Raw genomic sequence first — 57,671 nt, 5'->3', positions numbered from 1 at the left:
GACGCGGCCCCGTACGAGAGAATCCCTGCCATGGCCCCCGCACCGTCCCACCCCTCGCACCCACCGCAGACCTACGGCGAACTCGTCGCCGAACTGCAGCGCCGAGCGGAAACCCTCACCCGCTCCCAGCGCCTCCTGGCCGACCGGCTCCTCGCCGACCCCGAAGGCGTCGCCTTCATGACCGTCTCCGAACTCGCCTCGGCCGTCGGCGTCAACGAAGCCACCGTCGTCCGCTTCGCCGCGGGCCTCGGCCTAGACGGCTACCCGGGCCTCACCCGCCTCTGCCGCGCACACCTCCGCGAACAGGCCCAACTGCTCCGCCGCTACGACAACCTCGAACAACTCGGCACCGACGACGGCGACCTCCTGGAACGCTCCGTCGCCCTGGACCGCGCCAACATCGCCCGCACCTTCGCCCGCATCCCCCAGGACACCTGGGACGCCGCCGTACGGGCACTGGCCGAGGCCCCGCGCGTCCACGTCATGGGCCTGCGCAAGTGCCACGCCCCCGCGTACCTCCTCGGCTACCTGCTGCGGATGCTGCGCGAGGAGGTCGCCACCGTCACCCCCGGGACCGGCACCCTCACCGACGACCTGCGCCGGGTCCGCCCGGGCGACTGCTTCGTGGCCGTCTCCATCCACCGCTACAGCGCCCAGACCGTACGCGCCGCCGCCTGGGCACACGACCGCGGCGCCCACTGCGTCGCCCTCACCGACAACCCCTCCTCCCCGCTCGCCGCCACCGCGCAGCAGACCTTCTACGTGGACGCCGCCGGCCCCTCCGTCCTGCGCTCGGTGACGGCGTTCACCTCCCTCGTCCAGGCCCTGGCGGCCGGCGTCGCCCAGCTCCGCGGCCACGAGGTACGCGCCACGCTCCTCCAGGAGGAAGAGCTGATGGAGGAGTTCGGCGTGTACGCGGGGGAGGGGCGGCCGGGGGCGGAGTGACGCGGCCGGTCGTCGCTGCCGGCGGCCGATACGGTCGGGATCCGGGGCCCTCAGGTGCTCAGGGGATCAGTCGGGGCGCTTCCGCCGGCGGCCCGTCCGTACCCGTCGCGGCGGCGGCGCCACCCGGTGCGGCTCCCTCCAGCTCCAGGATCAGCACCTCGTTCGCACCCTCCCGCAGGCACGGGCCCGGCACGTACAGCGACCGCTGCGGGCCCGCCGACCAGTACCGCCCCAGCGGAAAACCGCCCACCCACACGAACCCCCGCGTCCAGCCCGGCAGTTCGAGCAGCGCGTCCTCGACGCCACCCGCCGGCACCACCACCGACCCCCGGTGCAGCCCCCGCGCCCCGGCCCGCGGCGCCTCGAACGCCAGCCCCGCCACGGCCGCCGTGTCCTCCACCGCATCCAGCCGCAGCCCACGCGCCCGTACGCCGTGCAGATACTGCCGCTCGTGCAGCACCCCGCCGGTGATCCCCTTCGACTCACCCAGCCGCGGACCGTAATTGACCCGTCCCAACGACTCCACCCACAGCTCGACCTCCGCCGGCCCCGCCACCGGCCCGATCAGCCCCGCCCCGCCCCGCTCGGCCGCCGCTCCGGCCGTCTCCGGGCCTCCGTACGCCTCGTCGCACAGCACCGGCCCGGGCATCCCGTCCACGAACGTCACCGCCCGGTCGCGCAGCCCCAGCACCCGCAGGTCGTACGGGCCGCGCGGCCCCGGCAACGACAGCCGGTACCGGACCACGCCGCGGTCCACGTCCAGCTCCTCGAACGTCGGCGGCACCCCGGACCACACCTCGGGCCCGCCCAGCCCGTCCACCACCGCGTCCATCGAAGCCCAGCCCGCCAGCCGCACCTCCGCCGCCCCGCCCAGCACCGGCAGCGGAGCCGGCGGCTCCGGCAACGGCCCGTCGGCATACGGGGCCAGCACCTCCCGGAACCGCCAGAACTTCGCCGTCGGCCGGCCCCGCTCGTCCACCGGCGCGTCGTAGTCGTACGACGTCACGGTCGGCAACAGCGCGCCGTCCTGCAGCGCACCGCCCCGGTTCGCCCCCGCCCAGCCGCCGAAACTCGTCCCGCCGTGCGCCATGTAGATGTTCACCGACGCCCCGCACTCCAGGATCTCGGCCAGCGCCGCCGCGGCATCCTCCGCATCCCGTACCCCGCCCTCACCCCCGTCCTCATCCCCGTGCTCACCCTCGCCCTCCCCGGCATCCGCGTACGCATCGTCCCGGCCCGTGCCGGCCGCGCCGGGCGCCCAGTGGGAGAACCAGCCGCACCAGAACTCCATGCACATCAACGGCCCGTCCGGCCGGTGCCGGCGCAACGTCGCGAACGCCTCCCGCGCCCCCGACCCGAAATTCACCGTCGCCGTCAGCCCCGGCACGCTCCCGCCCGTCAGCATGTGATCCTCCGGCCCGTCGGAGGTGAACAACGGCACCGTCACCCCCAACGCCCGCAACCGGTCCGCCAGCCACGCGAGATACACCGCGTCCGACCCGTACGAGCCGTACTCGTTCTCCACCTGCACCATGACCACCGGACCGCCCCGGTCGCACTGCCGCGGCACCACCTGCGGCAGCACCGCCGCCAGCCACCCGTCCACCGCCCGCAGGTACCGCGGATCACGCGTCCGCACCCGCCGCCCCAACGGCCCGGTCAGCCAGTGCGGCAGCCCGCCGTTCTCCCACTCGGCACAGATGTACGGCCCCGGGCGGACGATCGCCAGCAGCCCCGCCCGCCCGACGGCGTCCAGGAACCGGCCCAGCGCCGCCAGCTCCCGGAACTCACCGGAACGCGGCTCGTGCAGATTCCACGGCACATACGTCTCCACGCAGTTCAGGCCCATCGCCCGCAGCATCGCCAGCCGGTGGTCCCAGTGCCCCTCGTGCATCCGGAAGTAGTGCAGCGCCCCCGACAGCAGCCGCACCGGCCGCCCGTCCAGCTCGAACTCCCGCTCCCCGACGACGAACCGCCGCCGCCCCGCCGCACGCTCCACATCCCCGGCCGTGTCCACCACCACGTCGCCCTTCCCTCGCATCCGCCCTCCCCCGCCCGGTCCAGCACACCCCCTGGCGGCAGGGCGGGTCCATGGACAAAGATCGGCATAGTTTGGACGGAACGCCGGGGAGGGAACGCCCGGGGCGGACCGTCCGGGCACGGAAGGCTTGGTGGCGGAACGCCTGGGCACGGAACTCCGGTGTACGAAACGGCCGTACACCAGGGTTCCGTACACCGGAGTTCCGTACGGACGGAAGGCAGCCGGGCAGCCGGGAAGGCGGCGGCGAACGGGAGGAGCCCGCGTGTACCACACCTGGATGCGCTACTTCACGCCGAGCCCGGTCCACCACCGGCTCGGCCTCGTCTGCCTCGGCGTCGGCCTCCAGCACGGCACCCTGCCCGCCGTCGGCCCCCGCACCCTCGACCACCACGTCGCCGTGATCGTCCACGCGGGCAGCGGCTGGTACGCCACCCCCGACGGCACCCGCCACCCCGTCACCGCCCCCGCCCTCCTCTGGCTCACCCCCGGCACCCCGCACCACTACGGCGCCGACCCCGACAGCGGCTGGGACGAGAGCTTCGTCGACTTCACCGGCCCGGCCGCCACCACCTACACCGAACTCGGCTACATCGAACCCGCCCCCGACCGCCCCCTCGTCCCCCTCGCCGACACCGCCGCCGCCCGCGCCGCCATCAGCCGCATCGCCCGCGCCGCCCGCCGCGGCAACCCCCTCCTCGAAGTCGAGACCTCCGCCGCCGTCCACGAACTCCTCGTCGCACTCCGCCGCGCCCGCGCCGACACCGACGCCGACGGCGACCCCGTCCTCCAGGCCCTCGCCCGCGACGCCTTCCTGCCGCTCTCCGTCGCCGAACACGCGGCGCGCCACGGCATGAGCCCCGCCGAACTCCGCACCGCCGTACGCCGCGGCGCCGGCTGCAGCCCCAAGGACTACCTCCTCGGCATCCGCCTCGGCCGCGCCAAGGAACTCCTCGCCGCCACCGAACTCCCCGTCGCCGCCGTCGCCCGCCGCGTCGGCTACGACGACCCGGCCTACTTCAGCCGCCTGTTCACCCGCAGAGTCGGCACCGCCCCCGTACGCTTCCGCCACCAACAGGGCCGCGCGGTACCGGGCGGCTGGTCCACCCGCATCCCCGACCCCGACAACCCACCCCTGGTCAGCGGAACGGGCTGAGCCCCGAGAGCGCCCCTCCGGCCGGTTCGTTCCTGCGGCCGGCTCGACCTCGCCCGCCGGGCCGCCCGCGTGCTCGACCGCCTGGGATGACGGCCGGACACGCGGGCGCGGGCACAGGCCAGGCCGGGCGTCCGCCCCCTTGGCCCCTCAGATCCCTGATCCCTCAGGGCTCTGGTCCCTCAGGGGGAGACCTCTTCGAGCGGCCGGTCGGTGGTCTCCTCGGCGAAGAACGCGGCGGCCAGCGCACCGACGAGAGCGACCCCGCCCAGCGTCAAGAACACCGCGGAGACCTGCCCGCCGCCCGCGTAGATCGCACCGACCAGGATCGGGCCGAGGATCACCCCGAGCCGGTTGAGCGCCCCACCGACGCTGCACCCCAGCGCCCGCATCCGCGTCGGGTACAGCTCGGGCGTGTACAGGTACAGGCAGATGTTGGAGCCGAAGAAGCAAACCGCTGCGAGCGAGGTCCACACCAGCACCTGCACCGGCGTACTCGCACCGAGCGCGGCCAGCACGATCAGCAGCACGGCCGCGCCACCGAGGAAGACCGCGAACACCTTGCGCCGTCCGATCAGATCGACCGTGAGCGCGACCAGCAGACACCCGAGGAAACCGGCGACCGAGGTGACGGTGGAGTACAGCAGCGAGTCGGAGAGCGACAGCCCGTACTGCTTGCCGTAGATCGTCGGCAGCCAGGAAGTGATGCCGTAGTTCACGAAGTAGCCGGTGAACCACAGCGTCCCGATGACCAGCGTCCGACGGCGGTACCGACCGGTGAACAGCCCCTTCACCCCGGTCGCGGCAGCCTCGGCGGGAGTCGCGGGGGCGAAGGCCCGGCCGCCTTGCGCGGGGGTGGGGGCCGAGCTGGGGGCTGTGCCCGGGGCCGGTGCTGATGTTCCGGTGACGGCCGGCTCCGGGGTTCCGGTGAAGGCGGGGACCGGCGGCAGCGGAGCCCCGGTCGCCGCGACGACCTTCGCCTCGATCAGATCCATCGTCGACGCGGCCTCCTGCAACCGGCCGCGGTCGGCGAGCCACCGCGGCGACTCGGGAACGGTGCGCTGCACGAGGATGCACAGCAGCCCCGGCACGGCGGCCACGACGTACATCCAGCGCCAGCCCAGCGCCGGCACGATCCACGCGGCGGCCAGTGCGCCGAGGGTGAGCCCGGCGGGGAAGACGAGCTCGTAGAGCAGGACGAAGCGACCGCGCTTGAAGCTGCGGGTGATCTCGCTGATGAACGTCGCGGCAACCGGTACCTCACCCCCGATCGCCAGGCCCTGCACGAAGCGCAGCAGCATGAAGGGCGACGGCGACGGACTCGCCGCCAGCGCGAGCGAGGCCAGCCCGGACACGCCGATGCAGATCGCGATGATCTTCACGCGCCCGATGCGGTCCGCCATCCGTCCCGAGAAGAGCGCGCCGATCAGCATGCCCAGGGAGCCGATGGTGAGGACGGCGGTGGCGTCGCCGTCCGTGAGGTGCCACTCCTGGCGCAGCTCCGGCATGGCGTACGCGATCAGCAGCTGGTCGAAGGCTTCGAAGAAGGTCACCACACCGATGACGATGCGGACGGTGACGTGCCAGCGGGACAGGGGGAGACGTTCGAACCGAGCAGCGATTCCGGCGCGTACGGCGTCGGTGTCACGGCCCGGGGAGGCGTCGAGGCTCATCCGGGATTCCTCCATACCCGCGAAGGGCGCGGGCGAGGGACAGGGGGGAGGGGAGAGGGCGCGCGGGGGCGACAGGGAGCTGGGGGAGTCCCGTACGTCCGTACGTAAGCGCCAAGTTTCTTAGGGCTTAAGTTCTACCGACTCATAGGGTGTGCACGTCAAGGGGTCCGACGCCGACAAATTTTTCTGCGGCGACCCTTGCGGGTAAATATTTAAGCCCTTAGATTTCTGGCACTGAGAGACCCAGAAGGCGAGGAGAGCCCGGAGTCGCCGCAACCGCACGGCAGTCACCACCTCCCCGACGCCCTCACCCGAGCCTCACCCCGCCCGGCCCGACCCCGGACAACTCACCTTCGGGCAACTCCTCCGGATGGTCCACCTCTGGACGGTCCACTTCCGGACAAACCTCAGCCCTTCGGTGCCAAACCCGCCCGCCCCGCTCCGCCCTGTCCCGTCCGGCGCCGTGCCCGTCCGCCCGTCAGCCCCTCCGTTCGTCCACGCGCCGTGCCACGGCCCCGTCAACGCCTGGGAACCCACCGATGCCTTCGACTCCAAAACCCCCGCCGCCCGCCACCCCGCCCACCCCGACGCACGAGGCCCCCCTCCCGAGGTACGCGTACCCGGAGGGCGAGGTCTCCGAGAGCGAGGTCCCGGACGGCGGGGGCCCGAAGAGTGAGGCCCCGCAGGGCGAGGTCCCGCAGGGCGAGCACTCCATGGCCGAGAGCGCCAAGGCCGAGCGCTCCGAGGAGGTGCGCTCAGAGGAGGTGCCCTCCGAGGCCGAGGTCCCGGTGGGCGAGGTGGGGGTGCCGCTCCCCGAGGACGAGGTGCTGATCGCAGGGGAGTGGCGCCCCGGCCGGGGTGACCCGATCACCACCCTCGACCCGGCGACCGGCGCCACCCTCACCACCCTCCGCGGCGCCTCGCTCGCCGACGTCGAAGAAGCCGCCGAGCGCGCCGCGCAGGCCGCCGCCGACCCCGCATGGCGCGACCTGCCGCCCCACGAACGCGCCCGCCTGCTCCACCGCATCGCCGCCCTCATCGAAGACGCGGCCGAAGACCTCTCCGCACTGCAGACCGCAGACACCGGCAAGTCCCGTACGGAGACTCGGGCCCTCGTACACAGCGCCGCCGGCACCTTTCGCTACACCGCCGCAGCCCTGGAAACCGCCGAGGACACCCTCACCCCCGCCCGCGGCCCGTACGTCACGATGAGCACCCACGAACCGATCGGCGTCATCGGCGCCATCACCCCGTGGAACTCACCCATCGCCAGCGACGCCCAGAAACTGGCCCCGGCCCTCGCCGCAGGCAACGCCGTACTCCTCAAGCCCGCCGAGTGGACCCCGCTGGTCTCCCTCGCGCTCGGCCGCATCATCCACCGGGCCCTGACCGAATACGGACTGCCCACCGGCCTGCTCTCCGTGCTCCCCGGCCCCGGCCGCGTCATCGGTGACGCCATCGTCCGCCATCCCGCGGTCGGCAAGGTCACCTTCACCGGCGGCACCCGCACCGGCCGCACCCTCGCACACGCCGCCGCCGACAAGCTGATGCCCGTATCCCTCGAACTCGGCGGCAAGTCACCCACCGTGGTCCTCGAGGACGCGGACATCGAACAGGCCCTGGCAGGCGTGATGTTCGGCATCTTCTCCTCCAGCGGCCAGAGCTGCATCGCCGGCTCCCGGCTCTTCATCGCCCGCCCCCTGTACGACCGCTTCCTCACCGAACTCGTCGCCCGTACGCGGAAACTCCGCATCGGCCCCGGCACCGACCCGGCCACTCAGGTCGCGCCCCTGGTCCACCACAAGCACCGGGACGCCGTCGCCGCGTACGTCGACCTCGCCCGGGAGGAAGGCGCCCGCGTCCTGTGCGGCGGCGCGGCCCCCGAGGGCGAGCAGTACCGCGACGGCGCGTACTACCTGCCCACCGTCCTGGACGGCCTGCCCAACTCCGCCCGCACCTGCCAGGAAGAGATCTTCGGCCCGGTGCTGGTCGCCCTCCCCTTCGACGACGAGGACGACCTGGTCACCCAGGCCAACGACACCGTCTACGGACTCGCCTGCGGCCTGTGGACCAAGGACGCCGCCCGCGCCTGGCGCCTCGCCCGCCGCATCGACGCCGGAACCGTCTGGATCAACACGTACAAGCAGTTCAGCATCTCCACCCCCTTCGGCGGCATGAAGGACAGCGGCCTGGGCCGCGAAAAGGGCCGCGACGGCATCCGAGCCCACCAACGCCAAAAGTCCCTCTACTGGAACACGTCCCCCGAGCCCCACCCCTGGGCCATCACCTGACACCCCCCCCAGGCCCTTCCCTCCCCCTCCCCGGGGGCCCGCCCCCCGCCCCCGCCCCCACCCACCCCCACCCCACCCCACGCCCACCCCAACCCCGCGCCGCCCCGCCCCGTACGTCTGGAGACAGCGATGCCTCGCTCCCCGCACCAGCCTCCGCCGCAGCAGCCCATCGCGCGCCTGCGCTCGCTGCGGTGCGTCGAACTGTTCACCCCCGCGTTCACCGAAGCCGCCGACTTCTACCAGGAGGTCTGGGGCCTGGAGACCGTCGAGGGCGACGGGGGCGCGCGCTGGCTGCGCGGCACCGGCGAGGAGCACCACGTCCTCCAGCTGACCAGCGCCGACCGCACCGGTCTCGGCCGGATCGCCTTCGCCGTCGCCACCCCCGCCGAGGTCGACGAAGCCGCCCGCCGGCTGCTCGCCCGCGGCATCACCCCCGTCGCCGGCCCCGGCCCGCTGGACCAGGTGGGCGGCGGCTACGGGCTCCGCTTCACCGATCCCGAGCACCGGCTCATCGAGATCAGCGCCCAGGTCGAGGCCGTCGCCCCGCGGGGCCGGGACGGTGCGGTCCCGGTCGGCGTCACCCACGCCGTGCTCAACACCGCCGACATCGACGCTGCCGTCGCCTTCTACTGCGACGTCCTGGGCCTGCGCGTCTCGGACTGGTCGGAGCACCAGATGGCGTTCCTGCGCTGCAACGCGGACCACCACTGCATCGCCTTCAACCAGGCCGAGTGGGCCTCCCTCAACCACGTCGCCTACGAGATGAGCTCGGTCGACCACTTCATGCGCGGGCTGGGCCGGCTGCGCCACCACGGCATCACCCCGCAGTGGGGACCCGGCCGGCACGGTCCCGGCAACAACACCTTCTCCTACTTCACCGACCCTTCCGGTCTCGTCTGCGAGTACACCTCCGAGGTCGCCCAGATCGTCGAGGACGCCTGGATCGCCCGTGTCTGGCGGCGTGTTCCGGAGCTGTCGGACCTGTGGGGCACCGCGGGCCCGCCGTCGGCGGAGATCCGCTCCCACATGGCCGGGCGCCCCGACCCCGGCCCACTCACCCAGCCGGCCGCACAGGAGATCTCCGCATGACCGACCAGTGCACCACCGCGACGCCGACCGCGACCAACTCCTCCTCGACGCTCACCTCGTCACCGGCTCACGCGAACACCGCCATGACCGCCTCTGCCTCCTCCACCACTCCCTCCTCCAGCACTTCTTCCTCCACCACCTCTTCCTCCAGCACTTCGGGCCCGATGTCTTCGTCCGTCACCGCCTCACCGTCCGTCGCCTCGGCGCCCTCCTCGCCTTCCGCTCCCGCCCCGCGCAAGGTCGGTCTCGTCGGCTGGGGCGCGATCGGCCGCGTCGTCGGCACCGCGCTCGCCGAGGGCGGCGTCCCCGGCGCCGAACTGGTCTGCGTCGTCGACAACCGCGCTCTCGGTGACGCGCCGGCCCCGCAGCTGTCCTTCGAGGACGCCCTCGACAGCTGCGACCTGATCGTCGAAGCGGCGGGCCAGAGCGTCGTCCGCGAGTGGGGCGAGCGCGTCCTGCAGTCCGGTACCGACCTCCTCGTCGCGTCGACCGGCGCGCTCACCGACGAGGACCTCGCCGCCGCTCTGCTCGCCGCCGGCCCGGGGCGGGTGTATTTCACCGGCGGTGCCGTCGGCGGCCTCGATCTGCTGCAGGCCGTACGCTCCCTCGGTCCGCTCACGGACGTCACCCTCACCACCACCAAGCTGCCCAGCACCCTCGAACAGCCGTGGATGGACGAGGACTTGCTGCACCGGATGCGCACGGCAACCGGCCCGGTCGAGGTCATGCGCGGCACAGCCCGGGACGTACCGGTGAAGTTCCCGAAGTCGACGAACGTCGCCGCCTCCGTCGCGCTGGCCGTCGGTGACCTGGACGCCGTACGTGTCCACGTCGTCGCCGACCCGGCGGCCCAGCACACCCGGCATGTCATCGAGGCGTCCGGCAGCCACGGCGTGTACCGCTTCGAGGTGCAGCACCTCCCGGACCCCGGTAACCCTGCGACCAGCCAGGTCGTTCCGTATGCGGTGCTGCGCAGCCTCGGTGCGCTGGCCGGCCGGAGGGGGCAGATCCTGTGACCGATTCTGTGGCCACTGCCGCTCTCTCCGATCCGGTCTCCTCGCCTTCTCCCGAGCCTTCGCCGTCGCCTTTGCCTTCGACCGCGTCTGCGTCTGAGTCGGCGTCTGCGGCTGCATCGGCGCCTGCGTCTGCGTCGGCTTCTGCATCTGCGTGTTCGGCATCCAACTCCCCTTCCTCTTCTCCTGCGCCTTCGTCTTCGTCGTCCGCTCTCGCGTCTGTGAGCGAGGCCGAGGACTCATCCTCCGAGGCGTCGCCGTTCGACCTTGCGGGGTTGCATGTGGAGGAGGCCGGTGACGCGGGGCCCGTGCTGCTGTGTCTGCACGGGATCGGTTCCTCCTCCGCCGCGTTCGTCCCGCAGCTCGCCACGCTGAGCCGGTACGTGCGCGTGGTGGCGTGGGACGCTCCCGGGTACGCCAGGTCCGCCGATCCGACGGGGCCGTTCACGCTGGACGATTTCGCCGACACCGCCGCCGCACTCATCCGGCAGCGTGGTGGCCGCGCCCATGTACTCGGCGTGTCCTGGGGCGGGGTGATCGCGCTGCGGCTCGCCGCTCGCCACCCCGAACTCGTCTCCTCTCTGATCGTTGCCGACTCCAGTGCCGGGTCGGGCACGGATCCGGTGAAGGCCGAGGCGATGCGGGCGCGCGCCGCCGAGTTGGCCGAGGTCGGTCCGCGTGCCTTCGCCGAGCGGCGCGGTCCGCGTCTGGTCTCCGACGCCGCTCCCGAAGCTCTCGTTCAGCGCGTCACCGACACCATGGCCCGGTCTCTGCGGCTGCCCGGCTACCGCTACTCGACCGAGTCGATGGCCGCCACCGACCTGCGTATCGCGGACCTTTCCGCGGTCACCGCGCCCACGCTCGTGCTGTGCGGGGACCAGGACCGGGTCACCGGGATCGAAGCGAGCCAGATGCTCACAGCAGACCTCCATTCCTCCGTGTTCGTGATCGTCAAGGACGCCGGTCACCTCGCGAACCAGGAACAGCCCGAGGCCTTCGACGCGTGGGTTCTCGCCCACCTCCGAATCTCAGCAGGGATCGCCGAAGGCTGTTGAGGACTGTCCACAGCCCTGCCCATTCGTACGACAAAAGGACGGCAGCACCATGCCCATCACCACCACCGACTACGACAACGGCGGCGACCTCGCCCGCTACACCGACTCCCTGATCGCCACCAAGGAGTCCCGCGACCCCGACTGGGACACCCTGGCGTTCCAGGCCAAGGCCGGTGACCAGTACCGTCGCGCTCAGATCCGGTACGTCGGCTCCGGCGCGACCGGCAACCACGACGGCGACAACCGCGTCCTGCCGTCCGGCGGCTTCACCTTCTCCAACATGCTGCTGCCGCCCGGCGCGGAGGGCCCGGAGCACACCCACCACGATGTCGAGGAAGCCTTCTTCGTGCTGGAGGGCAAGGTCAGGGTCGGTATCCACCGTGGCGAGGGCGAGGCCGAATACCGCACGCTCGGCTACCGGGACATGATCGTCGTGCCGGCGGGAGTGGCCCGGAGCCTGAAGAACGAGGGCGACACCGACGCCCTCTTCTGCGTCATCATCGGCACGCAGAAGCCGCAGATCCCGACCTACCCCGAGCACTCGCCGATGCACGGCGTCACCCGCGACTGATGCGCACCGTCGTCATCACCGGCGCCGGCCGTGGCCTCGGGGAGGCCATGGCCCGCCGGGCCGCGGCGGACGGCCACCGCGTCGTACTCGCCGAACTCGACGCCGAGCGCGGTAAGCGGGTGGCCGAAGAGCTGTGTGCCGAAGGCCGGGAAGCCCACTTCGTGCCGTGCGACGTGGCCGACCCGGAGTCGGTCGCCGCGATGGCGGAACGGGTCGCCGGGCTCGGGCCGCTGCACGGCCTGGTCAACAATGCCGGGCTCGCCAACGGCGTGGGCGGCAAGGAGTTCCAGGACATCGGCATCGAGGCGTGGGACCGCATCATGACGGTCAACGCCCGCGGGCCGTGGCTCGTCGCCCGCGCACTGCTGCCCCAGCTCCTCGCCGCCGGCAGCGGCCGCATCGTCAACCTGGCGTCCGACGCCGCGCTGTACGGCTCGCCGCGGCTGGCCCACTACATCGCCTCCAAGGGGGCCGTCATCGCCCTCACCCGGGCCATGGCACGTGAGCTGGGCGATCGCGGCATCACCGTCAACGCGGTCGCGCCGGGCATCACCGAGTGCGAGGCGACCGAGAACGTGCCCGCCGAGCGGCACGAGCTCTACCGGCTCAACCGGGCCATCTCCCGGGCCCAGCAGCCGGACGACCTCACCGGGGTCGTCTCCTTCCTGCTCGGCGAGGAGTCCCGCTACCTCACGGGACAGGTGCTCGCCGTCAACGGCGGCTTCACCATGCACTGACCCCGGCGCCATGCACTGACCCGGGCCGCCCTGCACCGGCCCCGGCCGCCCCGTATTGACCACCCGCCCGGAGCGCCGCCGCAAAGCGCCGCTCACCTGCCCACACCGGCTGACCGGCCCACACCGGATCCCCGGCTCCCCGGGGCACCGGCTCGCCCGACGTCGCGGCGCGCCGCCCCGGGCACTCCGCACCGCTCACCACCCCGAAAGACGAAGGACACCCCATGGACCTGGGCCTCGCCGACCGCACCGTACTGGTCACCGGAGGCAGCTCGGGCGTCGGCCTGGCCACGGTCCGCGCCCTCCTGGACGAAGGCGCACGCGTCGCCACCTGCGGCCGTGACGCCGACCGCCTCGACAAGGCCGCGGCCCGCCTCGGAGCGGGCGACGACCGGCTGCTGACCGGCGTCTGCGACGTACGGGACGCCGCTGCCGTACGTGACTTCGTCGCCCGTACCGCCGACCACTTCGGCTCCCTCGACGGCCTCGTCAACAACGCGGGACAGTCCCGTATGAAGCGGCTCGCGGAGACCACCGAGGAGGACTGGCGCGACGAACTGGAGCTGAAGTTCGCCGGCGTGCTCAACCCGCTGCACGCCGCCCTCCCGCACCTGCGCGCCTCCGACGCCGCCGGCATCGTCAACATCAACGCCGTACTCGCCAAGCAGCCCGAGCCGCGCCTCATCACCACCAGCGCCGCCCGCGCCGGCATCCTCAACCTCTCCGCGAACCTCGCCCGGGAACTCGCGCCCGACGGCATCCGCGTCAACTCCGTCTGCCTCGGCCTGATCGACACCGGGCAGTGGACGCGCCGGCACGCCGCGGCCGACAGCGGGCTGAGCTACGAGGAGTGGCAGGCCGAACTGGCCGCCGACCGTGGCATCGCCCTCGGCCGCCTGGGCCGCGCCGAGGAGGTCGCCTACGCGGTCCTGGCGCTCCTCTCCCCGCGCGCCTCCTACATCACCGGAACCAGCATCGACGTCTGCGGCGGAGTCGGCCGCGGCATCCTCTGAGGAGCCTCCATGACGCACCATCCCACCGGAGGCGACCTCCTCGTCGCCGTCCTGCGCGAACTCGGCATCGACACCGTCTTCGGCATCGTCAGCGTCCACAACCTGCCGCTCGTCGAGGCCGTCGACCGTGAGCTGCGCTTCGTGCCCGTACGCCACGAGGCCACCGCCGTGAACGCCGCCGACGCCTACGGGCGCGCCCGCGGCTCCCTGGGCTGTGCCCTCACCTCCACCGGGACCGGCGCGGGCAACGCGGCCGGCTCGCTCATCGAAGCGCTCAGTGCCGGTACGGGAGTTCTGCACGTCACGGGGCAGGTCGAGAGCCAGTACCTGGGCAGCGGCCGCGGATTCATCCACGAGACCAAGGACCAGCTCGGCATGTTGCGGGCGGTCTCCACGTACGCGGCGACCGTGCCCTCCACGGAGGCCGCCGGGCGCATCCTTCGTGAGGCGGCACGCGCCGCGCTGCGCGCCCCTGGTGGTCCCGCGAGCGTGGAGTGGCCGATCGACCTGCAGTACGCGGCGCAGCAGGACGACGACGCCGTGGCCCCGGAGCCGGCGACGCCCCATCCGGACGAGGCCGCGCTGGATGCCGCCGCGCGTCTGCTGGCCGGGGCCCGGCGGCCCCTCGTCTGGGCCGGGGGAGGGGCCTGCGGCGCCGCCGACCGCCTGGCGGAACTGCTGGCGCGCACCGGCGCCGGCCTGTTCACCTCCAACTCCGGCCGCGGCGCCGTACCCGAGGACCATCCGCAGGTCATCGGCAACTTCGCCACCACGCCGACGGGCCGAGCCCTGCTCGCCGACGCCGATGTCCTGCTCACCATCGGCACGCACTTCCGCTCCAACGAGACCGGCGACTACTCGCTGGCCCTGCCCGAGGCGCATCTCCAGATCGATGTCGACGCCGCCGCGCTGGGACGCGTCTACCCGGTGCGGCATGCGCTGCAGGGGGACGCGGATGCCGTGCTCGGAGCCCTGCTTGCCCGCCTGCCCGCCGCGGTCCCGGCTCCCGACGACAGCGCCGCGACCGGAGGCGCCGAGCAGGCCGCCGCGAGCACCGAGCAGGCCGCCGTGGGCGCCGAGCCCACCTGGACGGTCCGCGTCGCCTCCGTACGCGAAGAGGTGCGTGCCACGCTGCACGACGCCATCGGGCCGCAGGCCGCCGTCTGCGACGCGCTGCGCGCCGCCCTGCCCCGCCGCGCCGTCGTCGCCCGCGACGTCACCATCCCCTCCAGCAGCTGGGGCAACCGCCTGCTGGAGATCTACGACCCCCGTGACAACGTCTTCCCGCGCGGCGGCGGCATCGGCCAGGGCCTCGGCATGGGCATCGGCGCCGCCCTCGCACGGCCCGGCGAACCGACCGTCGTCATGGCCGGGGACGGCGGCCTCGCCGTGCACCTCGGAGAGCTTCTCACCCTCGCCCAGGAGCGCCCCGCCCTCACCCTCGTCGTCTTCAACGACGGCGGCTACGGCGTGCTCCGCAACATGCAGGACCGCTACAGCGAACGCCGCTCCGGAGTGGACCTCGCCACCCCCGACTTCTCCCTCCTGGCCCGCTCCTGCGGCCTGCCCTACGCCCGGATCGCCACGGAGGCCGACGCCGCGCCGGTCCTCACCGAGGCCGTCGCGTCCGGCGGCCCTACCCTCGTCGAGGTCGACCTGGCCGCCCTCGGCCCCATGAAGAACCCCTTCACTCCGCCCGTCAAGATCCCCACCGCGTGAGGAGGCCGACGCCATGACCAGCAACGACGCCCAGCCGGACACTCCCGACCAGGCCACGGCCGGCGAGGCCCGCCTCGACCTGCTCGTGCACCGCATGACCTGGGAAGCCGACGGTGTGCTCTCCGTCGACCTCGTCCACCCCGACGGCAAGCCCCTGCCCGCCTGGCAGCCCGGCGCCCACCTCGACCTGCACGTCGGCGGCCACACCCGGCAGTACTCCCTGTGCGGCGCTCCCCACGACACCACCCGTTACCGCCTCGGGGTCCTCAACGAGCCGGCCTCCCGCGGAGGTTCCCGCTTCGTCCACGACCGGCTGCGCCCCGGCCAGACCGTCACCGCCGTCGGCCCCCGCAACCACTTCGCGCTCGCCGACGCGCCCGCGTACCTGTTCATCGCCGGCGGCATCGGCATCACCCCGCTGCTGGCCATGGCCCGCGAAGCCACCCGCAGGGGCGTGCCCTGGCGGCTCGTCCACGGGGGCCGCACGCGCGCCTCGATGGCCTTCGGCACCGAACTCGCCGACCTCGCAGCCCAAGGGCCCGGCGAACTCGTCCTCCACCCGCAGGACGAGCACGGCCACATCGACCTCGACGCCGCCCTGAACGACCTCGACGCGCAGACCCTCGTGTACTGCTGCGGCCCGGAACCCCTGCTCGTCGCCGTCGAGGAACGCTGCCCCGCCGCGCAGCTCCGGGTGGAGCGGTTCGCCGCGCCCACGGTGGAGCGCAGCGGAGACGACAGCGCCTTTGAAGTGGAGTGCCGCCGCTCCGGAGTGACGCTGAGCGTCGACGCCGACACCTCGATCCTCGAAGCCGCCGAGGCCGCCGGCGTGCCGGCCGAGAACTCCTGCCGGGACGGCATCTGCGGCAGCTGCGAGACCCGCGTCCTCGAAGGCGTCCCCGAACACCGCGACTTCCTCCTCAGCGAGGCCGAGCACGCGGCGAACGCGACCATGATGATCTGCGTCTCGCGCTGTGCCTCCGACCGCCTCGTCCTCGACCTGTAAGCCACCCGCTCGCCTGTGAACCTGGAGGCACCGATGACCCCATGGCCGTACCTGGACGTCCACCAGTCCCGTACGCACGAGCCCACCCCGTACGAATACAAGCTCGCCGCGACCCTCGAAGAGGTCTTCACCAAGGAGGGCCACGAGCTCGCCGACGTCATCCGCGGTCTCAACTCCCGCCAGGTGCACGCCCCCGACGGCACCCCCTGGACCGAGGACACCTTCCGCGCCGAGATGCACCGCCTGGGAGCCTGACATGACCCTCACCCGCCCGGACACCACCGGACACACCGCCACCGCGGAACACATCTACGCCACCGGACTGCGCAACCAGTGGCACCCCGTGGTGCCCTCCCACTTCGTCACCCCCGGGGGCATGCGCAAGGTCACCGCCCTGGGGGAGGACTGGCTCCTCTTCCGCCGCGGCGACGGCACCCTCCACATGCTCGCCGACCGCTGCCCCCACCGGGGCGCCCGGCTCTCCCTCGGCAAGCACCTCGGGGACCGCGTGGCCTGCTGGTACCACGGTGTGGAGGTCGAGGGCGACGGCACCGTCTCCTCCGTGCCCGGCCTGCCCGGCTGCAACCTGGAGGGCAAGAAGCTCGTCACCAGCCTCCCCGTACGCGAGGTGGGCGGCGCGATCCTCGCGTACTTCGGCGACGAGCAGCACCCGGAGCCGTGCGAGTTGACGCTCCCCGAACCGCTCACCGACCCCGGTACGGAGGCCATCCTCTGCTACGCGGAGTGGAACGTGCCGTGGCGGTTCGGCATGGAGAACCTCCTCGACCCGATGCACGGCCAGTTCCTCCACCACGACTCGCACACGATGTTCGACGGCGACACCACCGCCAAGTTCCGCATCCGGGAGACCGACCGCGGTTACTTCTTCGAGAAGACCGACCAGCGCGGCGTCAACTTCGACTGGGTGGAGCTGTGCCGCACCGGAGTGGACTGGGTCGACCTGTCCATCCCGTACCCGCCGTCCGCGGGCCCCGGCGGCCCCTTCGGGATCGTCGGCATGATCTGCCCCGTGGACGCGCACCGCAGCGGCGTCTTCTTCTGGCGCTACCGCAACGTCGAGGGCTGGCAGCGCGACACCTGGCGCTTCCTGTACCGCACCCTCATCGAGAAGCGCCACTGGGAGGTCCTCGAACAGGACCGCGTGATGCTGGAGGCCATGCCGCACGACGCGGACCAGGCCGAGAACCTCTACCAGCACGACCTCGGAGTCGTACGGCTGCGCCGCCTCTACCGCACAGCGGCCGAACAGCAGGCCGCCGCGCTCGCCGCCCCGGAGCCCGCCACGACCGCCCCCGCCGGCGGCTGACACCGTGGCGCGTCCTGCCGTACCGCCCACCGCCGCGGCCTCCCCGCGGCGGTGGGCGGGTGTCCTCAGCCTGCTCGCCGTCGTCCTGATCTCCTACATCGACCGCGTCAACGTCTCCGTACTGATCACCGACCGGGCCTTCACCGACCACTTCGGCATGACCGGCGACCGCGTCCTCCAGGGCGCCCTGATGACCGTCTTCCTCATCGGGTACGGACTCGCCGCCTTCTTCCTCACGCCGCGGTACGAATCCGCCCTGGGCGCACGGCGCGGCCTCCTGGTGAGCGTCGCCCTGTGGGCCGCACTCACCCTGCTGTCCCCGTACGCGCTCGGCGCCCTCATGTTCGTCGCGGTCCGCTTCCTTCTGGGCGCGTCCGAAGGACCGCTGTTCTCGCTCAAGACGATGTACGTCAAGGAGCACTTCGCGCCCCACGAGGTGGGCCGGCCCAACGCGGTCAGCTCCATGGGCGTCTCCCTGGGCACCGCCCTCGGACTGCCGCTGATCACCTACCTCGTGCACCGCTACGACTGGCACACCTCCTTCGTGCTCCTCGCGCTCCTCAACGCGGCAATCGGACTGCCGCTCATCGCGCTGTTCATACGGAGCCGCCGGGACACAGCACAGGGGAGGGGCGAACACGCGCCCTCCGAAGCGCGGCGGGGCGTCGCGGCCACCCTTCGGGAAGCCCTGCGCACCCCGCGCCTGGGCTGCATCCTCCTCATCGAGATCGCCACCCTCGCCTACCTGTGGGGAAGCAGCTCCTGGCTGCCGGCGTACCTCCTCCAGGAACGCCATTTCTCCCTCGCACAGATGGGCGCCGTCTCCGCGCTGCCCTTCCTGATGAGCCTGGCCTCCGGCTTCCTCGGCGGGCACCTCATCGACAAGCTGCCCGCCCGGCGGCTGCCCCTGCTCTTCGTCATCGGCGCGTTCGGCACCGGGAGCTGCGTCCTGCTGGTCATCACCGCGGACGCCGCCTGGCTCGCCGCCACCGGACTCGTCCTCGCGGGCGGCTTCTGGGGACTGCAGGGCCCGGCCATCCCCACCCTCGTGCAGCGGCACGCACCGGTCGGCACGGTCGGCAGCGCGTACGGAGTGGTCAACGGCGTCGGCAACCTCGTTTCCGCCTTCATGCCCACCGCGATGGGGGCGGCCATCGCCCTCGGCGGCGGACACGGTTTCGGCGCCGGCTACTCCCTGCTGATCGGCGCGCAGGCCATCACGCTGGTGTGCGGGGCGTGGCTCCTGCTCCGCCCGGCCCAGGCCACCACCGACGGGCCGCTCACGCCCCGGACGGCGACTCCGGCTCCGCCGCACCCGACTCCGTGATGGACCGCTCCAGCTTGGACAGCAGCCGCGCCAGCTGACGGCACTCGGCGGGGGAGAGGCCGGCCAGCATCCGCCGCTCGTTCTCCAAGTGCTCGGCGAACAGCTCGTCGATCTTGGCCAGCCCCTCCTCCGTCAGCCGCGACCGCACCACCCGCCGGTCCTCCGGGTCCCGCTCCCTCACGATCAGCCCGTCCTTCTCCAGCCGGTCGATGCGCAACGTCACCCCCGCCGACGAGATCAGTCCCGAATCGGCCAGCTGACCCGCGGTGCGCTTGAACGGCTTCCCCGCCCGGCGCAGCGCCGTCAGGACGTCGAAACCGGCCACCGACAGCCCGTGCGCCTCCACCGAAGCCGTCAGTTTCGCGCTGTACCGCAGGAACGTACGGTGCAGCCGCGCCAGCACCTCCAGCGGCGAGGTGTCCAGCTCCGGGCGTTCCCGTCGCCAGTCCTCGATGATCCCGGCAACCGCGTCCTGCGCCGCTGTCTTCCTCGCCATCTCGGCACCCTCCCCGGGGCTCGCCCATCGGGCCGGGCTCCCGGCCGTGATCCATAAGAAATCTTAGCCCTGAGAAGCCGGGCCGCTTAACGGTCGGACCGCCCAGGCGCTCGGCCCGCCCCCGCTCGGGCGGACGGCTCGACCCCGCCGCTGAGCACCCGCGCGGCCGGCCCCGGCCCGCGCCGGCGAACCCGCCCGAGCGAGTTTTCCACAGGCAGCAAGGCATGGGTGCGCGGAGCCGTCGGCCTGCGGCAGCATGACGCCATGCCCGCATTGACGCGCGATGAAGCGCAAACCCGAGCCCGCATCCTCGACGTCCACCGCTACGACATCGACCTCGACCTCACCACCGGTGAGGAGCACTTCACCTCCCGCACGGCCATCCGCTTCAGCGCGCGCATCCCGGGCGACACCTTCCTCGACCTCCAACCCGAGGAACTCCGCAGCGTCACCCTCGACGGCACCCCCCTCGACCCGGCGGACCTGGCGGACAACCACTTTCCGCTCACCGGCCTCACCGCCGGCGAACACGAACTGCGCATCGAAGCCACCATGCGCTACTCGCGCACCGGCGAAGGCATGCACCGCTTCACTGACCCCGCCGACGGCGAGACCTACGTCTACACCCAGCTGTTCATGGAAGACGTCCAGCGCGTCTTCCCCGCCTTCGACCAGCCCGACCTCAAAGCCGTCTTCGCCCTCACCGTCACCGCCCCCGACGGCTGGACCGTCCTCGGCAACTCCCGCGCCACCCAGACCCCCGAAGGCCGCTGGACCCTGGCCCCCACCCCGCCCCTCAGCACCTACCTCATCGCCATCGCCGCCGGCCCCTGGCACTCCGTCCGCACCGAGCACGCGGGCCTGCCGTTCGGCATCCACTGCCGCCGCTCCCTCGCCCCGTATCTCAACGCCGACGCCGAAGAGATCTTCGACATCACCCGCCGGTGCTACGACCGCTACCACCAGCTCTTCGACGAGCCCTACCCCTTCGACTCCTACGACCAGGCGTTCGTCCCCGAATTCAACGCCGGCGCCATGGAGAACCCCGGCCTGGTCACCTTCCGCGACGAATTCGTCTACCGCTCCGCCGTCACCGACACCGAGCGCCAGACCCGCGGCATGGTCATCGCCCACGAAATGGCCCACATGTGGTTCGGCGACCTCGTCACCCTCGCCTGGTGGGACGACATCTGGCTCAACGAGTCCTTCGCCGAGTACATGGGCTACCAGGTCCTCAGCGAAGCCACCCACTTCACCGAGACCTGGACCGACTTCGGCGTCGCCCGCAAGAGCTGGGGATACGACGCCGACCAACGCCCCTCCACCCACCCCGTCGCCCCCGCACCCGACGCGGTCCCCGACACCGCCTCCGCCTTCCTCAACTTCGACGGCATCTCCTACGCCAAGGGCGCCTCCGCACTGCGCCAACTCGTCGCCTGGATGGGCGAGAAGGACTTCCTCGCCGGCATCAACGACCACTTCGCCCGGCACCGCTTCGGCAACGCCACCCTGGCCGACTTCACCGACTCCCTCGCCCGCGCCACCGACCGCGACGTCCACGCCTGGGCCGAACAGTGGCTGCGCACCACCGGAGTCGACACCCTCACCCCCGGCGTCGAGACCACCGACGGCTCCTGGACCCTCACCGTCACCCGCCAGGGCGACCGCCCCCACCACCTCACCATCGGCCTCTACGATCAGGACCTCACCGACCCGACCCGTCTCGTCCCCCGCCCGCCTCTCACCCACGACCTCCCCGAAGGCGGCACCCACACCTTCCCGGGCCACCGCCCCGACCTCGTCCTCCTCAACGACCGGGACCTCACCTACGCCAAGGTCCGCCTCGACCCCACCTCCTGGGCCACCGCACAGGCCGCCCTCTCCGGCCTCCCCGACTCCCTCACCCGCGCCGTGGTGTGGAACGCGGCACGCGACATGGTCCGCGACGGCGAACTGCCGCCCGCCACCTACCTCGAAGCCGTCCGCACCCACCTCCCGCACGATACCGACACCGCCGTCGTCCAGGGCGTACTGGCCTTCGCGCGCACCCAGATCGCGGACCGCTACCTCCCCGCCGCAGACCGTCCCGCGGCCCTCACCACCCTCTCCGACGTCTGCCGCGACATCCTGCGCCGCACCGAAGGCAGCGAACACGGCGACCGCCAGGGCCTGCGCCTGGCCGCCGTCCGTACCTTCATCGACAGCGCCACCACCCCCGCGGGCATCCAGGACTGGCTCGACGGCGACAGCGTGCCCGGCGGCCCCGCCCTCGACCCCGAACTGCGCTGGCGCATCCTCGGCCGCCTCGCCGTCCTCGGCGCCACCACCCCGGCCGCCATCGACGCCGAAGTCACCCGCGACCCCAGCGCCAGCGGCAAGGAAGGCGCCGCACGCTGCCGCGCCGCGCTCCCCGACCCGGCCGCCAAGAAGACCGCCTGGGAAGCCATGTTCACCACCGACCCGGCCGACGACCTGTCCGCCTATCTCTTCACCGCCACCGCCACCGGCTTCTGGGCACCCGAACAGGCCGACCTCGTACGCCCCTACGTGGAGCGGTACTTCACCGACGCCGTCGCCCTCGCCGGCCGCCGAGGCCCCGCCCTGGCCGAAGCCGCGGGCCGGAACGGCTTCCCCGCAGCGCTCGTCGAACCGGACACCCTGCGCGCCGGCGAGGCGTGCCTGCGCGACGAAGCGCCCACCCCGGCCCTCCGGCGCAAGCTCACCGACCAACTCGACGACCTGCGCCGCGCGCTGGCCGTCCGAAACGGCCAGGGGTGATGCCCACGGACCGTCTCACGACTGCCTCGTAGCAGGTCAGGCCGGGGAGGGGAGGAGGCGTCGCGGAGCCCATAGCAGATCCGCGTGCCTCAACCCGCACGTGTGTCCCTCGTGAGAGTGGACTCCGCCCGCATCTCGGAGAAGGGCTCGACACCGGAAGTAACTTAGGTCGCCCTAAACCGATCAAATCCCCGACAAGAAGGGCACATCCATGCCTGTGCCCGCCCCAGGCACCCCGGCCCCAGGCGACCGCACCCCCCGCCCCCTCGACCCCGCAAGGACCCCACCCGGCCCCCACACGACAGGAGGTGACACGGCACCGGCAGCAGGCGACCAGGGCAACCACCACACGAGTCAGGGCGCCGCGCCGGCGGTCACCACCGTCCTCCTCGACGCCGCCACAACGGGCCCCATCGACGCCGCCCCGCCCGGCCCCACCCGGCCGACCGTTCCGCCCCCCGCGGCCGCCGCCCCCGCACCCGCCGCGCCCCCCGCACCCTCCCTCGCCACCCCCGAGCTGGCCGGTGGGCACCAGGGCCCCGAGGCGCTGCGACCCCTGCTCCACACCGTGCTCGACGCCCTGTCCACCGGAGCCGCAGAGCGCGGCGGACCACTGCCCGCCGGCGGCCCCGAAAGCGTCGCCGAGACAGTGCACCACGCCTGCGTCCCCCTCCTCCCGGACACCGGCACCGGCCCGCACGCCGCCCTGCACACGATCGTCCGCACCCTCGCCGCCGGCGCCGCCGACCCCGCCGACCCGCACTGCGCGGCCCACCTGCACTGCCCGCCGCTCGCCCTGGCCACCGCGGCCGACCTCGCCGCCTCGGCCCTCAACCCCTCCATGGACTCCTGGGACCAGGCCCCCGCCGCCTCCGAACTGGAAGCCCTGACCACCCGCACCCTCGCCCGCCTCGTCCACCCCGAAGGGCCCGACGCCGACGCCCTGGTCACCACCGGCGGAACGGAGTCCAACCAGCTCGCCGTCCTCCTCGCCCGGGAGCACGCCGCCCGGGAGCACGAGACCCGCGAGCGCACCGCACGCGAGCGGGAGAACACCCCCGAGCACGCCGCCCGGGAACGCGAGACCGTACGCGAACACGCCGGCCGGACACACGGCACCGCACACGACACCGGCCGGACACACGGCACCGCACACGACACCGGCCGGGACCACGGCGCCCGGCACACCGGCGGACAACCCGGCACGCCCCTCGGCGAACGGGACGTACACCGTCCCTGCGACCGGCCCGGCCACGGCCCCGACCACCCCGGCCGCCCCCACATCTGCACCCACCCCCACACCACCACCCACCCGCACCCGCCCCACACCGCACCGGCCGCCCCCGCCGGACCACCCCTGCAGGTCGTCTGCGGCGCCAACGCGCACCACAGCGTCCACCGCGCCGCCTGGCTGCTCGGACTGCCCGCCCCCGTCACCGTCCCCACCCCCGACGGGACGCTCGCCCCCGCCGACCTGGCCGCCACCCTCGAACGCCTCGCCGGCCGGCCACTCCTCGTCGTCGCCACCGCAGGCACCACCGACTCCGGAGCCATCGACCCGCTGCCCGCACTCGCCGACATCGCCGCCGCCCATCACGCCCGGTTCCACGTCGACGCGGCCTACGGCGGCCCGCTCCTCTTCAGCGACGCCCACCGGCACCTGCTCACCGGCCTCGACCGCGCCCACACCGTCACCCTCGACCTGCACAAACTCGGCTGGCAGCCGGTGGCCGCCGGATTCCTCGCCGTCCCCGACGCACGCGACCTCGCCCCCCTCGACCACCGCGCCGACTACCTCAACGCCGACGACGACACCGAAGCCGGCCTCCCCGACCTCCTCGGCCGGTCACTGCGCACCACCCGCCGCCCCGACATCCTCAAGATCGCCGTCACCCTCAAGGCACTCGGCCGCCGCGGCATCGCCGACCTCGTCGACCGCACCGTCACCGCCGCCCGCACCCTCGCCGACCTCGTCGAAGCCCGCCCCGCCCTCGAACTCCACTCACACCCCACCCTCACCACCGTCCTCTTCCGCCCCACCGGCGCCGACGACACCACCATCGCCACCATCCGCCGCCGCCTCCTCCACGACGGCCGCGCCGTACTGGGCCGCGCCACCACCCCCACCGGCCTCTGGCTGAAGGCCACCCTCCTCAACCCCCACGCCCACCCCGACGACCTGCATTCCCTGCTCGACCTAGTGGAAGGCCACACCCCCCGATGACCACCGCCACCGCCCCGGACCCGCGCACCCCCCTCGACCTCGTCGGCGTCGGCATCGGCCCCTTCAACCTCTCGCTCGCCGCCCTCGCCCAGCCCCTCGCCGGCCTCACCTGCGCCTTCTACGACCAGCGCCCCGCCTTCCACTGGCACCCCGGCCTCATGATCGACGGCGCCACCCTCCAAGTCCCCTTCCTCGCCGACCTCGTCACCCTCGCCGACCCCACCAACCCCTGGAGCTTCCTCAACTACCTCAGGCACCGCGAGCGGCTCTTCCCCTTCTACTTCGCCGAACGCTTCCACGCCCCACGTGCCGAATACGACGCCTACTGCCGCTGGGTCAGCGAAAACCTCCCCGGCCTCCACTACCGCCACCAGATCGACGCACTCCGCTGGAACACCGAACACGCCGTCTTCGAGATCGACCACACCCAGCTCGACGGCGAGGGCGAAGCCGAAGCACTCGGCAGGACCTACGCCCGCAACGTTGTCCTCGGCATCGGCACCGCACCCCACATCCCCGAACCCCTCCAGCCCCTCGCCGCCGCCCCCGCCCTCCCCGTCCTCCACTCGGCCGACTACCTCGACCACCGCGAACGCCTGCTCGCCGCCGACCACATCACCGTCATCGGCTCCGGCCAGTCCGGCGCCGAAGTCTTCCTCGACCTGCTCCGCAACCGCCCCGCAGGAAACGAACGGTTGCACTGGCTGGCGCGCACCCCCGCCTTCGCGCCCATGGAATACAGCAAACTCGGCCTGGAACAGTTCACCCCCGACCACACCCGCTACTTCCACGGTCTCCCCGAAGCCACCCGCGACGCCCTCGTCCCCCAGCAATGGCAGCTCTACAAGGGCATCGACCACGACACCATCGCCGCCATCCACCAAGAGCTCTACGAACGCACCGTCGACGGCGGCTGGCCCGACGCCGTCCTCACCCCCGGCGTCACCGTCCGCACCGCCGGCCGCATCGGCGCCCACACCATCGAACTCCACCTGGAACACGCCCACCAGCAGGCCCGCAGCCGCCTCACCACCGACGCCGTCGTTCTCGCCACCGGCTACCGCGAACGCAGCCTCGACGCCCTCACCGGCGCCCTCGACCCCTACCTCCGCCGCGACACCGCAGGCCGCCCCCGCATCGACACCCACCACCGGCTCGACCTCGACGCCCGCGTCACCGGCTCCGTCTACGTACAGAACGCCGAACGCCACACCCACGGCGTCGGCGCACCCGACCTCGGCCTCGCCGCCTGGCGCAGCGCCGTCATCCTCAACCACCTCACCGACACCACCCCTTACCCCCTCCCCGACCGCACCGCCTTCACCACCTTCGGCCTGGCACCACAGCCGCGCTCCGCACAGACCGCCGGCGGACGGCGGCTCCAGCACCAGCCGCCCGCCACCACACGCCCCTCAGAAGACCGGAACGCCGTCCCGCGTCAGCTTCCAGTCCACTGACGCAAACCGCGACGCATCGATCGAACCCGACTCCTTCACCCACTCAATGATCAGATTCCGGATCTCGTCCGACGTCGCCCACACCTGCTCCGCCTTCGCCACATGCGGGAAATTCCCGCCGCCGCTCGCCCGGTAATTGTTCACCGCCAGCACGAAACGGGCCGCCGGATCCACCGGCTCACCGCCCAGCGACAACTTCCCGATCCGCTTCCCCGCCGGCTGCGCGACATCTATCTCGTACGACACCCCGCTCACCGCGTCATAGTTGTAATCCGGGATGTTGTCCGCATTCGTCAGCTTCGACGGATCCACCTCCCCACCCGCAGGCGTCCGCACGTAATACCGGGCCGAGAACTCCAGATAATCCTTCAGCTGCGCGCCGGTCAGTACCCGCGCCTCCAGCGTGTTGTCGAACGGATACAGCGCCGCCATCGAGCGGATCGTCACCTCCCCCTCCGGCACCTCCGCCGTACGCGAGAAACACGACGCCTGCGACACCAGCGGCAGATCCGCGTACTCCCCACCGGCCAGCGCCTTCCGCACCACCTCCGCCTGCACGAAAGCAATGAAATCGAGCACCGGAGTGTCCTTGTAAGGCGCCTCCGCCGCCGAAAGCCGCGCGGTGGACCGGCCGATCGCCTGGTTCACATACCGCACCACCTTCGCGTGCGCATCACGCAGCAGCCCGGAAATACGCTCGTCCTCCACCGCCGCATTGGAATTCAGCACCCGAGCCGACACCGAATCCACCGACCAGCGCCCGCGCTCCCACGCCAGCTCGAAGTCGAACAACGTCAGCCGCTGACCCCACTTCAACGGCTCCGAAAGCACCACCTCACGGCCCGTCCGCTCATTCTTCACCCGGTACTCCGCGATCTCCGTGTGCGCATGCCCCACGAGAATCGCGTCAATACCCGGCACCTGCTGCGCCACCAGCGCAGCCGCGTTCTCCACGTACGGCAACTGATCGCCGTACGACGACGTACCGCTCGACCCCGAATGCGCCGCGACGATCACCACGTCCGCGCCCAGCCCCAGCAGGCGGGGAACCCACTTCGCCGCCTGCTCCTCCAGCCCCGGAAAAGCCATCTTCCCCTGCACGTTCGCCTTGTCCCAGATCGCGATGCCGGGATTCGTCAGCCCCAGAACGCCGACCCGCACATCCCGGCCGTGCGGGGTACGCAGACGCTTGATGACGTACGGAGGAAACGCCGGACGCAACGACTTCGCTTCCACCGCGTTCGCGCCCAGCAGCGGAAAATCGCAGGTCTCCTCGAACTTGCGCAGCACCGGAATGCCGTAATTGAACTCGTGATTGCCGAGCGCCGCGGCGTCGTAACCGATGGCATTCATGGCCCGCGCCATCGGATGAACCGGACCGCCGGCGCCGGTGATCGGTTCCACCTTGGCGTAGTAGTACGCCAGTTGCGTCCCCTGAATGGTGTCACCCGCGTCGATCAGGAGAGTGTTGTGGCGCCCCTTCTCGGCACGCACCTCGTTCACGAGAGTCGAAATCTTCGCCAGCCCGACATCGTTGTGCGCCGCGTCGTCAAATTCCGCGTCCGTCGCGTAATCCCAGTTGAAAACGTTGCCGTGCAGATCGGTCGTCCCCATCACGGTGAACGCGTACCGCTTGCCGGAATGACCGTGCCCCGGCCCGCGACCGGCGGCGAGCGGAGCGCCCGCCGGCGCGGCCGCCGCGGCGGCGGGCGCCCCCGCACCCGTCAGCGCCACCCCGGCACCCGTGGCGACGGAACTCCCGAGAAACGTTCTGCGATCGAGCGGCATGACTCTCCTTGACCGTCCGCAACCCTGCGAACCGTTGGTCGTACAACTGGATGTACAGCGGAACAACGCGCGTAGATTCTGGCGTAGGCGCAACTCCCGCAACACCCCTCACAGGTTGCGATCGGATGACCACCACGCCGCCCACCACTCCCGCACTCGCCTGACAAACCCCCGCCACCGTGCGAGGCTCTCCACGGAAACCGAGCGAGGCCTGCCCGGACACCACGCGGCCCGGCCACTCGGAACACCACCGCGTCGCGCCACCCGAAGGAGCCCCCCGCCCCATGACCGATGCGCCCACCCCCTTCACCACCGCAGGGCACCCCGAGCCCGCCCTCCCGTACGGCACCCCCGACGCCCCGCGCGTCGCCGTACGCGGCGAAGCGCGCCTCGAAGTCGACCCCGAAATCGCCCGCATCGGCATCACCGTCCAGGCCCGCGGCACCGACCGCGCCGGCGCCCTCCAGGACCTCACCCGCCGCAACACCGAAGTCATCGACCTGGTCAAGAGCTACGGCGAAGCGGTGGAAAAACTCGCCACCGGCGCCTTCACCGTCACCCCCCAGCTCACCCACAAGGGCCGCGGCGAACGCGTCCGCGCCTACCACGGCAGCGTCCACCTCACCGCCACCGTCACCGACTTCAGCGCACTCGGCGAACTCGCCACCCGCCTCGCCGACCACGAACTCACCCGCGTCGCCGGCCCCTGGTGGGACCTGCGCCCCGACTCGCCCGCCCACCGCGAAGCCCGCCAGCAGGCCGTACGCGAAGCCGTCCAGCGCGCCCGCGAATACGCCGAAGCGCTCGGCGCCCGCCTCGACGCCCTCCTGGAACTCGCCGACATCGGCGCCGAAGCCCCCGCACCCGCCGGCAACCCCATGCTCCGCTCCCGCGCCGCCTACGGAGGCGCCGCCCACGAGGAGACCGCCCCCGCGCTCGACCTCGAACCCCAGCAACAGACCGTCTACGCACACGTCAACGCGCGCTTCACGATGACGCGCCCCACGCTCTGAAAGCGCCGCGAGCGGTGTGACGGTGCCGCACGCCCTGACAGTGACGCACGCTTTGACAGCCCCGCACACGGACATGTTGACAGCCCCGCACACGGACATGCGTACGAGCCGATCGCGCGAACAGCGAGCGGCTCGTACGGATGTATGTACGAGTGCACGTACAAGGCTCGAATGCTGCTCATAGGAGCGGACGCTCGCACATTGCAATACTTGTCAAGAGCCTTTCACCGCACCGCCGTTGGGCAGTCACTTCTCCACAGCTCTCTACCCGCCGGTAAGTCATAGGGTCGACCCATGCGCCGAGCAAAGATCGTCTGCACCCTGGGACCCGCCACAGATTCGTACGAGCAGATCAAAGCCCTCGTCGAAGCCGGAATGGACGTGGCCCGCTTCAACCTCAGCCACGGCACCTACGCCGACCACGAGGCGCGCTACGAGCGGGTCCGCAAGGCATCCGACGAGACCGGACGCAGCGTCGGCGTACTGGCCGACCTTCAAGGTCCGAAGATCCGCCTCGGCCGATTCCGAGAAGGCCCCGTCCTCCTCGAAACCGACGACGAATTCACCATCACCGTCGAACCGGACACCGAAGGCGACCGCCACGTCTGCGGCACCACCTACGAAGGGCTCGCCGCCGACGTCACCACCGGCGAACGCATCCTCGTCGACGACGGCAAGGTCACCCTCGAAGTCATCGGCGTCGACGGCTCCGAGGTCCGCACCCGCGTCATCGAAGGAGGCATGGTCTCCGACCACAAGGGACTCAACCTCCCCGGCGTCGCCGTCTCCGTCCCCGCCCTCTCCGAGAAGGACCAGGACGACCTCCGCTGGGCACTGCGCACCGGCGCCGACGTCATCGCCCTGTCCTTCGTACGCAGCGGCCGCGACATCGAGGACGTCCACCGCATCATGCGGGAGGAAGGCCGCTTCCTCCCCGTCATCGCCAAGGTCGAAAAGCCGCAGGCCGTCGACAACATCGAGGACATCGTCGCCGCGTTCGACGGCATCATGGTCGCCCGCGGAGACCTCGGCGTCGAAATGCCGCTCGAAACGGTCCCGATCGTTCAGAAGCGCGCGGTCAAGCTGGCCCGGCGCAACGCCAAACCGGTCATCGTCGCCACACAGATGCTCGACTCGATGATCGACAACTCCCGGCCCACCCGCGCCGAGGCCTCCGACGTGGCCAACGCCGTCATCGACGGCACGGACGCGGTGATGCTCTCCGGCGAGACCTCCGTCGGCAAGCACCCCACCGAAACCGTCCGCACGATGAGCCGCATCGTCGAGGCCGCCGAAGAAGACATCCTCGCCAAGGGCCTGCGTCCCCTGACCGAGACCAGCAAGCCCCGTACGCAGGGCGGCGCCGTCGCCCGCGCCGCCGCCGAGATGGGCGACTTCCTGGGCGCGAAGTTCCTCGTGGCCTTCACGCAGTCCGGCGACACGGTCCGCCGGCTCTCCCGCTACCGCTCGCCGATCCCGCTCCTCGCCTTCACGCCGGAGCCGGCCACCCGCTCCCAGCTCAACCTCACCTGGGGCGTCGAGACCTTCCTCGGCCCGACGGTCGACTCCACGGACGAGATGGTCGCCCAGGTCGACGAGCAGCTCCTCCGCATCGGCCGCTGCCGCCCCGGCGACGTCGTGATCATCACGGCCGGCTCGCCCCCCGGCGTCCCCGGTTCCTCGAACCTGGTCCGCGTCCACCACATCGGCGAGGACGATTCGCCGAGGTAGGGGTACGGCGGGTAGGCGCCTAGTACTTCGGCCCGACGTGGGCGTCCATGAGCGCGACGGACGCCTTGCGGGCGACGGACACGTTGAACGGATCGGAACCACGCGCGAGGACCGACCACTCGACCCCGACCTTGCTCAGCGTGTCCGTGTAGAGCTTCCGGATGTCGTCGGACTTGTTGGTGAAGAAGTACCGCGGATACTCGTAACGCTTGCGCTCTCCGCCGACCGTCCGCGTCGTCCAGTTGGTGATCCGGCACCCGTCGGAGTGGATCAGTCCGCGTATGAACTCCCACGGGTGCGCGTCGACGATCTCGTGCTGCCAGGGTTCGAGGGCGATGCGCCGATCGTGCTTCTTGCCGGGGCCGTGTTGGGGGAAGAGGCACCAGAGGTGCTTCGAGTAGATCTTCACGTTGCGGCAGCCGGTCCTGCGGACGCGGCACACGGAATTCTCGGGGAACACGGCGCGCATCGCCGTCTCGCACGCGTCCATCAGGCCCGGCCAGCTTTCCGAGCAGGCGATCATGAGGCTGGGGACGCGGTGCTGGGAGTATTGGATGATGTGGCCATCGCCGAGGTACAGGCCGAATAGGTACGCGTACGCGCTCTCGTCGAGGGCGGAGCTGTCGCAGCGCGGGCATCTCGGCTGCGGGCGCCCGGGGCATGCGTTGCTCTTGGCGCGATCCATGTGCAGCCAGTAGCCGATGGTCCCCAGCGGGATGTTCAGCTCGCGGGCGACGTCGGCGTTCCGGCGGCCGGAACGGAGGAGCGCGAGTGCTTTGTGTCGTACGGCGGGGTCATGCTGCGTCATGCAATCACCGTGCGTGATGCGCACAGCTCACGGGGTGATTTCCCGGAGGTTCACGCGAAGGTGATCGTCCGTTTTGTGCGTTACGAGTGCCCGGTGTGGGATTCGAACCCACATGCCCTAAGGCACGGCTGTTTGAGAGCCGCGTGTCTGACCAGTTCCACCAACCGGGCGGGCAGCATCAGACACCCTACCGTGTACGTGCGCCAGCCTGCCGCTAGGTAGGCTGCATACGCACCACCTGCCTGGAACGAGGAGTCACGTGAGCGCCGCCGAGCCCGAGCAGCCCGTCGCCGACGAGCAGTCGCACGTCCCGCCGCAGACCACCCGCGTCGTCATCGCCGAGGACGAGGCGCTCATCCGCCTGGATCTGAAGGAGATGCTGGAGGAGGAGGGCTACACGGTCGTCGGCGAGGCCGGTGACGGCGCGAAGGCCGTGGAGCTGGCCCGTGAGCACCGTCCCGACCTGGTGATCCTCGACGTGAAGATGCCCGTCCTCGACGGCATCTCCGCGGCGGAGCAGATCGCCGAGGAGAGCATCGCCCCGGTGCTGATGCTGACCGCGTTCTCCCAGCGTGAGCTGGTCGAGCGGGCGCGCGACGCCGGTGCCATGGCGTACCTGGTCAAGCCGTTCTCCAAGAGCGACGTCGTGCCGGCGATCGAGATGGCCGTGAGCCGGTTCACGGAGCTGCGGACGCTGGAGAAGGAGGTCGCGGACCTCACCCAGCGTCTGGAGACGCGCAAGCTCGTGGACCGGGCGAAGAGCATTCTGCAGACGCAGTACGGGCTGACCGAGCCCGCCGCGTTCCGGTGGATCCAGAAGACGTCGATGGACCGGCGGCTGTCGATGCAGCAGGTCGCCGAGGCGGTCATCGAGGACGCCGAGGAGAAGAAGCAGAAGGAGAAGGACAAGGGCAAGGACAACGCCTCCGAGTAGTCGGCCGTTCCGGGCCGCGCGGCGGTTCCGGGCGGTGGCGGGCGGGGCGCTTTCCGCGTACGGCGAGGGCCGCACCATGATCGTGGTGCGGCCCTCGCCGTGTTTGCGTACCCACGGCCTGCCTGCCGCTCGCGGCTTCAGTCCTCGCCGAGGTAGGCCTTGCGGACGGACTCGTCGTGGAGGAGGTGTTCTCCGGTGCCGGAGAGAACGATTTTGCCGATCTCCATGACGTGTCCGTGGTCGGCGAGGGAGAGCGCGGCCTGGGCGTTCTGCTCGACGAGGAGGATCGTCGTGCCCTGGGAGCGCAGCTCGATGATGGTCTCCATGATCTTCTGCATCATGATCGGGGAGAGGCCCATGGAGGGTTCGTCGAGCATGAGCAGTTTGGGGCGGGACATCAGGGCGCGGCCCATGGCGAGCATCTGTTGTTCGCCGCCGGAGAGGGTGCCGGAGGCTTGTTTGCGGCGTTCGCCGAGGATGGGGAAGAGCTCGTAGATCCGTTGGACATCGCGTTCGATGCCGTTGCTGTCCTTGCGGAGGAAGGCGCCGAGCTGGAGGTTTTCGGCGATGGTGAGGCGGGGGAAGAGGCGGCGGCCTTCGGGGGAGTGGGCGAGGCCGCGTTCGACGATCTTGTGGGCGCCGACGCCGTTGAGGACCTGGCCGTCGAAGGTGATCTTTCCGGCGAGTGGTTTGAGGAGGCCGGAGAGGGTGCGGAGGGTGGTGGTCTTGCCGGCGCCGTTGGTGCCGATGAGGGTGACGACCTGGCCGGCCTGGACGCTGAAGGAGATGCCCTTGACGGCTTCGATCTTGCCGTAGGCGACGCGGAGGTCCTCGACTTCGAGCAGGGCGGTCATCGGGCGTCTCCGTTCGGGGGGTTCTCGTCGGGCGCGGGGCCCGGTGCCGGTCGATTCTCGGCGGCTGCCGGAGTGTCGGCCGCTCGTGTACCGGTTTCCTGGGCACCGGTTGCCCGAGTACCGATCGTTCGCGTACCGGCTTCCTGAGCATCGACTGCCTGGGTACCGGTCGTTCGCGTACGGGTTTCCTCGGTACCGGCCGTGCGTGTGCCGGCTGCCTGTGCTTCGGCCGCGTCGACTTCGGCGGCTTCTTCCGCGCCGGGGGCGCCTTCGAAGGGTGTGCCGAGGTAGGCGGCGACGACGCGTTCGTCGGACTGGACGACGTCGGCGGTGCCTTCGATGAGTTTTTCGCCCTGTACGAGGACGGCGACGCGGTCGCAGAGGTTGAAGATGAAGCGCATGTCGTGCTCGATGACGAGGACGGCGGTGCCCTGGTCGCGGATGGCGAGGACGAGGTCCTGGGTGGCGCGGGTCTCCTGGGGGTTCATGCCGGCGGTGGGTTCGTCCAGGAGGAGGAGGCCGGGTTCGCTGGCGAGGGCGCGGGCGATTTCGAGCTTGCGCTGTTCGCCGTAGGGGAGGTTGCGGGCCAGGTGGTCGCGTTTGGCGGCGAGGCCGGTGAATTCGAGCAGTTCCAGGGCGCGGGCTTCGCTGCCGCGTTCGGCTTTCTTGAAGCCGGGTCCTCGGAGGAGTGCTGACCACAGGCCTTCTTTGGTGCGGGTGTGGCGGCCGACGAGGACGTTTTCCAGGACGGTCATGTTGGCGAAGAGGCGGATGTTCTGGAAGGTGCGTGCGACGCCGGCCTGGGTGACGAGGTGGGGTTTGGGGGAGAGGCGGTTGCCCTTGTAGCTGACGGTGCCTTCGGTGGGGGTGTAGAGGCCGGTGAGGCAGTTGAAGAAGGTGGTTTTGCCGGCGCCGTTGGGGCCGATGAGGCCGACGATTTCGCCGGGGGAGACGGTGAGGTCGACGGCGCGTACGGCGGTGAGGCCGCCGAAGCGCATGGTGACGCCGGCTGCTTCGAGGACGGCGCCGTTGCTCTTTGTGACGGTCGTGGGTGTGGTCATGGTCCTCACGCCCCTGCCTTGGTGGCGCCGGTGGTGTCCTCGCTGAGGCGCGGTTCGGGTTCGTCGGGTACGTCGAGCTGGCCGGTCTCGTGGAATTCGAGCTGTTTGCGGCGGTCGGGGATGAGGCCTTCGGGGCGGAAGCGCATGAGGAGTACGAGGGCCAGGCCGAAGAGGAACAGCTGGTAGTCCTGGAGGAAGTCCAGTTTGGCGGGGATGAGGAAGAGGAGTGCCGCGCCGACGAGGGGTCCGCTGAGGGTGCCCATGCCGCCGAGGATGACGGCGGCGAGGAGGAACGCGGAGTTGGGCGGCTGCGGTCCGGCGAACTGGAACTGCTCGGGTGTGACGGTCGTTACTACGTGTGCATGGACGGTTCCGGCGAGTCCGGCCAGGGCGGCGCCGAGTGCGAAGGCGAGGAGGCGGAGGCGGAAGGAGTTGATGCCCATGGCGATGGCGGCGGTTTCGTCCTCGCGGATGGCGATCCAGGCGCGTCCGATGCGGGAGGCGGCGGCGCGGCGGAAGACGAGGACGACGAAGGCCGTCACGAGGATCATGAGGAGGTAGTAGTTGCCGTAGGTGGCGATGGGCACGCCGAGGATGGTGTGGGGTTCGCCGAAGTTGAAGCCGAAGATCTCCAGGTTGGGGACGTTGGGGATGCCCATGGCGCCGTTGGTGACGTCGGGTCCGGTGGTGCCGTTGAGGTTGAGCATGGCGATGCGGAAGATCTCGCCGAAGCCGAGGGTGACGATGGCGAGGTAGTCGCCGCGCAGTCGCAGGGTGGGGGCGCCGATGAGGACGCCGAAGACGAGGGCTGCGGCGGCGCCGGTGAGGAGGGCTGCCCAGAAGGGGAGTTGGATGCCGAGGGCGGAGTCGGGGGAGCCGGAGACGAGGGCCGCGGCGTAGGCGCCGACGCCGAGGAAGGCGACGTAGCCGAGGTCGAGGAGGCCGGCGAGGCCGACGACGACGTTCAGTCCGAGGGCGACGGTCGCGAAGATCAGGATGTTGGCGCCGATGATCGTGTACTCGTCGGTGTCCTGGGTGAAGGGGAAGGCGGCCGCGGCGATGAAGGCGGCGGCGAGTGAGATGCCGCGGTGCCGTCGGGTGAGTGCGGTGAGGCGGTCGATGAGGCCGGCGCGGTGCAGTGCGGGGACGGCGAGGGCGACGAAGAGGAGGTAGCCGACGAAGGGGGGCCCGTCTTCGGCGTCGATGCCGTAGGTGAAGGCGTAGAGGGCGATGCCGAAGGCGACGGCGATGAGGAGGATCTCGGCCCAGGAGGGGAGTTGCTTGGCGGGGCGGGGGGTGGGGACGGCCGCGCAGCTGTTGGTGAAGCGCTGCCAGGGGCCGTGCGGGGGTGTGGAGGGGGTGCGGTCGGCGGGGAGGCCGAGGGCGCCGAGGAGGGTGATCAGTGCGGTGATGCCGGCGATGAAGCCGCCGGGTTCGAGGTTGATCAGGCCGCCGAGCTGTACGGCGATGGCGCCGAGGGTGAACCACGTGGTGGCGAAGGTGGCGAGTGCGGCGAAGAGGAGGGGTGCGTTGCGGCCGCCGGGGGTGAGTGCGGTCAGGCCGCGGATGCCGAGGCCGGCGAGGGCGAAGGCGAGGGTGAGGAGGGCGCCGGCGAGGGTGATGAGCTGGAGTCCGGCGGGGGAGCCGTAGTAGGTGAGGTCGCCGGGGAATTCGCTGCTCCAGGTCCAGGAGAGGCCGGTGGAGGCGGCGGTGAGGAGGGCGCCGGCGGCGGTGAGGAGGCGGGCGGCGCGTGCGGGTAGGGGGAGGAGGCCCGCTGGGGGTGTGTCCGTGGCGGGGGTCTTGGTAAGGGGGGTGGTGGTCATCGCTATCACGCCCGATCCGCGACGCGTTCGCCCAGGAGGCCTTGTGGCCGCAGGAGGAGTACGAGGATGAGGAGGACGAAGGCCCAGACGTCTTTCCAGGCTCCGCCGCCGAACTGGGTCATGCCGGGGATGAACTCGACGTAGGCGGTGGCGAGGGCTTCGGCGACGCCGAGGACGAGGCCGCCGAGCATGGCGCCGTAGATGTTGCCGATGCCGCCGAGTACGGCGGCGGTGAAGGCTTTCAGGCCCATGATGAAGCCCATGCGGAACTGGACTTCGCCGGTGCGCAGTCCGTAGGCGACGGCGGCGACGCCGGCGAAGGCGGCGCCGATGGCGAAGGCGAGGACGATGATGCGGTCGGTGTTGATGCCCATGAGTGCGGCGGTGTCGCGGTCCTGTGCGGTGGCCTGCATGGCGCGGCCGCTGCGGGTCCGGGAGACGAAGTAGCCGAGGGCGAGCATGCAGAGCGGGGCGGCGATGAGGACGAAGAGGTCGCCGCGCTGGACGGTGGCGCCGAGGATGTCGAAGGCGTCGCCCTTGAACTGGGGGAAGACCCGGGCCTTCTTGGCGTCGGGGTACCACTTCCAGACGGCTTGCTGGAGTGCGATGGACAGGCCGATGGCGGTGATGAGGGGGGCGAGGCGGGGTGCGCCGCGCAGGGGGCGGTAGGCGAAGCGTTCGGCGGCGACGCCGACGAGTACGGAGACGAGGATGCCGCCGATGAGCATGAGGGGGAGGGCTGCCATGAGGGGCAGGCCGGAGGGGAGGGCGAGGTAGACGGTGAGCGCGCCGAAGCCGCCGACCATGAAGATCTCGCCGTGGGCGAAGTTGATGAGCTGGACGATGCCGTAGACCATCGTGTAGCCGATCGCGATGAGTCCGTACATCGCGCCGAGGATGAGTCCGTTGGCCAGCTGTTGCGGCAGTTCGTTCACCGCAGGGCCTCCGTGGGGTGGGAAGGTACCGGTGGGCCGTGCATGCGGGGGGTGTGCGGTGTGCCGCGGGCCGCGCCAGGGGCTGGGGTGTCCTGCTGGCGCGGCCCGGTGAGGGGGGCAGAGGTGGTGCCGGTCAGCTCTTGTCGAACTTCTTGAATTCGGCGCTGAAGCGGGCTGCCCACTTCTTGTTGTCGACCTGGTAGGCGGTGATCATGGTGTTGGTGGTGTCGCCGTACTTGTCGAAGGAGACCTTGCCGGTGACGCCTTCGAAGGAGACCTTGTTCATGGCGTCGACGACCTTCTTGCGGGCGTCGTCGGGGAGCTTGCCGTTGTTGTCCTGGACGACCTGCTTGACGGCCTGGACGATGGACCAGGTGGCGTCGTAGGTGGAGCCGCCGTAGGCCTCGTAGGCGTCCTTGTAGCCGGCGTCCTTGTAGTCGGCGATGAACTTCTTGGCGGAGTCCAGCTGCTCGACGGGCTTGCCGACGGAGGAGGCGTAGTCGCCCTGTGCCTTCTTGTTGAGTTCGATGTAGTCGCCGCTGTACATGCCGTCGCCGCCCATGAGGGGTACGTCGACGCCGCCGTCCTTGAGCTGCTGGCTGAGCGGTCCGGAGGCGGGGTATTCGCCGCCGTAGAAGACGAGGTCGGGTTTGGCGCTCTTGGCCTTGGCGACGACGGCTTTGAAGTCGCGGTCGTCGGGGCTGACGTGCTCGGTGCCGACGATCTTGCCGCCGAGCTTGGCGAACTGGTCTTTGAAGGAGGAGGCCAGGCCGACGCCGTAGGTCTTCTGGTCGTCGATGACGTAGGCGGTCCTGACCTTCATCTTTTCGTAGGCGTACTGGCCGTCGAACGCGCCTTGGACCTCGTCGGTGGTGGCGGTGCGGAAGTAGGTGGAGAACTGCCGCTTGCGGTCGTTCTTCTTCCAGTTCTTTCCCTGGGTGAGGTCGGGCGTGGTGTTGGCAGGGGAGATGAGGGTGACGCCGTTGGACTGGGCGACCTGCTGCATGGACTGGGCGACGCCGGAGTTCAGCGGGCCGACGATGCCGAGTACGTCCTTGTCGCCGGCCAGTTTGGTGGCGTTCTGCTGGCCCGCGTTGGGCAGCGCCTTGTCGTCGAGGGGCCGCAGTTCGAAGGTGACGCCTTCGACCTCGTTCTGTTTGTTGGCGTTCTTCACGGCGAGGTCGGCGGAGTTCTTGATGCCCTGGCCCAGTGCGGAGAGTTCGCCGGTGAGCGGGGCGTCGAGGCCGATGACGACGGTGGCCTTGGAGCCGTCGCCGCTCTTGTCTTCGCCGCGGGAGCCGCACGCGGAGAGCGTGAGGGCGCCGGCGGCTACCGTGGTGGTGAGTATCAGCAAGGAACGGTGACGCACGATCAGTCCTTTCCCCTGGCTCGGTCACGCCACTGCGTGACCGTTCGCGCGCCGGGCTGTACGGGGTGATACAGGCCGTGCTGGTACAGCGCGCCCGGCGGCGCGGTGACTGGCGGTGATGGTAGAGCTGCCCCAACGGCGGGGGTACCGGCGCCGACGAGGATGTGACGCTCTTGTTATGACCTTCGATGAGCGTTTCGTGCGGATGGTCCTTACCGCTGAGGGGTGTACGGCAGGCGGAGCGTCAACTCGCACTTCTACGAGGGAGTTTGCCGTGTGACGCCCCAGAGGCGTCCGGAATGCGGTGCGGGCGGCGGTACGGGAGCGGCGCCGCGACGGCCCTGGGAGGCACGGCGGAGGCAAAGTGCGTGTGTGTTACACAGCGTTAGGGCGACGAGTGGCTGGGGCGTCCGTCCGCACGGAATGCGTACGGAATGCGTACGGGATGCGTACGGATCGCGGCGTCTTCGCGCACCGGATCGCCCGGGCCCCGAACGCGCCGCGGCCCCGCTCCGAGGCTGCCGGAGCGGGGCCGTACTGCGAACTGATCGTGCCAGGTCAGGAGGGCTGTGCGGGTCGGTTCAGGAGGGCTGTGCCGGGGCCTCGGTGTCGCGCAGCAGGCAGGTCAGCCGCGCGCTGCAGACACGCTTGCCCTGCTCGTCGGTGATGGCGATCTCGTATGTGGCGGTGGAGCGGCCGCGGTGCACGGGGGTGGCGACGCCGGTGACCAGTCCGGTGCGCGCGCCGCGGTGGTGGGTGCAGTTCAGGTCGACGCCGACGGCGAGCTTGCCGGGGCCGCCGTGCAGCATGGCGCCGACCGAGCCGAGCGTCTCGGCGAGCACGGCGGAGGCGCCGCCGTGCAGCAGGCCGTAGGGCTGGGTGTTGCCTTCGACGGGCATGGTGCCGACGACCCGCTCCGGGGAGGCCTCCACGACCTGCACGCTCATCCGCGTGCCGAGGTGGCCGGCGGAGAACAGGGCGGGCAGGTCCAGGCCCTGCCCGGCCCACTGGTCGAGGACTTCCTGGGGGAACGTGGTCGTGGTCTGCTCGCCCATGGCGTGCGGCTCCGTTCGCTCGCGCTGCTCGTCGTGATCGTTGTTCGTCGTGACGCTGTTCGTCGTGGTGTGCCGGTGTACTGGCCGTACGCGTACGGGCCGACGGCGCGGGCCGCAGGCCGGGCCGAGGCGGGCGTCGTGCCGCCCTCAGGCTACTGAGCGAGCGCTCAGTTCGGGGTCCGGAACGCTGTGCGGCTCGTCACTGCGGGGAGGCGGGGGGATGGGTGTGGCGGGGGGCGAGTCGTGGGCGCGGGGCGGCCGGGGGCGGTCGAGGGAGGCGTGGTCGGGCCGTCGGGGGCCGTTGTGTCCGGGCGGGGCGTGCTGGGTTGAGGGGTGGCCGACATCGGGGCGGTACGAGGCCTCGTCCCCGCGCCTGCGGCATGTCCGCCGAACCCAGGCGTCCCCCCGGCGCTGCACTGAGCCCGGCGCTGCCGTGAGCCCCAGCGCTGCGCCGAGCCCCAGCTGCGCCGAGCCCCGGCGAGTGCTCGCCGCAGCGCTCGCGGCGTCCCGGGCGTGCCCGCCGCGTCCCGCCCCGCCGGCTGCTCTCACCCTTCAGAGCGTTGTCGGTTCCAGCCTCACCACCACCGACTTGGAGGCGGGGGTGTTGCTGGTGTCGGCCGTGTGGTCGAGGGGGATCAGGACGTTGGTCTCGGGGTAGTAGGCGGCGGCGCAGCCGCGTGCGGTGGGGTAGTGGACGACGCGGAAGCCGGGTGCGCGGCGTTCGATGCCGTCGGTCCACTCGCTGACGAGGTCGGTGTACGCGCCGTCGGCGAGGCCGAGCGCGCGGGCGTCCTCGGGGTGGACCAGGACGACGCGGCGGCCGTTCTTGATGCCGCGGTAGCGGTCGTCCAGGCCGTAGATGGTGGTGTTGTACTGGTCGTGCGAGCGCAGCGTCTGGAGCAGCAGCCGGCCCGCGGGGGCGTCGGGGTACTCCACCGGGGCGGCGGTGAAGTTCGCCTTGCCGGTGGCGGTCGGGAAACGGCGGTCGTCGCGCGGGGCGTGCGGCAGGGCGAAGCCGTCCGGGTTCGCGACGCGGGTGTTGAAGTCCTCGAAGCCGGGGACGACGCGCGCGATGCGGTCGCGGACCGCGGCGTAGTCCCGCTCGAACTCCTCCCACGGTGTGCGGCTGTCCTCGCCGAGCACCCGGCGGGCGAGGCGGCAGACGATGGCGGGCTCGGAGAGCAGGTGCGGGCTCGCGGGCGCCAGGCGGCCGCGGGAGGCGTGCACCATGCCCATGGAGTCCTCGACGGTGACGAACTGCTCGCCGCTGTCCTGGACGTCCTTCTCCGTGCGTCCGAGGGTGGGCATGATCAGCGCGCGGGCGCCGGTGACGACGTGCGAGCGGTTGAGTTTGGTGGAGACGTGGACGGTGAGGTTCGCCCGGCGCACGGCGGCCTCGGTGACGTCGGTGTCGGGGGTGGCGGAGACGAAGTTGCCGCCCATGGCGAAGAAGACCTTGGCCCGGCCGTCGCGCAGCGCCCGGATGGCCCGTACGACGTCGTAGCCGTGCTCCCGGGGCGGCGCGAAGCCGAACTCCTTCTCCAGGGCCTCCAGGAAGGCGGGTGCCGGGCGTTCGAAGATGCCCATGGTGCGGTCGCCCTGGACGTTGCTGTGGCCGCGTACGGGGCAGACGCCGGCGCCGGGGCGGCCGATGTTGCCGCGCAGCAGCAGGAAGTTGACCACCTCGCGGATGGTGGGGACGGAGTGCTTGTGCTGGGTGAGGCCCATCGCCCAGCACACGATCGTCCGCTTCGATTCGAGGACCATGTCGAGTGCGCGGTCGATCTCGGCACGCGTCAGGCCCGTGGCCCGCAGGGTCTCGTCCCAGTCCGGCTTGTCGCGCGCGGCGTCCCGGAATCCTTCGAAGCCGTGCGTGTGCTCCCGGATGAAGTCCTCGTCGAGCGCGCCGTCGGTCGTGAGGAGCAGGTGGTTCAGCGCGCGGAAGAGTGCCTGGTCGCCGCCGAGACGGATCTGGAGGAAGAGGTCGGTGAGGGCGGTGCCGCCACCGGCCAGACCGCGCGGGGTCTGGGGGTTCTTGAAGCGCTCCAGGCCGGCCTCGGGCAGCGGGTTGACCGAGATGATCTTCGCGCCGTTGGCCTTGGCCTTCTCCAGGGCGCTGAGCTGACGGGGATGGTTGGTGCCCGGGTTCTGGCCGGCGACGATGATCAGATCGGCCTTGTGGAGGTCTTCCAGGGAGACGCTGCCCTTGCCTAGGCCGATGGTCTCGGTGAGGGCCGAGCCGGAGGACTCGTGACACATGTTCGAGCAGTCGGGGAGGTTGTTCGTGCCGAACTCGCGGGCGAAGAGCTGGTACAGGAACGCCGCTTCGTTGCTCGTACGGCCGGAGGTGTAGAAGACGGCCTCGTCGGGGGAGCCGAGGCCGGTCAGCTCCTCGGCGACGATGTCGAAGGCCCGCTCCCAGGACACGGGGGCGTAGTGGTCGGCGCCCTCGGCGAGGTACATCGGCTGGGTGAGGCGGCCCTGCTGGCCGAGCCAGTAGCCGCTGCGCTTCGCGAGGTCGGCGACGGAGTGGGCGGCGAAGAAGTCGGGCGTGACGCGCCGCAGGGTGGCTTCCTCGGCGACGGCCTTGGCGCCGTTCTCGCAGAACTCCGCGGCGTGCCGGTGGTCCGGGTCGGGCCAGGCGCAGCCGGGGCAGTCGAAGCCTTCCTTCTGGTTGACGCGCAGCAGCGTCAGCGCCGTGCGCTTCATGCCCATCTGCCGGTGGGAGACGCGCAGGGCGTTGGTGATCGCGGGCAGGCCGACGGCCGAGTGCTTGCGGGCGCTGACCTCGGGGGCGTCCTGTACCGGGTCCGACTCGGGTGCCTTGCCTGCCATGGCGGTCTCCTGGGTGCCGATGCCGCTGCGCTGCCGTGCGCGAGCAGCCGTTCTGTATATCACTGTTCAGCCGTGTGGATCATGCATGGAGCGGTCGTTGCGCGGTCCTCCGGCTGCCATCGATCCTGGCACGGGCGACCGGCCGTCGGCCGGTTGTCCACAGGGCGTCTTGGCAAAGGGCGACGGCGAGGGTGACGGCGTTGTCCACAGCTGACGCGCGGGAGCGGTTCCACGGTCGACGGGCCGGCACGCCGGGAGCGGTTCCACGGCCGGCCGGCAGCACGCGGGGGCGGTCCCGCGGCCGTCGCGTCGGGGAATGTCAGTGGGGCGTGGCAGGATCGGGGGCGTGGCAGCAAAGGCAGCGAAGAAGAGCGAAACGACCGGCAGCGAGACGACGGGGGGAGGACGCCCCCGGCTGCTCCTGATGGACGGGCACTCCATGGCGTACCGGGCGTTCTTCGCCCTGCCCGCGGAGAATTTCACCACCGCCACGGGGCAACCGACGAATGCCGTGTACGGCTTCGCCTCGATGCTCGCGAACACCCTGCGCGACGAGGCGCCCACCCATTTCGCGGTGGCCTTCGACGTCTCGCGCAAGACGTGGCGGTCGGAGGAGTTCCCCGACTACAAGGCCAACCGTTCCAAGACCCCGGACGAGTTCAAGGGGCAGGTGGAGCTGATCGGTGAGCTGCTGGACGCCATGAAGGTGAAGCGGTTCGCCACCGACGGCTTCGAGGCGGACGACATCATCGCCACGCTCACCACGCAGGCCACCGAGCAGGGCTTCGAGGTCTCCATCGTCACCGGCGACCGGGACTCCTTCCAGCTGGTCAACGACGACGTCACGGTGCTGTACCCCACCAAGGGCGTCTCCGAGCTGACCCGCTTCACCCCGGAGAAGGTGTTCGAGAAGTACGGCCTCACCCCGGCCCAGTACCCGGACTACGCCGCCCTGCGCGGCGACCCGTCGGACAACCTCCCCGGCATCCCCGGCGTCGGCGAGAAGACCGCCGCGAAGTGGATCAACCAGTTCGGCTCCTTCCAGGAGCTGTGCGAGCGGGCCGAAGAGGTCAAGGGCAAGGCCGGGCAGAACTTCCGCGACCACCTGGACGCCGTGAAGCTCAACCGCCGCCTGACCGAGATGATCCGCGACGTCGAGCTGCCCTGCGGCCCCGCCGAGCTGGTGCGTGAGGGCTACGACCGGCAGGCCCTCACGGTGTTCCTGGAGGCGCTGGAGATCCGCAATCAGGGTCTGCGCGACCGTCTCCTGGCCGTCGACCCCGGCGCGGAGGAGGCGGCCCCCGCCGAGCCGCTGCCGGGTGTCGAGATCGACGGCCTCGTCGCGGGCGCCGGGCAGCTCGCCCCCTGGCTCGCCGAGCACGGCAGCGCCCTCCTCGGCGTCGCCACGGTGGACTCCTGGAAGCTGGGCAGCGGCTCGGTCGCCGAGGTCGCCCTGGCCAGTGCCGAGGGCCCCGCCGTGCGGTTCGATCCGACCGAGCTGGACGAGGCCGACGACCGGGCCTTCGCCGAGTGGATCGCGGACCCGCAGCGCCCGAAGGTGATGCACAACGCCAAGGGCCTGATGCGGATCTTCCCCGAGCACGGCTGGCACATCGACGGCGTCACCATGGACACCGCTCTCGCCGCCTACCTGGTCAAGCCCGGCCGGCGCTCCTTCGCCCTCGACGCGCTCTCCGTGGAGTACCTCGGCCGTGACCTGGCCCCCGCCGCGGCCGGCGACGGGCAGCTGGCGTTCGGTGCCGACGAGCAGGCCGAGGCCGAGGCCCTGATGGCCACCGCCCGTACGGTCCTCGACCTCGGTGCTGCCTTCGAGACGCGCCTCGAAGAGGTCGGCGCCGCCGACCTGCTGCGCGACATCGAGCTGCCCACCAGCGCGCTGCTGGCCCGTATGGAGCGCTCCGGCATCGCCGCCGACAGGGGCTGGCTGGAGCGCATCGAGCAGCAGTTCGCCGCCGCCGTGCAGCAGGCCGTCACCGAGGCGCACGCCGCCGCGGGACACGAGTTCAACCTCGGCTCGCCCAAGCAGCTCCAGGAAGTGCTCTTCAACGAGCTGGGCCTGCCGAAGACCAAGAAGACCAAGACCGGCTTCACCACCGACGCGGACGCCCTCGCCTGGCTCGCGGCGCAGACCGACAACGAGCTGCCCGTGATCATGCTGCGCCACCGTGAGCAGGCCAAGCTGCGCACGACGGTCGAGGGCCTGATCAAGACCATCGCCGCGGACGGCCGCATCCACACCACCTTCAACCAGACGGTGGCCGCGACCGGCCGGCTGTCCTCCACGGACCCCAATCTGCAGAACATCCCCGTGCGCACCGACGAGGGCCGCGCCATCCGCCGCGGCTTCGTGGTCGGCGAGGGCTATCAGACGCTGCTGACCGCGGACTACAGCCAGATCGAGCTGCGCGTGATGGCGCACCTCTCCGAGGACGAGGGCCTCATCGAGGCGTTCACCTCCGGTGAGGACCTGCACACCACGGTCGCCTCGCACGTCTTCTCGGTGCCGAAGACCGACGTCGACCCCGAGATGCGCCGCAAGATCAAGGCGATGTCGTACGGGCTGGCGTACGGCCTGTCCGCGTTCGGCCTGTCCCAGCAGCTGAGCATCAGCCCGGACGAGGCCCGCAAGCTCATGGACAACTTCTTCGAGCGCTTCGGCGGCGTCCGGGACTACCTCCAGCACGTCGTCGACCGCGCCCGCGCCACGGGCTACACCGAGACCATGCTCGGCCGCCGTCGCTACCTCCCCGACCTCAACAGCGACAACCGCCAGCGCCGGGAGATGGCCGAGCGGATGGCGCTCAACGCCCCCATCCAGGGCACCGCGGCGGACATCGTCAAGATCGCGATGCTGCGCGTCGACGAGGCCATGACGGCTGCCGGGCTCAGCTCCCGGATGCTGCTCCAGGTCCACGACGAAATCGTGGTCGAGGTGGTGCCGGGCGAGCAGGAGCAGGTCGAGGAGCTGGTGCGGCGCGAGATGGCCGGCGCCGTCGAGCTGCGCGCCCCGCTGGACGTCTCCGTCGGCTCGGGCGGGGACTGGGAGTCGGCCGCGCACTGATCACGGCAGACATCGCCGCACCCCGAGTGCGGAAGGCGGCCGGGGGCGATCCGTTCGGATCAGCTCCCGGCCGTCGCCTCTTCCGCCGGAGCAGCGGCCCGTGGCCGTCGGCGCCGTCGGCCGAGGAGGTGGACCGCCGCCGCCCACACCGGCAGGCCCACCCCCAGTCCGGCGCCCGCTCCGAACAGCACCGTCGGCACGTAGTCGAACCACGTCGCCGACCCGCCGTACACCGTGTGCGCCCGCACCACCCGGTGCCCGGCGCCCAGCAGTACGCACGCCGTCAGCAGCACGCCGCACCCCGCCCGCGCCCGATTGCCGAGCGAGGGCAGCGCTTCGGGTGCGGCGTCGCGCGGCGCCCGTCGCAGCGCGGACCGCACGAACCAGGCCAGGGCCAGCAGAGCCACCGCCGACGTGCCGTACTGCACGTACGCGTACACGGGCCACCCGGCGACGTACTCCTGCAGTACGGGCAGCAGCCGGACACCCCAGCGCCCGGGATGGGTGAACGCGTCCCACACCACGTGCGTGAGCGCGCCGATCACCGCGGAGCACCAGAAGCGCACCACGAGCTGTCCGCGCGACAGCTCCCGCCAGTCCCGGCCGCGGAACAGCGCCCACGCGCGGCCCCGCCACGCCTGCGGCAGCACGGCCAGCAGCGGACCACGCAGCAGAAGCCACACTCCGACCAGAAGCGCGGCGCACAGCGTGTCCACGGTGAGAACACCGGACGGCGCGTGCGTGAACTCTCCGAACGCCATCGCGCCGGGTACGACCGTGTCCGCGAAGTACGTCAGGTCCGGCGCGAACGAACCGGCGACGAGCGCCGACGCGAGCAGCGGGCCGCGCGCCGTGCCGTTGCGGCGCACTATGGGCAGTACCGCCGCGGCATGGCTGAGTGTGAACGGCATGATCCCTCTCCTGACCGGACCCGATCGCTGTACCTGATCGAGTGATCGGTTCGAGGCAGTATGCCGGATGTGGGCGGACAGTGATGGTGAGTCGGGAACGGTAGCTGCGCGCGGGGAGTTGTCGTAGTGTCGCGTGCGTTGGAGCGCCGAGAGCGCAACGCCGTGCACCCAGCACGGTGGTTCGACGCGGAGGGGGAGTAGGGCGTATGGCAGCCAAGTTCGGCCGACGGCTCCGCAGGGGAGCGGCCTCCGGTGTGGTCGCGGCGCTGGCCGTTGCCGCGCTCACGGCCTCGCAGGCGCCGGACGCCGCCAAGGCGGTGGGCAGTTCCCGGGACGTTCCCCGGGGCGACACCCCCATCGACGGTGACTCTTCGTACTACACCGACCTCCCGCCGCTCGCCGGTCCACGGCCCGGCAAGGAGAAGGGCGGGGACGGGCCCATAGCCACCGGCCCCATGGAGTCCGGCATACCGGCGACCGTGCTCGCCGCGTACAAGAAGGCCGAAGCCTCCCTCGCGCAGAGCAACCCCGGCTGCAAACTGCCCTGGCAGTTGCTCGCCGCGATCGGCAAGGTCGAGTCCGGGCAGGCCCGCGGCGGCGCGGTCGACGCGAACGGCACGACGCTGAAGCCCATCCTCGGCCCCCAGCTCAACGGCAACGGCTTCGCCCGGATCACCGACACCGACGGCGGCCGCTTCGACAGCGACACCACGCACGACCGCGCGGTCGGCCCGATGCAGTTCATCCCGTCCACCTGGGCGAGGTGGGGCACGGACGCCAACGGCGACGGCGCGAGCGACCCCAACAACATCTACGACGCCGCCCTGTCGGCCGGCCGTTACCTCTGCGCCGCCGGCCGCGACCTGTCGGTGCAGGCAGACATGAACCGCGCGATCCTCGGCTACAACCACAGCGAGGAATACCTGCGCACGGTGCTGTCCTGGTACGAGTACTACCGCAAGGGCACGCACGAGGTGCCCGACGGCGCCGGCGTCCTGCCGACCGGCCCGCGCACGAACGACTCCGGTGCGGGCACCGGGAATTCCGGCAGCCGAGCCGGCAAGGGGAACACCGGCGGCAAGCAGAGCGGCGAGAAGGAACGGGAGAGCTCGGAGAAGGACACCGCCCCCGGGAAGAACTCCGGGTCCGACAAGGACTCCGACGCGGACAACGGCTCCGGGGGCGGCAAGGAGTCCGGCTCCGACAAGGGCACCGGCGGCTCGGGGACCGGCGGCGACACCACGAAGCCCGACCCGACCCCCGCGCCCGACGGCGACGGCGACTCCCAGCCGGGATCCGAGTCCGGCAGCGGCTCCGACGAGGACGGCTCGACCCCCGGCACGACACCGGGCAGCGGCAACGAGACGCCCACGAAGCCCCCGGCGCCCACCGAGCCCGCACCCCTCGCCTCCCTCGAACGCGTCGGGGACAAGGAGCGGACCGCCACCGCCGGTGAGACGTTCGCCGACCCGCTGCAGGTCCGCGCGGAGAACACCGCGGACCGCACCGTCTCCGGCGTCCGCGTCCAGTACGAGATACGCGGCGACGGCGACACCCGCTTCAAGGGCGGTGCCGCCAAGGCCACCGTCACCACCGACAAGGACGGCATCGCCACCGCCCCCACCCTGATCGCGGGCGGGAAGGCCGGGACCTGGACCATCCGCGCCACGGCGGTCGGCCGCGCCGTGCCGGCCACCGACTTCACCGCCACCGTGAGGGCCAAGCCGCAGGCCGACGCCCTGGCCCGCACCTCCGACGAGAAGCTGCAGGCCGAGTCGGGCGCCTCCTACGCCGACGCCGTCGAGGTGAAGGCGACCTACCACGGCAAGGCCGCGGCGGGCGTGGCGGTCACCGCGACGATGATCGCCGGGGACGCCGCCGACCCCGCCAAGGCGGAGCAGAGCACCGAAGGTCCGTACTTCAAGGACGCCAAGGACGCGCCGCTGCGCACCCTCACCGGCCTGAAGACCGACGCCGATGGCCTGCTGAAGCTGCCGCAGATCTTCACCGACAGCCACCCCGGCACGTACAAGCTGCGGCTCACCACGGCCGGCGGCGCCGTGCTCCTGGTGGACCTCAAGGTCGGCTGACCTCCGGTACCGGTACGCGGTGGGCCGCCCCCGGTGCCGGTACGCAAAGGGGCTGACACCTGTACCGGTACGCGGCGGAGGGGCGTGACGCGCGGGCGTCGCGCCCCTTTCGTACGCGCTCCGCATCCCGACTTCGTACGCGCCCCGCATCCCGGCTTCGTATGCGGTCTCGCATCCCGTGCCGGCGCAACGTGTTCTCATCTGCGCCGCCCGTTGCTACGGTGCCCCAGCCTCGCCTACTGACGGTTCGTCAGTTCTGGTGGGGAGGTCCGCAGTCGAACGGGAGGCCGAGCATGCGTGCCCTGACAGCAGCCGCGATCGGGCTGGCCGCCGCCCTCGCCCTGGTCTTCGCCATCACCGCCGTCGGCGCCCCCGACGGGCACACGTCCCCCGAACCGCTGCTGACCACCGTCCCCGAGCACCCCTGAGGCACCGCCGACCACCACACCGACGCACCCGAGGGAGGCCGCCGTCATGCGCCGCAAGGCCAGCCTCGTCCTGCTCGCCTTCGCCGTCTTCTGCACGGCCCTGTCCCCACTGATGCGGTGGTACGCCTTCCCCCGGCTCGCCAAGATCCCACCGAGCCAGTACCAGTCGATGGTCCTGGAGGCGAGCCCCGCCACCCTCGTCGACTACGGCACGATGAAGGCCAAGAAAGTCCCCAAGGTCAGCATCGTCCAGACGCTGAAGGGCAACGTGGAAGCCGCCGACAAGGTCGAACGCACCGCCGGCCGCGACGTCGTCGTCTGGGACGCGCTGTCCTACGTCGCCGGGCCCGACGGCAAGATGGTCTCCGAGATCCCCGAGCGCTACATCTTCGACGCGCACAGCCAGGAACCCGTGCACGCCGCGGGCGAGTCGGTCGACGGCGAACCGGTCCGCCGCGACGGCATCGAGTACAAGTGGCCCTTCCTCACCGAGAAGCGCGACTACACCTACTTCGACGCCCAGACCCGCACCTCCGCGCCCATCCACTACAAGGGCACCCGCCGCTTCCACGGCCTGGACGTCTACTACTTCGAGCAGACCATCCCCTGGACCAAGGTCCCGCTCCCCAAGAAGATGCCGGTCAAGGGCGTCACCCCGGAAGCCGTCGAGAAGATGGGCACCACCCGCTGGTACACCACCAAGCGGATGTTCTGGGTCGACCCGGTCACCGGCGCGCCCGTCAACGGCGAGGAGATCCACAAGGAGGAGCTGCGCGGTGGCGACCTGCTGCCCGGCGGCGGCAAGGTCACTGCCTTCGCCGGACACGTGAAGATGCGCGCCGACTACCTGGACGCCACGGTCGCCCTGGTCTCCTCCCAGCGGACCCTCGTCCTGCTGCTCACCACGTACCTGCCCTGGGGCCTCCTCGGCGCGGGCGCCGTAATGCTGACCCTGGGCCTGTACCTGGAAGCGCGCGGACGGCGCCCGCGCGCGGGGCGGGAGACGGCCGCGCCGGGCGGGCCGGCGGCGGCGCACGGGGCGATGACGGGTACGTGAGCTCTCCTGGGGCGCCCGGAGCGCGCGTTTTAGCCGGCCCAGCTGTAGGGCCCAGTTGTACGGCGGTGCCGGCACCCACGGTCGCGGAGCGGCCAGTGCGGAGCGGCCAGTGCGGTCTCGGCAGCTCAGGTGTCCATGGCTTCCGGAGTGTCCGGCGCGGGCGCGGCGTCAACCCCGTCGCATGCGGGCCGTCGTATGACGTGTCGGCTCGGCCGTCGCAGGGTCCTCGGGCCAGGGGTGCTTCGGGTACCGGCCGCGCAGCTCCGCCCGTACGGCGCGGTAACCGTCCTGCCAGAAGGACGCCAGGTCGGCGGTGACTGCGGCGGGCCGACCGGCCGGCGACAGCAGATGAACCAGCACCGGAACCCGGCCTCCCGCCACCCGCGGCGACTGCCGCAGCCCGAACATCTCCTGCAACTTCACCGCCAGCACCGGCTGATCACCGCCGTAGTCCACCCGGATGCGCGAGCCGCTGGGAACCTCGATGCGCTCCGGAGCCAGCTCGTCGAAGCGCGCCGAATCGCCGCTCGCCCACGGCAGCAACCGCGACAGCGCCTGTCCCGCGTCGATCCGCGCCAGATCCGCCCGCCGCCGCGCCCGGCTCAGCTCCGGCTCCAGCCACTCGTCCCGGCGCGCCAGCAGCGCGTCGTCCGCGACGTCCGCCCACGGCTCCCCCAGCTCTCCGTACAGGAACGCCATGCGCTCCCGGAGCGATCGCGCGCCGTCCGACCAGCGCAGCAGCCCGAGCCCTTCCCTGCGCAGACCCTCTACCAGCGCCTCTCGCACGAGCGCCGGATCCGCGTCCCGCAGCGGCCGGGACACCAACTCGATCGCGCCGAGCCGTGCCACACTTCGCGCGACCACGTCGCCGTCCGCCCAGCCGACCTCCTCGGCCTCTGCGTACAGGGCCCCTGCCGCTGCCCGCGCCGTCCCCTCGTCGACCACGGCCGCGAGCCGCACCCGGGCCGATGCCGCCGTCACCGGCCGGTCCGCCACGGCCACCGCCAGCCACTCGGCACTCCGCAGCCGCGACCCGTCGCCGACCTCGGCACCCGTCCCCGACGCCATCACGTACGCACCCGCACCGCGCTTACGGGCCACCCGCTCGGGGAAAGCCAGCGCCGCCACGATCCCCGCCACCACGTCGTCACTCTCGCCGGACGACGACGTGGCCGCCGCAGGGGACGACGGCCCGCGGCCACCGGGGGAGGGCACGGCGCCTACGCGGGAGGATGCGCCGGGGTCATGCCTCACAGCGCCGGTCGCTGCCGCAGTAACCGCTGTACTTGCCCCCGACGCGTCGGGCGTCCACGAGGTCCTGGACGTTTCCGAGGCGTCGGGCGTCCCCGAGGTGCCGGACGTCTCCGAGGTGCCGGGCGTCTCCGAAGCGCCGGACAGGGCGGAGGCCAGCCGCCGGGACTCCTGCCGCCACCGGCCGGCGTACGCGTCGCGCCCGCGGCGGGCCGTGCGCCAGGCGTCGGCGAGATCGTCGCCGTACTCGCGCGGTGGCTCCTCGCTGAGCAGTGCCACGACCTCCGCCGCCCGCCGCGTGCCCACCTGTGCCGCACCGTCCAGCAGGGCGCGCGCCAGCCGCGGGTGCAGACCGAGCCGGGCCATCCGTACGCCCCGCTCCGTCGCGCGGCCGGCCGCGTCCACCGCACCCACCGCCGTCAGCACGTCCCGCGCCGCCGCCATCGCCCCGCCCGGCGGGGCATCCGGCAGTGCCAGGCCCGACGCGTCCGGATCGCCCCAGCACGCGGCCTGCAGCGCGAACGCCGTCAGGTCCGCGACCTTGATCTCCGGGGACGGGAACCGCGGCAGCCGCCCGTTCTCCCCCTCCGACCAGCAGCGATAGACCGCACCGGGTGCCTCACGCCCCGCGCGGCCGGCCCGCTGCCGCGCCGCCGCCTGCGATGCCCGTACCGTCGTCAGCGCGCTCAGCCCCCGCGCATGATCCATCCGCGGCTCGCGCGCCAGGCCGCAGTCGACCACCACCCGTACTCCGGGAACCGTCAGGCTCGACTCCGCCACCGACGTCGCCAGCACCACCCGCCGCCGGTCACCCGCTCCGGCCAGCACCGCGTCCTGCACCGCCGCCGGTGCCCGGCCGTGCACCTGCAGCACCTCGACCCCGGCGGCCGCCAGATCGGCCAGCTGCCCGGCCACCCGGGCGATCTCCCCCACGCCCGGCAGAAAACACAGCACGTCCCCCTCCCGCTCACGCAGCGCACGCCGCACCACCGAGGCGACATGTGTCAGCAGCGCCGGATCCACCCGCATCCCGTGCGCCGGACGCACCGGCCGCTCCGGGGGCGCCCACACCGTCTCCACCGGATGCGACACCCCCTGGGCCGCCACCACCGGCGCGTCCCCCAGCAGCCGCGACCAGCCCTCAGCGTCCGTCGTCGCCGAGGCCGCCACCAGCCGCAGCTCCGGCCGCAGTGCCTCCCGTACGTCCAGCAGGAACGCGGCCGCCGTATCCGCGTCCAGATGCCGCTCGTGGCACTCATCCAGTACAACGATGTCCACGCCGGGGAGTTCCTGATCATGCTGGAGCCGCTGGAGCAGCACGCCTGTCGTCACCACCTCCACGACAGTGCGCGCCCCCACAGCGCGCTCCCCGCGCACGGTGAACCCCACCCGCTCGCCCACGCGCTCCCCGAGCAGCCACGCCATCCGCCGGGCCGCCGCACGCGCCGCGATCCGCCGCGGTTCCGCGACCAGCACCTTGCGTACGGGCGAGCCGCTCTCCGTCAGGTCCGCCAGCGCCAGCGGCACGAGAGTCGTCTTGCCGGTGCCCGGAGGCGCACACAGAACGGCGGTCCCGGCACCCTCCAGAGCCTCACGGAGCGTGGGCAGCGCGGACCGTACGGGCAGAGCATCGAGTTCATCACGGCGGATCACCCGACCAGTGTCTCGCGGGGCAGCGGGCCGCCTCAGGGGGCCGGCGCCGCTGCCGCTCTTCATGGGGCCCTCGGGCCGGTGGCGGGGACACCCCCGGGCCGGTGGCGCGGAGCCGCGGTCGTCCCGGCTCGCTGCGGAGACCGCTACTCGGCCTTGGCGGCCGTCTGCTTGGGCAGCCGCTGCAGGAAGGCCACCTGGCCGCCGTTCTTCTTGGCAGGCACCTTCACCATCTGCTCGGAGACGGAGGTGAAGGTCATTTTGTTGGTCTGCTTCTTCGGCCCGTCCAGGACCGCCTGGATCTCAGGAGTGATGTTGAACGAGTGGCCGGCGGGCAGCGTCTTGCGCTGGAAGGAGCGCGTCGCGAAGAAGGCCAGCGCGCCGCCGTCCTTCGTGCGCAGCGCCATCGCCGGGAACTTGTACGCCTGGTCGATGGTCTCGGTGCGCTGCCCCACCTGCTTGGCGGCGGCCGTGCGCTGCTGCCGCAGACGGTCGGTGTGCGGCCCGGGGGCGAAGATGTCGCCGTTGCCGGTCTTGAGGTACTTGGCGTAGGCGTTGCCGAGCTTGCCGGGGTCGATGGCCAGCCCGGCGGAACCCTTGCCGGCCGGTACGGCCTTGGCGTAGCCGTCCTTGTCGGTGGCGAACTGCGGCAGTCCGCCTGCCGGCGACGGCAGGAGGTAGGCGGCCTTCCACTTCTCCTGCGGGCCGTTGCGGGTGAAGGCCAAGAGCCAGCGTCCGGACTTGTTGCTGAGCGCGTCGGCGAGGAAGAACTTCGGCCATCCCGCCATCTTGGGGATGACGATCTTCGTGTCGCTCAGCTTCAGCGGCTGGAAGCCCCGGCCGTGCTGGCGGTCGATCTTGATGGAGGCCTCGTCGATGTCCTGCAGTGCGCCCGTTTCGTAGTTGGTCGTCACTGCTGGGTCGTGGGCCGCGTTGGCCTCGTTGTACCCGGCGACGAACTGCTTCACGGCTTTATCGGCGTCGGCTTTGGCGGACACTGCCGGGATCACGGCCAGTTCGCCGTGGACGGTCATGCATCCGCTCAGCGTCAGCAGCGCCGCGGTCGCGGTCATCATCGCGACGGGCGCCCGGAACGGCGACCTGCGTGTCATGGGGCCGGGGCTCCTTCTGGGCGACCGGGCGGCGTCCGTGGCCGCCGGGGTGGCTCGATTCGGCGTAACCCTACCGGGCAGTGGCGCGAAGGGATCCGCCCAGGGGCCGCTGATGATCGGCGGAGGACGGCGGAGGACGGCGGACAAGGCGATCGGGCGTCGCCCCGGTCGGTGTCCGGGGCCCCCGAGGGGCCGACGACATGGTCGCCGGCCCCTCGGGGGCGCATCCACGCCGCGTTACTTGAGCAGGCCGATCTTCTTGCCGTAGGCCCAGCCCTTGGCGCCCTTGTGGGCGCCGGACTGCACCTTGCCGTAGATCCAGCTAGTGGAGCCCTTGGTGTACTCGCAGTAGTAGTAGAACTTCGTCCCCTTGGACAACGTGCCCTTCGAGGAGTACTTGGTGCTGGGTCCGGTGCGCAGAGCGGCCTTCTGCAGCACGTCGAACTGGACGTTGGAGTAGTCCCAGTTGCACTTCGAGCTGCCGACGGCGCCGGCCGCCGGGGCCGTGGCGACCGCGCCACCGGCCAGGACCGCGGTCGCGGCGAGAGTGATCATCCCTCGCCCGAGCAGAGACTGTCGCAAGACGTTCCCCCATTTTTCCGAGCGCGGCGCGGCGGATGTCCCGCACCGCGCATCGCGCTGTTGTTGCTGGTCAGTTGAGCAGCTGAGCTTAACCCGGCCGGTCCCGTGCACCTCGGCCGCCTCAACAGTCCCATCCGCCCCACACCCGCCGGAAGACCGGAAGGGAGGCAGTCGCAACTCGCGTACGCAAGTGGCCAATTCGGCGCCGCGCCCGGAGCGTCCTCATGTACGCCGAAGCCCCTCCCACGAGGCCGTGCGGCCCGCGCGGCCTCGTGGGAGGGCAGTGACTGCTCACGGGGCCATCGGTTCACCGGTGGGTCATCGGTGAACCGGTGGGGGGCATCGACTCACCGGTTCACCGGGGCGACCGGTTCACGGGTCCCGTCGGCATACGAAGATCGCGGTGCCCGGGATCAGGCCGCCTCGCAAGGGGGACCAGCCGCCCCACTCCTGGGTGTTCCAGGCGGGCCACTCCGGCTCGACCAGGTCCTCCAGGCGGAAGCCGGCCGCCACGACGTCGCGTACGCGGTCACCGAGGGTGCGGTGGTGCTCCACGTACACGGCCTCGCCCCGCTCGTCCTGCTCCACGTAGGGCACGCGGTCGAAGTAGGAGGCCGCGACCGACAGACCCTCGGGGCCGGGCTCGTCCGGGAAGGCCCAGCGGATGGGGTGCGTCACCGAGAAGACCCAGCGGCCGCCCGGCCGCAGTACCCGGTGCACCTCGCGGAAGACCCGTACCGGATCGGCGACGAAGGGCACCGCCCCGTAGGCCGAGCACGCGAGATCGAAACTGCCGTCCGCGAACGGCAGCACCCCGGCGTCCGCCTCCACCAGCGCCACCTCCGGGGCCGCGGAACCCTGCGCCTGAATGTCGGCACCGATCCGGAGGGCGTGCTGCAACTGCCGGTGCGAGAGATCCAGCGCCACCGGATGCGCGCCCTGCGCCGCCAGCCAGCGCGCGCACTGTGCCGCACCCGCACCGATCTCCAGGACCCGCAGGCCCTTGAGCTCGGCCGCCGGCCCCAGCAGCCCGGCCTCCGCCTCGTCCAGCCCCTCGGGACCCCACACGAAGCGGTCGTCACCCAGAAAGCCGCCGTGCTCGATCTGGTACTCGTCGGCGTTGCGGTCCCACCAGCCACGGCTGGCCCGGCTGCTCTCCGCGTCCCCGGCGCTCCGCCGTACGGCCACGGAGTCGTCGTCCCCGGCGGCCCCGGTGCCGGCATCGGCCCCCATGGGGTGGGTGTCGTCGGCCCCCATGAGACGGGTGTCGGGGGAGTCGTCGTAGTGGTTCATCGAGCCCGTCGCGTATCCTTCGCCGAAGCTTGTAGTTTTCTGAGGTTCGTGGGGCCGCTGAGCCTGGCTGGTCACAGCCCCGCGATGGACTTGGTCAGGCCCCTGTGGCCTGCAACGGCAAGGCTGTGCGGCTCTCTCGTACCCGACATGTGCCGGTTATGAGGCGATCCGCCCGCGGTGTGCGCCTTCGCGCATTGACCGTGTCCGGCTGCCCCCGTATGCTACAAGTTGCGCTGCGGGCCTGCGCACCTCAGACGGAGCAGGTCGCGCTCGCATCTGTTGCATGTCCCCTCGGTTTCGAGGCGCTGACCGGATTCTCCGGAGTTCCGGAGGGCGCGCCTCATTGCTGTCCGACTTCTGCAGAAGCGATAAAGGCTCTCGGCGTAGCAGTACCTACGACTTCAATGTCCGTACCGGAGCCCTTTCCCACATGACGAGCAGCACCGAGACCACCGCCACCACCCCGCAGGTAGCGGTCAACGACATCGGTAACGAGGAAGCCTTCCTCGCCGCGATCGACGAGACGATCAAGTACTTCAACGACGGCGACATCGTCGACGGCGTCATCGTGAAGGTCGACCGGGACGAGGTCCTGCTCGACATCGGTTACAAGACCGAAGGCGTCATCCCCAGCCGCGAGCTCTCCATCAAGCACGACGTCGACCCGAACGAGGTCGTCGCCGTCGGTGACGAGATCGAGGCCCTGGTTCTCCAGAAGGAGGACAAGGAAGGCCGCCTGATCCTCTCGAAGAAGCGCGCCCAGTACGAGCGTGCCTGGGGCACCATCGAGAAGATCAAGGAAGAGGACGGGATCGTCACCGGTACCGTCATCGAGGTCGTCAAGGGTGGTCTCATCCTCGACATCGGCCTCCGTGGCTTCCTCCCCGCCTCCCTGGTCGAGATGCGCCGCGTCCGCGACCTGCAGCCCTACGTGGGCAAGGAGCTCGAGGCCAAGATCATCGAGCTGGACAAGAACCGCAACAACGTGGTCCTGTCCCGCCGTGCCTGGCTGGAGCAGACCCAGAGCGAGGTCCGTCAGACCTTCCTCACCACCCTCCAGAAGGGTCAGGTGCGCTCCGGCGTCGTCTCCTCCATCGTCAACTTCGGTGCCTTCGTGGACCTGGGTGGCGTCGACGGTCTGGTCCACGTTTCCGAGCTGTCCTGGAAGCACATCGACCACCCGTCCGAGGTCGTCGAGGTCGGCCAGGAGGTCACGGTCGAGGTCCTGGACGTCGACATGGACCGCGAGCGCGTGTCCCTGTCGCTCAAGGCGACCCAGGAAGACCCGTGGCAGCAGTTCGCCCGGACCCACCAGATCGGTCAGGTCGTCCCGGGTAAGGTCACCAAGCTCGTTCCGTTCGGTGCGTTCGTCCGCGTCGACGAGGGCATCGAGGGCCTGGTCCACATCTCCGAGCTGGCCGAGCGCCACGTGGAGATCCCGGAGCAGGTCGTCCAGGTCAACGACGAGATCTTCGTCAAGGTCATCGACATCGACCTCGAGCGCCGCCGCATCAGCCTCTCGCTGAAGCAGGCCAACGAGTCCTTCGGTGCCGACCCGACGGCGGTCGAGTTCGACCCGACCCTGTACGGCATGGCCGCGTCCTACGACGACCAGGGCAACTACATCTACCCCGAGGGCTTCGACCCGGAGACCAACGACTGGCTGGAGGGCTACGAGGCCCAGCGCGAGGCCTGGGAGAACCAGTACGCCGAGGCCCAGCAGCGCTTCGAGCAGCACCAGGCGCAGGTCATCAAGTCCCGCGAGGCCGACGAGCAGGCTGCGGCCGAGGGCGCTGCGGCGCCGGCGGCCGGTGGCCAGGGTGGCGGCGGCGGCAACGTCTCCGGCGGCTCGTACTCCTCGGAGTCGGCGGACAACTCCGGCGCCCTCGCGTCGGACGAGGCGCTGGCCGCGCTCCGCGAGAAGCTGGCCGGCGGCCAGAGCTGAGCAAGCGCTCACCGCGCTAGCGCCAGTCGCTAGCCGATAGCGATGGAGGCCCGTCCCCTTCGGGGGGCGGGCCTCCATGCTGTTGTGCCTCTCAGCTCAGCGGGTCGGCTCAGTAGATCAGCTGGGTCGGCTGGGTCAGCTGGGTCAGCTCA

General features: G+C 71.3%; 42 protein-coding genes and 1 tRNA gene. 25 read left to right on the top strand and 18 right to left on the bottom strand.

All coding sequences use genetic code 11. The features are described from left to right. Window positions 1–30 precede the first annotated feature (30 nt). Window positions 31–945: a MurR/RpiR family transcriptional regulator gene (locus ACZ6WH_RS10320; RefSeq protein ID WP_469727445.1), complete on the top strand. Its 915-nt coding sequence runs from the start codon at window positions 31–33 to the stop codon at window positions 943–945. Between the two features lie 58 nt (window positions 946–1,003). Here ACZ6WH_RS10320 and ACZ6WH_RS10315 read toward each other — a convergent pair whose 3' ends face one another. Further along, window positions 1,004–2,986: a glycoside hydrolase family 35 protein gene (locus ACZ6WH_RS10315; protein ID WP_469727444.1), complete on the bottom strand. Its 1,983-nt coding sequence runs from the start codon at window positions 2,984–2,986 to the stop codon at window positions 1,004–1,006. Window positions 2,987–3,248: 262 nt separating this feature from the next. On the opposite strand from ACZ6WH_RS10315, the gene ACZ6WH_RS10310 reads away from it, so the two are divergent. Further along, window positions 3,249–4,139 (top strand): helix-turn-helix domain-containing protein, encoded by an 891-nt coding sequence (locus ACZ6WH_RS10310; protein WP_432852964.1) that lies wholly within the window; start codon window positions 3,249–3,251, stop codon window positions 4,137–4,139. A 179-nt stretch (window positions 4,140–4,318) separates the two neighbouring features. On the opposite strand, the gene ACZ6WH_RS10305 is transcribed toward ACZ6WH_RS10310, so the two are convergent. Further along, window positions 4,319–5,809: an MFS transporter gene (locus ACZ6WH_RS10305; RefSeq protein WP_469727441.1), complete on the bottom strand. Its 1,491-nt coding sequence runs from the start codon at window positions 5,807–5,809 to the stop codon at window positions 4,319–4,321. Window positions 5,810–6,348: 539 nt separating this feature from the next. Between ACZ6WH_RS10305 and ACZ6WH_RS10300 the strand changes: the two genes are divergently transcribed. The 12 genes from ACZ6WH_RS10300 (at window position 6,349) to ACZ6WH_RS10245 (ending at window position 18,957) form a co-directional block, all read left to right on the top strand. Next, complete coding sequence (locus ACZ6WH_RS10300; RefSeq protein ID WP_469727440.1) at window positions 6,349–8,100, top strand: aldehyde dehydrogenase; 1,752 nt, start codon at window positions 6,349–6,351, stop codon at window positions 8,098–8,100. Window positions 8,101–8,229: 129 nt separating this feature from the next. Next, window positions 8,230–9,189, top strand: a complete 960-nt coding sequence (locus ACZ6WH_RS10295) for a VOC family protein (protein WP_469727438.1) — start codon at window positions 8,230–8,232, stop codon at window positions 9,187–9,189. A 164-nt stretch (window positions 9,190–9,353) separates the two neighbouring features. Continuing rightward, window positions 9,354–10,205 (top strand): aspartate dehydrogenase domain-containing protein, encoded by an 852-nt coding sequence (locus ACZ6WH_RS10290; protein ID WP_469727436.1) that lies wholly within the window; start codon window positions 9,354–9,356, stop codon window positions 10,203–10,205. A 272-nt stretch (window positions 10,206–10,477) separates the two neighbouring features. Continuing rightward, window positions 10,478–11,257: an alpha/beta fold hydrolase gene (locus tag ACZ6WH_RS10285; protein ID WP_469727434.1), complete on the top strand. Its 780-nt coding sequence runs from the start codon at window positions 10,478–10,480 to the stop codon at window positions 11,255–11,257. A 49-nt stretch (window positions 11,258–11,306) separates the two neighbouring features. After that, on the top strand, window positions 11,307–11,828 hold the full coding sequence (locus tag ACZ6WH_RS10280) for a cupin domain-containing protein (protein WP_432852949.1): 522 nt from the start codon (window positions 11,307–11,309) through the stop codon (window positions 11,826–11,828). Beyond that, entirely contained in the window at window positions 11,828–12,565 is a 738-nt protein-coding gene (locus tag ACZ6WH_RS10275; RefSeq protein WP_469727432.1) for an SDR family oxidoreductase, read from the top strand. Before ACZ6WH_RS10280 ends, ACZ6WH_RS10275 begins: the two co-directional genes overlap by 1 nt. Before the next feature lie 224 nt (window positions 12,566–12,789). Then, entirely contained in the window at window positions 12,790–13,578 is a 789-nt protein-coding gene (locus ACZ6WH_RS10270) for an SDR family oxidoreductase (RefSeq protein ID WP_469727431.1), read from the top strand. 9 nt (window positions 13,579–13,587) lie between these two features. Further along, window positions 13,588–15,297: a thiamine pyrophosphate-binding protein gene (locus tag ACZ6WH_RS10265; RefSeq protein WP_469727429.1), complete on the top strand. Its 1,710-nt coding sequence runs from the start codon at window positions 13,588–13,590 to the stop codon at window positions 15,295–15,297. Between the two features lie 13 nt (window positions 15,298–15,310). Next, window positions 15,311–16,303: a PDR/VanB family oxidoreductase gene (locus tag ACZ6WH_RS10260; RefSeq protein WP_469727427.1), complete on the top strand. Its 993-nt coding sequence runs from the start codon at window positions 15,311–15,313 to the stop codon at window positions 16,301–16,303. Window positions 16,304–16,336: 33 nt separating this feature from the next. Continuing rightward, window positions 16,337–16,558 (top strand): recombinase-like helix-turn-helix domain-containing protein, encoded by a 222-nt coding sequence (locus tag ACZ6WH_RS10255; RefSeq protein ID WP_052869760.1) that lies wholly within the window; start codon window positions 16,337–16,339, stop codon window positions 16,556–16,558. A 1-nt stretch (window position 16,559) separates the two neighbouring features. Continuing rightward, on the top strand, window positions 16,560–17,630 hold the full coding sequence (locus ACZ6WH_RS10250; protein ID WP_432852938.1) for a Rieske 2Fe-2S domain-containing protein: 1,071 nt from the start codon (window positions 16,560–16,562) through the stop codon (window positions 17,628–17,630). 4 nt (window positions 17,631–17,634) lie between these two features. Further along, window positions 17,635–18,957 carry an MFS transporter gene (locus tag ACZ6WH_RS10245; protein WP_469727424.1) on the top strand — a complete coding sequence of 441 codons (1,323 nt, stop codon included), beginning with the start codon at window positions 17,635–17,637 and terminating at the stop codon, window positions 18,955–18,957. Here ACZ6WH_RS10245 and ACZ6WH_RS10240 read toward each other — a convergent pair. Continuing rightward, entirely contained in the window at window positions 18,911–19,453 is a 543-nt protein-coding gene (locus tag ACZ6WH_RS10240) for a MarR family winged helix-turn-helix transcriptional regulator (protein ID WP_432852932.1), read from the bottom strand. The two genes, ACZ6WH_RS10245 and ACZ6WH_RS10240, sit on opposite strands and share 47 nt — an antisense overlap. 264 nt (window positions 19,454–19,717) lie before the next feature. Between ACZ6WH_RS10240 and pepN the strand changes: the two genes are divergently transcribed. From pepN to ACZ6WH_RS10225, 3 genes are all read left to right on the top strand, one after another. Next, entirely contained in the window at window positions 19,718–22,231 is a 2,514-nt protein-coding gene (gene pepN / locus ACZ6WH_RS10235; protein ID WP_469727422.1) for an aminopeptidase N, read from the top strand. Between the two features lie 211 nt (window positions 22,232–22,442). Then, the gene (locus tag ACZ6WH_RS10230) at window positions 22,443–24,455 is read left to right on the top strand and encodes a pyridoxal phosphate-dependent decarboxylase family protein (RefSeq protein WP_469727421.1); all 2,013 of its coding nucleotides are present in this window, start codon (window positions 22,443–22,445) and stop codon (window positions 24,453–24,455) included. Beyond that, window positions 24,452–25,912, top strand: coding sequence for a lysine N(6)-hydroxylase/L-ornithine N(5)-oxygenase family protein (locus tag ACZ6WH_RS10225; RefSeq protein WP_469727419.1), 1,461 nt, complete (start codon window positions 24,452–24,454; stop codon window positions 25,910–25,912). The genes ACZ6WH_RS10230 and ACZ6WH_RS10225 overlap by 4 nt, the downstream gene beginning before the upstream one ends. Here ACZ6WH_RS10225 and ACZ6WH_RS10220 read toward each other — a convergent pair. Beyond that, window positions 25,868–27,700, bottom strand: coding sequence for a bifunctional metallophosphatase/5'-nucleotidase (locus ACZ6WH_RS10220; protein ID WP_469727417.1), 1,833 nt, complete (start codon window positions 27,698–27,700; stop codon window positions 25,868–25,870). The genes ACZ6WH_RS10225 and ACZ6WH_RS10220 overlap by 45 nt on opposite strands. Window positions 27,701–27,984: 284 nt before the next feature. On the opposite strand from ACZ6WH_RS10220, the gene ACZ6WH_RS10215 reads away from it, so the two are divergent. Next, window positions 27,985–28,713, top strand: a complete 729-nt coding sequence (locus ACZ6WH_RS10215) for an SIMPL domain-containing protein (protein WP_469727415.1) — start codon at window positions 27,985–27,987, stop codon at window positions 28,711–28,713. Between the two features lie 294 nt (window positions 28,714–29,007). Further along, window positions 29,008–30,444, top strand: a complete 1,437-nt coding sequence (gene pyk / locus ACZ6WH_RS10210) for a pyruvate kinase (RefSeq protein WP_469727413.1) — start codon at window positions 29,008–29,010, stop codon at window positions 30,442–30,444. A gap of 19 nt (window positions 30,445–30,463) precedes the next feature. Here pyk and ACZ6WH_RS10205 read toward each other — a convergent pair whose 3' ends face one another. Both ACZ6WH_RS10205 and ACZ6WH_RS10200 read right to left on the bottom strand, forming a co-directional pair. Beyond that, complete coding sequence (locus tag ACZ6WH_RS10205) at window positions 30,464–31,252, bottom strand: helix-turn-helix domain-containing protein (RefSeq protein WP_469727412.1); 789 nt, start codon at window positions 31,250–31,252, stop codon at window positions 30,464–30,466. Window positions 31,253–31,339: 87 nt separating this feature from the next. Beyond that, window positions 31,340–31,422: transfer RNA gene (locus ACZ6WH_RS10200), tRNA-Leu, on the bottom strand. A gap of 89 nt (window positions 31,423–31,511) precedes the next feature. On the opposite strand from ACZ6WH_RS10200, the gene ACZ6WH_RS10195 reads away from it, so the two are divergent. After that, complete coding sequence (locus ACZ6WH_RS10195) at window positions 31,512–32,186, top strand: ANTAR domain-containing response regulator (RefSeq protein WP_469727410.1); 675 nt, start codon at window positions 31,512–31,514, stop codon at window positions 32,184–32,186. 137 nt (window positions 32,187–32,323) lie between these two features. Here ACZ6WH_RS10195 and ACZ6WH_RS10190 read toward each other — a convergent pair whose 3' ends face one another. From ACZ6WH_RS10190 to ACZ6WH_RS10160, 7 genes are all read right to left on the bottom strand, one after another. Further along, window positions 32,324–33,040 (bottom strand): ABC transporter ATP-binding protein, encoded by a 717-nt coding sequence (locus ACZ6WH_RS10190; RefSeq protein ID WP_469727409.1) that lies wholly within the window; start codon window positions 33,038–33,040, stop codon window positions 32,324–32,326. Continuing rightward, complete coding sequence (locus ACZ6WH_RS10185; RefSeq protein WP_469727407.1) at window positions 33,037–34,101, bottom strand: ABC transporter ATP-binding protein; 1,065 nt, start codon at window positions 34,099–34,101, stop codon at window positions 33,037–33,039. Before ACZ6WH_RS10185 ends, ACZ6WH_RS10190 begins: the two co-directional genes overlap by 4 nt. Before the next feature lie 5 nt (window positions 34,102–34,106). Beyond that, the gene (locus ACZ6WH_RS10180; protein WP_469727406.1) at window positions 34,107–35,924 is read right to left on the bottom strand and encodes a branched-chain amino acid ABC transporter permease; all 1,818 of its coding nucleotides are present in this window, start codon (window positions 35,922–35,924) and stop codon (window positions 34,107–34,109) included. Window positions 35,925–35,929: 5 nt separating this feature from the next. Then, complete coding sequence (locus ACZ6WH_RS10175; RefSeq protein WP_399707933.1) at window positions 35,930–36,859, bottom strand: branched-chain amino acid ABC transporter permease; 930 nt, start codon at window positions 36,857–36,859, stop codon at window positions 35,930–35,932. A gap of 133 nt (window positions 36,860–36,992) precedes the next feature. Beyond that, window positions 36,993–38,213 (bottom strand): branched-chain amino acid ABC transporter substrate-binding protein, encoded by a 1,221-nt coding sequence (locus ACZ6WH_RS10170; RefSeq protein ID WP_469727992.1) that lies wholly within the window; start codon window positions 38,211–38,213, stop codon window positions 36,993–36,995. Window positions 38,214–38,809: 596 nt separating this feature from the next. Further along, entirely contained in the window at window positions 38,810–39,283 is a 474-nt protein-coding gene (locus ACZ6WH_RS10165; protein ID WP_399708588.1) for a PaaI family thioesterase, read from the bottom strand. 552 nt (window positions 39,284–39,835) lie between these two features. Continuing rightward, on the bottom strand, window positions 39,836–42,118 hold the full coding sequence (locus ACZ6WH_RS10160; RefSeq protein WP_469727404.1) for an FdhF/YdeP family oxidoreductase: 2,283 nt from the start codon (window positions 42,116–42,118) through the stop codon (window positions 39,836–39,838). A 346-nt stretch (window positions 42,119–42,464) separates the two neighbouring features. Here ACZ6WH_RS10160 and polA point away from each other — a divergent pair, with 346 nt between their 5' ends. After that, window positions 42,465–45,200, top strand: a complete 2,736-nt coding sequence (polA, locus tag ACZ6WH_RS10155; RefSeq protein ID WP_469727403.1) for a DNA polymerase I — start codon at window positions 42,465–42,467, stop codon at window positions 45,198–45,200. Between the two features lie 59 nt (window positions 45,201–45,259). On the opposite strand, the gene ACZ6WH_RS10150 is transcribed toward polA, so the two are convergent. Further along, a complete protein-coding gene (locus ACZ6WH_RS10150) occupies window positions 45,260–46,111 on the bottom strand; it encodes a DUF4184 family protein (RefSeq protein WP_469727401.1) in 852 nt (283 codons plus the stop codon). Between the two features lie 206 nt (window positions 46,112–46,317). Between ACZ6WH_RS10150 and ACZ6WH_RS10145 the strand changes: the two genes are divergently transcribed. From ACZ6WH_RS10145 to pgfA, 3 genes are all read left to right on the top strand, one after another. Further along, entirely contained in the window at window positions 46,318–48,201 is a 1,884-nt protein-coding gene (locus ACZ6WH_RS10145; protein WP_469727400.1) for a lytic transglycosylase domain-containing protein, read from the top strand. 293 nt (window positions 48,202–48,494) lie between these two features. Then, window positions 48,495–48,629 (top strand): SPW_0924 family protein, encoded by a 135-nt coding sequence (locus ACZ6WH_RS10140; protein ID WP_432852906.1) that lies wholly within the window; start codon window positions 48,495–48,497, stop codon window positions 48,627–48,629. Between the two features lie 46 nt (window positions 48,630–48,675). After that, window positions 48,676–49,686 carry a cell envelope lipid trafficking protein PgfA gene (gene pgfA / locus ACZ6WH_RS10135; protein ID WP_469727399.1) on the top strand — a complete coding sequence of 337 codons (1,011 nt, stop codon included), beginning with the start codon at window positions 48,676–48,678 and terminating at the stop codon, window positions 49,684–49,686. 168 nt (window positions 49,687–49,854) lie between these two features. Here pgfA and ACZ6WH_RS10130 read toward each other — a convergent pair whose 3' ends face one another. From ACZ6WH_RS10130 to ACZ6WH_RS10115, 4 genes are all read right to left on the bottom strand, one after another. Next, window positions 49,855–52,590 (bottom strand): ATP-dependent RNA helicase, encoded by a 2,736-nt coding sequence (locus ACZ6WH_RS10130; RefSeq protein WP_469727397.1) that lies wholly within the window; start codon window positions 52,588–52,590, stop codon window positions 49,855–49,857. Window positions 52,591–52,733: 143 nt separating this feature from the next. After that, window positions 52,734–53,699: an SCO2278 family lipoprotein gene (locus ACZ6WH_RS10125; RefSeq protein WP_469727395.1), complete on the bottom strand. Its 966-nt coding sequence runs from the start codon at window positions 53,697–53,699 to the stop codon at window positions 52,734–52,736. 237 nt (window positions 53,700–53,936) lie between these two features. Beyond that, window positions 53,937–54,281, bottom strand: coding sequence for an SH3 domain-containing protein (locus tag ACZ6WH_RS10120; protein WP_469727393.1), 345 nt, complete (start codon window positions 54,279–54,281; stop codon window positions 53,937–53,939). A gap of 372 nt (window positions 54,282–54,653) precedes the next feature. After that, the gene (locus tag ACZ6WH_RS10115; protein ID WP_432864234.1) at window positions 54,654–55,514 is read right to left on the bottom strand and encodes a class I SAM-dependent methyltransferase; all 861 of its coding nucleotides are present in this window, start codon (window positions 55,512–55,514) and stop codon (window positions 54,654–54,656) included. Window positions 55,515–56,004: 490 nt separating this feature from the next. Between ACZ6WH_RS10115 and rpsA the strand changes: the two genes are divergently transcribed. Next, on the top strand, window positions 56,005–57,519 hold the full coding sequence (rpsA, locus tag ACZ6WH_RS10110; protein ID WP_361560379.1) for a 30S ribosomal protein S1: 1,515 nt from the start codon (window positions 56,005–56,007) through the stop codon (window positions 57,517–57,519). The last annotated feature ends 152 nt before the right edge of the window (window positions 57,520–57,671 follow it).

It is taken from the genome of Streptomyces sp. NPDC050806 (assembly GCF_055586425.1).
This window is presented reverse-complemented; position numbering and strand designations above follow the sequence as displayed.

Excerpts from the sequence above, each read along its gene's own strand:
- ACZ6WH_RS10320 (WP_469727445.1), top strand. The coding sequence starts at position 31 with ATGGCCCCCGCACCGTCCCACCCCTCGCACCCACCGCAGACCTACGGC.
- ACZ6WH_RS10315 (WP_469727444.1), bottom strand. The coding sequence starts at position 2,986 with ATGCGAGGGAAGGGCGACGTGGTGGTGGACACGGCCGGGGATGTGGAG.
- ACZ6WH_RS10305 (WP_469727441.1), bottom strand. The coding sequence starts at position 5,809 with ATGAGCCTCGACGCCTCCCCGGGCCGTGACACCGACGCCGTACGCGCC.
- ACZ6WH_RS10300 (WP_469727440.1), top strand. The coding sequence starts at position 6,349 with ATGCCTTCGACTCCAAAACCCCCGCCGCCCGCCACCCCGCCCACCCCG.
- ACZ6WH_RS10295 (WP_469727438.1), top strand. The coding sequence starts at position 8,230 with ATGCCTCGCTCCCCGCACCAGCCTCCGCCGCAGCAGCCCATCGCGCGC.
- ACZ6WH_RS10290 (WP_469727436.1), top strand. The coding sequence starts at position 9,354 with ATGTCTTCGTCCGTCACCGCCTCACCGTCCGTCGCCTCGGCGCCCTCC.
- ACZ6WH_RS10280 (WP_432852949.1), top strand. The coding sequence starts at position 11,307 with ATGCCCATCACCACCACCGACTACGACAACGGCGGCGACCTCGCCCGC.
- ACZ6WH_RS10275 (WP_469727432.1), top strand. The coding sequence starts at position 11,828 with ATGCGCACCGTCGTCATCACCGGCGCCGGCCGTGGCCTCGGGGAGGCC.
- ACZ6WH_RS10270 (WP_469727431.1), top strand. The coding sequence starts at position 12,790 with ATGGACCTGGGCCTCGCCGACCGCACCGTACTGGTCACCGGAGGCAGC.
- ACZ6WH_RS10265 (WP_469727429.1), top strand. The coding sequence starts at position 13,588 with ATGACGCACCATCCCACCGGAGGCGACCTCCTCGTCGCCGTCCTGCGC.
- ACZ6WH_RS10260 (WP_469727427.1), top strand. The coding sequence starts at position 15,311 with ATGACCAGCAACGACGCCCAGCCGGACACTCCCGACCAGGCCACGGCC.
- ACZ6WH_RS10255 (WP_052869760.1), top strand. The coding sequence starts at position 16,337 with ATGACCCCATGGCCGTACCTGGACGTCCACCAGTCCCGTACGCACGAG.
- ACZ6WH_RS10250 (WP_432852938.1), top strand. The coding sequence starts at position 16,560 with ATGACCCTCACCCGCCCGGACACCACCGGACACACCGCCACCGCGGAA.
- ACZ6WH_RS10240 (WP_432852932.1), bottom strand. The coding sequence starts at position 19,453 with ATGGCGAGGAAGACAGCGGCGCAGGACGCGGTTGCCGGGATCATCGAG.
- pepN (WP_469727422.1), top strand. The coding sequence starts at position 19,718 with ATGCCCGCATTGACGCGCGATGAAGCGCAAACCCGAGCCCGCATCCTC.
- ACZ6WH_RS10230 (WP_469727421.1), top strand. The coding sequence starts at position 22,443 with ATGCCTGTGCCCGCCCCAGGCACCCCGGCCCCAGGCGACCGCACCCCC.
- ACZ6WH_RS10225 (WP_469727419.1), top strand. The coding sequence starts at position 24,452 with ATGACCACCGCCACCGCCCCGGACCCGCGCACCCCCCTCGACCTCGTC.
- ACZ6WH_RS10220 (WP_469727417.1), bottom strand. The coding sequence starts at position 27,700 with ATGCCGCTCGATCGCAGAACGTTTCTCGGGAGTTCCGTCGCCACGGGT.
- ACZ6WH_RS10215 (WP_469727415.1), top strand. The coding sequence starts at position 27,985 with ATGACCGATGCGCCCACCCCCTTCACCACCGCAGGGCACCCCGAGCCC.
- pyk (WP_469727413.1), top strand. The coding sequence starts at position 29,008 with ATGCGCCGAGCAAAGATCGTCTGCACCCTGGGACCCGCCACAGATTCG.
- ACZ6WH_RS10205 (WP_469727412.1), bottom strand. The coding sequence starts at position 31,252 with ATGACGCAGCATGACCCCGCCGTACGACACAAAGCACTCGCGCTCCTC.
- ACZ6WH_RS10190 (WP_469727409.1), bottom strand. The coding sequence starts at position 33,040 with ATGACCGCCCTGCTCGAAGTCGAGGACCTCCGCGTCGCCTACGGCAAG.
- ACZ6WH_RS10185 (WP_469727407.1), bottom strand. The coding sequence starts at position 34,101 with ATGACCACACCCACGACCGTCACAAAGAGCAACGGCGCCGTCCTCGAA.
- ACZ6WH_RS10180 (WP_469727406.1), bottom strand. The coding sequence starts at position 35,924 with ATGACCACCACCCCCCTTACCAAGACCCCCGCCACGGACACACCCCCA.
- ACZ6WH_RS10165 (WP_399708588.1), bottom strand. The coding sequence starts at position 39,283 with ATGGGCGAGCAGACCACGACCACGTTCCCCCAGGAAGTCCTCGACCAG.
- ACZ6WH_RS10160 (WP_469727404.1), bottom strand. The coding sequence starts at position 42,118 with ATGGCAGGCAAGGCACCCGAGTCGGACCCGGTACAGGACGCCCCCGAG.
- ACZ6WH_RS10150 (WP_469727401.1), bottom strand. The coding sequence starts at position 46,111 with ATGCCGTTCACACTCAGCCATGCCGCGGCGGTACTGCCCATAGTGCGC.
- ACZ6WH_RS10145 (WP_469727400.1), top strand. The coding sequence starts at position 46,318 with ATGGCAGCCAAGTTCGGCCGACGGCTCCGCAGGGGAGCGGCCTCCGGT.
- ACZ6WH_RS10140 (WP_432852906.1), top strand. The coding sequence starts at position 48,495 with ATGCGTGCCCTGACAGCAGCCGCGATCGGGCTGGCCGCCGCCCTCGCC.
- pgfA (WP_469727399.1), top strand. The coding sequence starts at position 48,676 with ATGCGCCGCAAGGCCAGCCTCGTCCTGCTCGCCTTCGCCGTCTTCTGC.
- ACZ6WH_RS10125 (WP_469727395.1), bottom strand. The coding sequence starts at position 53,699 with ATGACACGCAGGTCGCCGTTCCGGGCGCCCGTCGCGATGATGACCGCG.
- ACZ6WH_RS10115 (WP_432864234.1), bottom strand. The coding sequence starts at position 55,514 with ATGGGGGCCGATGCCGGCACCGGGGCCGCCGGGGACGACGACTCCGTG.
- rpsA (WP_361560379.1), top strand. The coding sequence starts at position 56,005 with ATGACGAGCAGCACCGAGACCACCGCCACCACCCCGCAGGTAGCGGTC.